General features: G+C 62.6%; 42 protein-coding genes, 1 tRNA gene and 3 pseudogenes. 22 read left to right on the plus strand and 24 right to left on the minus strand.

The window, feature by feature from the left end; all coding sequences use genetic code 11:
- The first annotated feature begins 96 nt into the window (after nt 1-96).
- On the plus strand, nt 97-264 hold the full coding sequence (locus tag BQ4436_RS12100; RefSeq protein ID WP_176754775.1) for a hypothetical protein: 168 nt from the start codon (nt 97-99) through the stop codon (nt 262-264).
- Between the two features lie 57 nt (nt 265-321).
- On the opposite strand, the gene BQ4436_RS00770 is transcribed toward BQ4436_RS12100, so the two are convergent.
- From BQ4436_RS00770 to BQ4436_RS12370, 4 genes and pseudogenes are all read right to left on the minus strand, one after another.
- Complete coding sequence (locus BQ4436_RS00770) at nt 322-648, minus strand: type II toxin-antitoxin system HicB family antitoxin (protein WP_070975172.1); 327 nt, start codon at nt 646-648, stop codon at nt 322-324.
- A 5-nt stretch (nt 649-653) separates the two neighbouring features.
- A pseudogene (locus tag BQ4436_RS12365) lies at nt 654-791 on the minus strand (toxin HicA); the annotation flags it as partial.
- Nucleotides 792-1420: 629 nt separating this feature from the next.
- Nucleotides 1421-2218, minus strand: coding sequence for a YwiC-like family protein (locus tag BQ4436_RS00775; RefSeq protein WP_070975173.1), 798 nt, complete (start codon nt 2216-2218; stop codon nt 1421-1423).
- Between the two features lie 356 nt (nt 2219-2574).
- A complete protein-coding gene (locus tag BQ4436_RS12370; protein WP_255366074.1) occupies nt 2575-5142 on the minus strand; it encodes a DEAD/DEAH box helicase in 2568 nt (855 codons plus the stop codon).
- Between the two features lie 158 nt (nt 5143-5300).
- Here BQ4436_RS12370 and BQ4436_RS00790 point away from each other — a divergent pair, with 158 nt between their 5' ends.
- The gene (locus BQ4436_RS00790) at nt 5301-5504 is read left to right on the plus strand and encodes a cold-shock protein (protein ID WP_070363240.1); all 204 of its coding nucleotides are present in this window, start codon (nt 5301-5303) and stop codon (nt 5502-5504) included.
- A 275-nt stretch (nt 5505-5779) separates the two neighbouring features.
- Nucleotides 5780-5989 carry a TOBE domain-containing protein gene (locus BQ4436_RS00795; protein ID WP_070363239.1) on the plus strand — a complete coding sequence of 70 codons (210 nt, stop codon included), beginning with the start codon at nt 5780-5782 and terminating at the stop codon, nt 5987-5989.
- Between the two features lie 273 nt (nt 5990-6262).
- Here the strand turns inward: BQ4436_RS00795 and BQ4436_RS00800 are convergent, their stop codons facing one another.
- Nucleotides 6263-6889 carry a DedA family protein gene (locus tag BQ4436_RS00800; RefSeq protein WP_070477320.1) on the minus strand — a complete coding sequence of 209 codons (627 nt, stop codon included), beginning with the start codon at nt 6887-6889 and terminating at the stop codon, nt 6263-6265.
- A 157-nt stretch (nt 6890-7046) separates the two neighbouring features.
- On the opposite strand from BQ4436_RS00800, the gene topA reads away from it, so the two are divergent.
- Entirely contained in the window at nt 7047-9899 is a 2853-nt protein-coding gene (topA, locus tag BQ4436_RS00805; RefSeq protein WP_070975174.1) for a type I DNA topoisomerase, read from the plus strand.
- Between the two features lie 9 nt (nt 9900-9908).
- Here the strand turns inward: topA and BQ4436_RS00810 are convergent, their stop codons facing one another.
- Nucleotides 9909-11435 (minus strand): adenylate/guanylate cyclase domain-containing protein, encoded by a 1527-nt coding sequence (locus BQ4436_RS00810; protein WP_070975175.1) that lies wholly within the window; start codon nt 11433-11435, stop codon nt 9909-9911.
- 47 nt (nt 11436-11482) lie between these two features.
- On the opposite strand from BQ4436_RS00810, the gene BQ4436_RS00815 reads away from it, so the two are divergent.
- From BQ4436_RS00815 to BQ4436_RS00830, 4 genes are all read left to right on the plus strand, one after another.
- On the plus strand, nt 11483-12676 hold the full coding sequence (locus tag BQ4436_RS00815; RefSeq protein WP_255366075.1) for a DNA polymerase III subunit delta': 1194 nt from the start codon (nt 11483-11485) through the stop codon (nt 12674-12676).
- A gap of 49 nt (nt 12677-12725) precedes the next feature.
- Nucleotides 12726-12798 (plus strand) — tRNA-Thr (locus BQ4436_RS00820).
- Nucleotides 12799-13390: 592 nt separating this feature from the next.
- Nucleotides 13391-19609, plus strand: coding sequence for a G5 domain-containing protein (locus BQ4436_RS00825; protein ID WP_083329366.1), 6219 nt, complete (start codon nt 13391-13393; stop codon nt 19607-19609).
- Nucleotides 19610-19814: 205 nt separating this feature from the next.
- A complete protein-coding gene (locus BQ4436_RS00830; RefSeq protein WP_083329367.1) occupies nt 19815-21377 on the plus strand; it encodes an alkaline phosphatase in 1563 nt (520 codons plus the stop codon).
- A 14-nt stretch (nt 21378-21391) separates the two neighbouring features.
- Here BQ4436_RS00830 and BQ4436_RS00835 read toward each other — a convergent pair whose 3' ends face one another.
- Complete coding sequence (locus BQ4436_RS00835; RefSeq protein ID WP_070975177.1) at nt 21392-22051, minus strand: hypothetical protein; 660 nt, start codon at nt 22049-22051, stop codon at nt 21392-21394.
- 418 nt (nt 22052-22469) lie between these two features.
- On the opposite strand from BQ4436_RS00835, the gene BQ4436_RS00840 reads away from it, so the two are divergent.
- Both BQ4436_RS00840 and BQ4436_RS11830 read left to right on the plus strand, forming a co-directional pair.
- Nucleotides 22470-22916, plus strand: coding sequence for a Panacea domain-containing protein (locus BQ4436_RS00840; protein ID WP_143000745.1), 447 nt, complete (start codon nt 22470-22472; stop codon nt 22914-22916).
- Between the two features lie 247 nt (nt 22917-23163).
- Complete coding sequence (locus BQ4436_RS11830) at nt 23164-23349, plus strand: hypothetical protein (RefSeq protein WP_143000746.1); 186 nt, start codon at nt 23164-23166, stop codon at nt 23347-23349.
- 15 nt (nt 23350-23364) lie between these two features.
- Here BQ4436_RS11830 and BQ4436_RS00850 read toward each other — a convergent pair whose 3' ends face one another.
- The gene (locus BQ4436_RS00850) at nt 23365-24912 is read right to left on the minus strand and encodes an AMP-binding protein (RefSeq protein ID WP_070975179.1); all 1548 of its coding nucleotides are present in this window, start codon (nt 24910-24912) and stop codon (nt 23365-23367) included.
- A 67-nt stretch (nt 24913-24979) separates the two neighbouring features.
- Here BQ4436_RS00850 and BQ4436_RS00855 point away from each other — a divergent pair, with 67 nt between their 5' ends.
- On the plus strand, nt 24980-25792 hold the full coding sequence (locus BQ4436_RS00855) for a GDSL-type esterase/lipase family protein (RefSeq protein WP_070363231.1): 813 nt from the start codon (nt 24980-24982) through the stop codon (nt 25790-25792).
- Nucleotides 25793-25799: 7 nt separating this feature from the next.
- On the opposite strand, the gene BQ4436_RS00860 is transcribed toward BQ4436_RS00855, so the two are convergent.
- The 11 genes from BQ4436_RS00860 to BQ4436_RS00910 form a co-directional block, all read right to left on the minus strand.
- A complete protein-coding gene (locus tag BQ4436_RS00860) occupies nt 25800-26531 on the minus strand; it encodes a DsbA family protein (RefSeq protein WP_246814886.1) in 732 nt (243 codons plus the stop codon).
- Complete coding sequence (locus BQ4436_RS00865; protein WP_070477332.1) at nt 26524-26865, minus strand: DUF2304 domain-containing protein; 342 nt, start codon at nt 26863-26865, stop codon at nt 26524-26526. Before BQ4436_RS00865 ends, BQ4436_RS00860 begins: the two co-directional genes overlap by 8 nt.
- The gene (locus tag BQ4436_RS00870) at nt 26862-27545 is read right to left on the minus strand and encodes a glycosyltransferase family 2 protein (RefSeq protein ID WP_070975203.1); all 684 of its coding nucleotides are present in this window, start codon (nt 27543-27545) and stop codon (nt 26862-26864) included. Before BQ4436_RS00870 ends, BQ4436_RS00865 begins: the two co-directional genes overlap by 4 nt.
- Before the next feature lie 13 nt (nt 27546-27558).
- Entirely contained in the window at nt 27559-28350 is a 792-nt protein-coding gene (locus tag BQ4436_RS00875) for a glycosyltransferase (RefSeq protein ID WP_070975180.1), read from the minus strand.
- Between the two features lie 11 nt (nt 28351-28361).
- Entirely contained in the window at nt 28362-29210 is an 849-nt protein-coding gene (gene rfbA, locus BQ4436_RS00880) for a glucose-1-phosphate thymidylyltransferase RfbA (RefSeq protein WP_070975181.1), read from the minus strand.
- A 4-nt stretch (nt 29211-29214) separates the two neighbouring features.
- The gene (locus tag BQ4436_RS00885) at nt 29215-29562 is read right to left on the minus strand and encodes a hypothetical protein (RefSeq protein ID WP_070975182.1); all 348 of its coding nucleotides are present in this window, start codon (nt 29560-29562) and stop codon (nt 29215-29217) included.
- Between the two features lie 10 nt (nt 29563-29572).
- The gene (gene rfbD / locus BQ4436_RS00890; protein WP_070975183.1) at nt 29573-30865 is read right to left on the minus strand and encodes a dTDP-4-dehydrorhamnose reductase; all 1293 of its coding nucleotides are present in this window, start codon (nt 30863-30865) and stop codon (nt 29573-29575) included.
- Complete coding sequence (gene rfbB, locus BQ4436_RS00895) at nt 30865-31851, minus strand: dTDP-glucose 4,6-dehydratase (RefSeq protein ID WP_070975184.1); 987 nt, start codon at nt 31849-31851, stop codon at nt 30865-30867. Before rfbB ends, rfbD begins: the two co-directional genes overlap by 1 nt.
- Nucleotides 31852-31857: 6 nt before the next feature.
- A complete protein-coding gene (locus tag BQ4436_RS00900) occupies nt 31858-33039 on the minus strand; it encodes a hypothetical protein (protein ID WP_070975185.1) in 1182 nt (393 codons plus the stop codon).
- A 16-nt stretch (nt 33040-33055) separates the two neighbouring features.
- On the minus strand, nt 33056-34195 hold the full coding sequence (locus BQ4436_RS00905; RefSeq protein ID WP_255366076.1) for an alpha/beta hydrolase: 1140 nt from the start codon (nt 34193-34195) through the stop codon (nt 33056-33058).
- Between the two features lie 603 nt (nt 34196-34798).
- Nucleotides 34799-36073, minus strand: coding sequence for an alpha/beta hydrolase (locus tag BQ4436_RS00910; RefSeq protein WP_070975186.1), 1275 nt, complete (start codon nt 36071-36073; stop codon nt 34799-34801).
- A gap of 107 nt (nt 36074-36180) precedes the next feature.
- Here BQ4436_RS00910 and lpdA point away from each other — a divergent pair, with 107 nt between their 5' ends.
- The 8 genes from lpdA to BQ4436_RS00950 all read left to right on the plus strand — a co-directional run bounded on the left by lpdA (nt 36181) and on the right by BQ4436_RS00950 (nt 44158).
- The gene (gene lpdA / locus BQ4436_RS00915; protein WP_176754776.1) at nt 36181-37593 is read left to right on the plus strand and encodes a dihydrolipoyl dehydrogenase; all 1413 of its coding nucleotides are present in this window, start codon (nt 36181-36183) and stop codon (nt 37591-37593) included.
- 542 nt (nt 37594-38135) lie between these two features.
- Complete coding sequence (locus tag BQ4436_RS00920; protein ID WP_070363223.1) at nt 38136-38909, plus strand: succinate dehydrogenase cytochrome b subunit; 774 nt, start codon at nt 38136-38138, stop codon at nt 38907-38909.
- 22 nt (nt 38910-38931) lie between these two features.
- Nucleotides 38932-40950, plus strand: a complete 2019-nt coding sequence (locus BQ4436_RS00925; RefSeq protein WP_070975187.1) for a fumarate reductase/succinate dehydrogenase flavoprotein subunit — start codon at nt 38932-38934, stop codon at nt 40948-40950.
- Nucleotides 40950-41699 carry a succinate dehydrogenase/fumarate reductase iron-sulfur subunit gene (locus tag BQ4436_RS00930; protein ID WP_070363221.1) on the plus strand — a complete coding sequence of 250 codons (750 nt, stop codon included), beginning with the start codon at nt 40950-40952 and terminating at the stop codon, nt 41697-41699. Before BQ4436_RS00925 ends, BQ4436_RS00930 begins: the two co-directional genes overlap by 1 nt.
- A 30-nt stretch (nt 41700-41729) precedes the next feature.
- A complete protein-coding gene (locus BQ4436_RS00935) occupies nt 41730-42098 on the plus strand; it encodes a hypothetical protein (RefSeq protein WP_070363220.1) in 369 nt (122 codons plus the stop codon).
- A gap of 71 nt (nt 42099-42169) precedes the next feature.
- The gene (locus BQ4436_RS00940; RefSeq protein ID WP_070975188.1) at nt 42170-43450 is read left to right on the plus strand and encodes a DUF445 domain-containing protein; all 1281 of its coding nucleotides are present in this window, start codon (nt 42170-42172) and stop codon (nt 43448-43450) included.
- 13 nt (nt 43451-43463) lie between these two features.
- Nucleotides 43464-43853 (plus strand): CGLAU_01105 family protein, encoded by a 390-nt coding sequence (locus BQ4436_RS00945; RefSeq protein WP_143000747.1) that lies wholly within the window; start codon nt 43464-43466, stop codon nt 43851-43853.
- On the plus strand, nt 43853-44158 hold the full coding sequence (locus BQ4436_RS00950; RefSeq protein WP_256472911.1) for a DUF2516 family protein: 306 nt from the start codon (nt 43853-43855) through the stop codon (nt 44156-44158). The genes BQ4436_RS00945 and BQ4436_RS00950 overlap by 1 nt, the downstream gene beginning before the upstream one ends.
- A gap of 6 nt (nt 44159-44164) precedes the next feature.
- Here the strand turns inward: BQ4436_RS00950 and BQ4436_RS00955 are convergent, their stop codons facing one another.
- From BQ4436_RS00955 to BQ4436_RS00965, 3 genes and pseudogenes are all read right to left on the minus strand, one after another.
- On the minus strand, nt 44165-44893 hold the full coding sequence (locus BQ4436_RS00955) for an LmeA family phospholipid-binding protein (protein ID WP_070975190.1): 729 nt from the start codon (nt 44891-44893) through the stop codon (nt 44165-44167).
- Nucleotides 44894-44898: 5 nt separating this feature from the next.
- Nucleotides 44899-45761 (minus strand): annotated as a pseudogene (locus tag BQ4436_RS11415) (class I SAM-dependent methyltransferase).
- Nucleotides 45754-46230 carry a DUF2505 domain-containing protein gene (locus BQ4436_RS00965; RefSeq protein ID WP_070975192.1) on the minus strand — a complete coding sequence of 159 codons (477 nt, stop codon included), beginning with the start codon at nt 46228-46230 and terminating at the stop codon, nt 45754-45756. The pseudogene BQ4436_RS11415 and the gene BQ4436_RS00965 overlap by 8 nt, the downstream one beginning before the upstream one ends.
- A gap of 48 nt (nt 46231-46278) precedes the next feature.
- Here BQ4436_RS00965 and BQ4436_RS00970 point away from each other — a divergent pair.
- A pseudogene (locus BQ4436_RS00970) lies at nt 46279-47317 on the plus strand (UDP-N-acetylmuramate dehydrogenase).
- Between the two features lie 4 nt (nt 47318-47321).
- On the opposite strand, the gene BQ4436_RS00975 reads toward BQ4436_RS00970, so the two are convergent.
- Nucleotides 47322-49037: a long-chain-fatty-acid--CoA ligase gene (locus tag BQ4436_RS00975; protein WP_070975206.1), complete on the minus strand. Its 1716-nt coding sequence runs from the start codon at nt 49035-49037 to the stop codon at nt 47322-47324.
- 30 nt (nt 49038-49067) lie between these two features.
- A complete protein-coding gene (locus BQ4436_RS00980) occupies nt 49068-50765 on the minus strand; it encodes a long-chain-fatty-acid--CoA ligase (RefSeq protein ID WP_070975193.1) in 1698 nt (565 codons plus the stop codon).
- A 128-nt stretch (nt 50766-50893) separates the two neighbouring features.
- Here BQ4436_RS00980 and BQ4436_RS00985 point away from each other — a divergent pair, with 128 nt between their 5' ends.
- Nucleotides 50894-51862: a MinD/ParA family ATP-binding protein gene (locus BQ4436_RS00985; protein ID WP_070363214.1), complete on the plus strand. Its 969-nt coding sequence runs from the start codon at nt 50894-50896 to the stop codon at nt 51860-51862.
- 13 nt (nt 51863-51875) lie between these two features.
- Nucleotides 51876-52929 (plus strand): D-inositol-3-phosphate glycosyltransferase (mshA, locus tag BQ4436_RS00990; protein WP_070975194.1); only part of this gene is annotated, 1054 nt, incomplete at its 3' end.

Consider the following 52929-nt stretch of genomic DNA (forward strand, 5'->3'; position numbering starts at 1 on the left):
CGCAGGGGCCGAGCGGGCGGCCGCCGCGGACGGACGAGAGAACCACCGCGGCGCCGGGGCCGCCGCGGATAGAGACTGCCTGTTATACACATCTGGATGTGTAGAAGAGGCAGCTACCAAGGTGTCGACGCCTGCTCCGCCGCCAACGACACTGCCCAGGCCAACGGTGGAAGCGTCGAAACGTGCGAAGTCGACGAGTCGGACGTGCAGGTCAGCGTGCGCGTCGGCCGGGCCGTGCAGAAGGCGCGCGCCGGTCCGGTCTAGCGTTGCGAGTGCCGTCTCGTCGTGAGCATCTCAGTGCGTGTGTGGTCTGTGCGCCAGTTAGACGGACGCGAGTTTTTGATTGACTAGTGCGTTGAGAGAAATTCCCTCTGTTTTAGCGGCGATAACCAACCGCCGATGCAGCGACGGAGACGTGCGCACATTGAACTTCCCCGAATAGTTACGACTGCCCAATGGCACGGGAACCGCCTCGCCGGAGGCCTCCATGTCTTCGACAACCTCAGTCACAAGATCAATCAAACCGCGCTCGGCCTGGTGCCGATCTGCATCCAGCCAAGACAATGAGGGGAACTCAGCCACGGTCGCCACGTACTCCTGATCTTCTTCCGACCAGGAGACTTGATAGGTGTACTTATTGATGTCCATGCTGGCTACTCCGATTCACTCTTCTGCGTGCCTAGTTTCTCAATTGCTTCGAGAACCTGGTTCACTTGATATGGCTTGGCCTTGCCCTTCGCATTTTGAATATTGACACGAGGGTCACCCGGCCACGGGGTCTTGTAGGTTTGATCATCGATTATTTTATGAGGAAAAGCATATATCGGCGCGGGTAAGAAGCCCTTGAACTAATTTAGGTTTTGGTTCGCAATATTTGTCCCAGACGGCGCGATCCACAATTCTTCATTATTCCCGACATTCCTTGATGGACACGTACCCTTCCCGTTCGTCCCCGGGAAGGCATAGTGGCTGCTTTCCGAAATTCTCTCTTCGCTCATTGATGGAAAAAACAAATTGCGAAAACCGGGGAATGATCTGCGTCGATGGGAATGAATCTCTCAAGGCGTACGTGATATCCCAGCCCGCGTCATACCATTGAAATCTATCGAATTGGTCTTTCCAGCGCGGGCGCTGATGAAAGCTATCGGGTTTCTCGAGAAAATTATCCTGAAATTCCCTCGTCCACTCAAGGATTTCGTTTCCTAAAGCTGGCTTAATCCCTATCTCCTCAGGAAGATAGAACCCTAGGTTTTTAGGCTCAGAGATTACTAGTTCTTTAGACGGCCATAAAGAGCTTGGATGGCTATACTCTGGACGAAGCAGAATTTTTCGAGAGGACATAAACTACAGTATCCCAGCTTTACCGCCAGAGAAGCGGAAGATCTGTGATACACCCTGCTCAATCTGGTCAGGCGCCGTTCTAACCAGTGAGCAGCACTCCAAGCGCCGCGAGCGCCGCCAGGACGCACGGCACAACCTCCGCCTTGCCGATGTCCTTGGCAGTCCACCGCTTTCCGCGACGCGCGCTCAGTGGGAAGTACACCGCGCGGGCCAGTGCCAACACCAGTACCGCGACCATCCACCAACCGAACCCAACAAGGAGGGCATATACGACCATCACCACGATTGCCACCACGTGGTAGCCGATACTGAACGCCAACATGGCGCTGCTGCCGCGGTCACGCACCATCGTCTTGACCAGCGGGACTGTCCCGGTGAAGTAGAGCGCCAAAAATGTTGTTGCCGCCATCGCCGGGCTGGACCAGCCAGTCGGTAACCCGGCTAGGTGCGCGATTACCGCGACCAGTAGTGCGGAGGCGACCGTCGTCGCCGCGCCACTGGCCAGCGAGCGCGGCCTGCGTTGCAGCGTTTCCCACACCGCGATCCAGACCAGCGGCGCGTAACGCCACGCCCACTCGAGCACCGACGGATCCTGCACGACCACGATCGTCACCGCGACCAGGGAGATCGCTCCGTAGGTGAGTACTGGCGGCATGTACTGGCGGCGACGCTCCACGGTGCGCGCCCGCGCTGCCTGTCCAAATGCGAAGAACGCGCAATATCCAATTAACCACGCAATCAACAACCACACGATCGCGGCCGGGAAGCGCTCTGCACCGAACGCGACGCCGAGGGTCCCCACAATGGCGGGGGTGAGCGCCATCGCCCACGCGCCGTGCTGGTTCGGGATCCACATGCGGAGTGTGCGTTTATCCATGCTCAGCAGTGTATCAATCAAAAAGACTACGATTAAGCTGAAAAATCAATAACCCCGGCGATTTACTCCTACTTTCGTAGTGCAGGGATCGTTCCGGGGCTTTCGAGGTAAAGGATAGCATTTCCGTTCGCTAGGGGCTGTGATGGGATTTGGTGCGTGCTGCAACAAGGTGTGCACCAAAATCCCGCTTTTCGGGATGGCGCCGTGGCGTTTCCCCAGGTCGCGACCCCTGCGCAAAGGGATTTGGTGTCACCCCAGCAGAACCGAGTGACAAAGGACGCAACCCACTTTTTGCGACCTGGGCTTTTGCCGGATTCGGCCGACCGGATTGCGTCCTTTGTCACTCGCTCCCCGATCTATGCACCAAATTCCCGGTTTTCCGCGTCCACGGACGACACCTTACTCAGGAGCGCCAACACCTTCAGCGCTGCCTGCTTGTCCAGTGGCTGGTTCCCGTTGCCGCACTTTGGCGACTGGATACAGGACGGGCAGCCGTGCTCGCACGGGCAGGACTCCACCGCGCCGTAGGTGGCGGTGATCCACGTGTGGAAGCGGGCGAAGCCTTCGTCGCTCATGCCGGCGCCGCCGGGGTGGCCGTCGTATACGAATACTGTGGGCAGCAGTGTGTCTTGGTGGAGGGCCGTCGATACGCCGCCGATGTCCCAGCGGTCGCACGTCGCGATGAGGGGCAGCAGCCCGATTGCTGCGTGCTCCGCCGCGTGTAGCGCGCCGGGCACTTCGCCCGCGCTGATGCCCAGGGAGTCCAGGACCAGCGGGTCGATCGTGTATGCGACCGCGCGGGTTTCCAGGTGTTGCGCGGGCAGGTCCAGTGGGATGTGTTCGCTGACCGAGCCGTCCGCCAGGCGGACAACGTAGCCGGTGACGCGGTCGGTGACCTCGACGTCCACGCTGGCCACCCACACGCCCTTCGCAAGCTGGCGGGTCTCGTGGGCCTCGCCCAGGATGCGGATGTCCGTCGTGGAGCGGGCGCGGGTGGTGTAGTCGGGTTGCGCGGGCTCCACGAGCGCAACGTAGTCGTCTAGGTTGAGTTCCTGCACCACGAAGTGCTCGCCCTGGTGTACGTACACGGCGCCTTCGTGGACCTGGGTGAGTGCGCGGGCGGCATCGACGGTGCCCAGCAGGCGGCCGTCGCTGACGTCGACGATCATCACCTCGGCACCTGCGCCGCCGCGGATAGAGACGGTCACATCGGCGTCGGGCGCCGGGAACCAGCCGCGGGGACGCTTGCGCAGCAGGCCCTCCTCGCACATCTGCTCCACCACGTCGTGGGCGCCGAAATCGTCGACGTCCTTCGAGGTCAGCGGGCGCTCAAGTGCTGCGTGGTAGAGGTGGCCGCGCAGGATATACGGGTTCGACGGGTTGAACACGCTGCGCTCCACCGGGCGTCCCAGCAGCGCCTCGGGGTGGTGCACCAGGAAGGCATCCATCGGCTCGTCGCGGGCAACCAGCACCACCAGCGATCCCTGCCCGCGGCGCCCCCCCCTGTCTCTTATACCCCCACCTCCAGCAGGGGACAAGAGACAGGGCCCCGACGGCGCCACCCCCCATTCTTCATCTTTCCCGACATTCCTTGACGGGCACGCACCCTTCCCGCTCGTCCCCCGGGACGACGAGCGGAGATTGGTAAGACCGGTGGCCGAGGGGTGGGCGAGGAGCCATATGGCGTGCGCAGGGCGCCCGATGGGATGGGGGGCGGCGAGTAGGGCCTGTCGCTTATCCACATCTAGAGGTGTAAAAGGGCGAGTCCCCGGGTAGCCCGCCATCACCACGGCGTCGAGCCCGCCGACGTCGATACCTAGCTCGAGCGCGTTCGTCGTGGCCATGCCCAGGATCTCGCCCTCGTCCAGGGCGCGCTCCAGCGCGCGACGGTCTTCCGCCAGGTAGCCCGCCCGATACGCCGCGATCCGCCGCGCGAAATCCGGCCGCCCCGCAGCACTCAAGTCCTCCTGCGCGCGCATCGCCACAATCTCCGCCGCCGGCCGCGAGCGTACAAACGTCAAGGTCCGCGCCCCCTCACGCACCAACCACCCCATTATCGACGCCGCCTCCGTCGTCGCCGCGTACCTCACCGGGGCACCGTGCTCACCCTCCGCGCCCTCGATGAAACCCGGCTCCCACAACACCACGGTGCGCTCACCTGTCGGCGCCGTATCCACATCCACCTCCCGCACCGGCCTGCCGCACAGTAGCTCGGCGTGCTCCGCCGGGGCCGCCGACGTCGCCGACGCAAACACCAACGTCGGCTCCGAACCGTACGCGCGGGCGAGGCGAAGCAGGCGTCGAAAAACGAGGGACACATTGGCGCCGAACACCCCTCGATAGGTGTGCGACTCATCCACCACGATGAAGCGCAGGTGGCGCAACAGGCGCGCCCACCGCTCGTGCGAACCAAGGATGCTCGCGTGCAGCATGTCAGGATTCGTGAACACAAACCGCGACTGATCCCGAATCGCGCGCCGCGCATCAACCGGCGTATCCCCGTCATACGGCGCCGGCGTAATCCCAGGCAGATCCTTCGTCAAGGCAAGTGTCGCCTGCAACTGATCCGACCCCAACGCTTTCGTCGGCGTGATGTAGAGCGCACACGCCCGCTCGTCCGCCGCCAACGCAGACAGCACCGGCAGCTGATACCCCAACGACTTACCTGACGACGTCCCCGTCGCCACCACAACGTCCTCACCCCGCCAGGCCGCCTCGGCGCACTGCTGCTGATGGCGAAACAACCGCTGCACACCGCGCTCCTCCAGCGCGTGACGCAGCGCCGGATGCACCCACTCGGGCCACTCGCCGTACTCCGCCGGGCGCGCCGGAATCTCCTCCACGTGCGTGATCGTGGAGTGGGGGAACTGCTCGCGAAGCCCGCGAACGAGCTCGCCCCCAAAAGAACAAAAATCCTGCTTCATGACACAGCAAAGTATGCCAGTTTGTGGCACACTGGTTGGCAGTAACAAATTTTGTGCGCGCCTTCAACGGTGCTCGCGAGGGATTGTTTACGCGGGCGCCAGGACATCAGCCCTGGTGGACGGCTTCATTTATCCATCTTTTGAAAGGGAACACACCAATGGCTACAGGCATCGTGAAGTGGTTTAACGCAGAAAAGGGCTTCGGCTTCATCGCTCCCGACGACGGCTCCGCCGACGTCTTCGTCCACTACTCCGAGATCCAGGGCAGCGGCTTCCGCACCCTCGAGGAGAACCAGAAGGTCGAGTTCGAAATCGGCGAGGGCGCCAAGGGCCCACAGGCCCAGCAGGTCACCGCTCTCTAATCTATATAGGTGCATGCCCCGGCTTCGGCCGGGGTTTTTGCTTTGCGGGTGTTGCCCGCGCACCAAATTCCCTTACGCGAGGGTTGCGACCTGGGGAAACGTTGCCGGTTTCTCTCGAAAGAGGGAATTTGGTGTCAGGCTCGGGGCAGTAGACACCACATTCCTGCACTCAGCATCCGTGACCTGGGGAAACGCCGAGGGCCCTTGGTGAAAAGCGGGAATTTGGTGCACGTGGCCCATGATGCACCCCAGAATTCGGCGTTATACTTGCACGTATGAAACTTAGCGCACGTAATCAGATCAAGGGAACTATCACCGCTATCGAAGAAGGCGCAGTCAACGCGATTGTGCATATCGAGGTTGCAGGCGGTTTGACCATTACTTCCGATATCACCAAGGCGTCTGTTGAAAACCTTGGTCTCAAGGTAGGCCAGGAGGCATATGCCGTGATCAAGGCGTCCGATGTGATGGTGGGCGTCGAGTAGGACGTTTTGCTGAGCAAGCAGCCCCGGTTTCGGCCGGGGCGTTTGCATGCCTGCACCAAATTCCGGCAGGGTACGCGACCTGGGGAAACGTCGAGGGGCCTTGTTGAAAAGCGGGAATTTGGTGTCAGGCTTGGGGTAGTAGACACCAAATTCCTACACTCAGCATCCGTGGCCTGGGGAAACGCTGAGGCCCCAGTGCAAAACAAGGAATTTGGTGCGCAGCGCAGGGCAGGGTAGGGCAGCAGGGCAAGGCAGCAGGCGCACAGCCAAGACCTACACGGCGGAGACGCCGCGCCGGACGTCGAAAAGTTCGAAGATGTAGGACTGAATGCGCTGCATGATCCAGCCAACGAGGGCGCCGAGGGCGATGCCGACGATCATGCCGAGGAGGGGGAAGTCGGAAAGGAGGGAGCCGCCGGCGTAGCCGAGGCCGACGGAGAGGCAAGCCCAGATGATGACGCCGATGGTGTCGTAGAGGAAGAAGGCGAACCAGTTGTAGCGCACGCTGCCCAGCACGATCGTGGCAACCCAGCGTGCCCAGGGTAGGAACCTGGCGACGAGGACGGTGATGCCGGCGCCGCGGTTCATGTTGCGGCGCACCCAGTCGATGGCTTGGCCGGCTTTGGAGTTGGGGTCGAGGCGGTCGACGACGTGGATGAGGCGTCCGCCGAGGAGGAAGCAGATGTTGTCGCCGATGATGCCGCCGATGATGGCGGCGGCGATGATGCCCCACGCGTTGGGGACGCCTTGGGATGCGGAGAAGGCGCCGGAGAGGTTGAGGACGGTTTCGGAGGGGATGAGGGGGATGAGTGCGTCGCCGAGGATGAGGAGTATGACGAGTGGGTAGAAGAGGGGTGTGCCCATCAGGGTGTGGAGGAAGCCGATGAGGGAGTCGATCATCTGGGGTTTTACCTCCTTGGGTGCCCGATGGTGCTCATGGGGGTTCAGTGTAGTTGGTGGGGGTGAAAACGAGGAGTTGTAGGGTTGCTATTCATATTGTCTGATACAACTTATGTGAGTTAACGAACATAGTTCTTGAAGTGAGGTGTCACGAAGCGTGGCTGAAGACGGCAAGACCCTCGTCATCGTGGAGTCCGCGACGAAGGCGAAGAAGATCCAGAAGTATCTGGGGAGCGACTACATTGTGGAAGCTTCCGTGGGGCACATTCGTGATCTTCCGGGCCGCGCTGCTGACATCCCTGCGAAGTACAAGAAGGAACCGTGGGCGAAGTTGGGTGTGAATCCGGAGTCTGGGTTTGCACCTATATATGTTGTCAGTCCTGACAAGAAGAAGAAGGTCGCTGACCTGAAGGCGAAGTTGAAGCAGGCGGACAGGCTGCTGCTGGCGACAGACCCGGACCGTGAGGGTGAGGCGATCGCGTGGCACTTGCTTGAGACGTTGAAGCCGAAGGTGCCGGTGGAGCGCATGGTGTTCAACGAGATTACGGAGTCGGCGATTCGGGAGGCTGCGGAGAATACCCGTGAGCTGGATATGGATCTTGTCGACGCCCAGGAGACCCGTCGCATCCTGGACCGGTTGTATGGCTACGAGGTCTCTCCGGTGTTGTGGAAGAAGGTCATGCCGAGGTTGTCGGCGGGTCGTGTGCAGTCGGTGGCGACGCGCGTGATTGTGGAGCGTGAGCGTGAGCGCATGGCGTTTATCCCGGCGGAGTACTGGGATGTGACCGCGACGTACGGCGGGGGCACCGCGTTTGATGCGAAGCTTGTAGCGATTAACGGTTCGCGGATTGCGCAGGGGAAGGACTTTGATGATCGCGGTCGGCTGAAGGGGTCGGCTGAGGGGATTGTGGTCGTCGATAAGCAGGTGGCGGAGGAGCTTGCTGGGGCGCTGAAGGGCACCTCGATGACGGTGAGCAGCGTGGAGGAAAAGCCGTACAGCCGCAAGCCGTACGCACCCTTTATGACGTCCACCCTGCAGCAGGAGGCCGGGCGGAAGTTGCGGTTTACGTCGGCGCGAACGATGCGTATTGCGCAGCGCCTGTACGAGAACGGCCACATTACCTATATGCGTACGGATTCGACGTCGCTGTCGCAGCAGGGCCTGTCGGCGGCGCGGGCTGCGGCGACGGAGCTCTACGGCGCGGAGTACGTGGCGGACAAGCCGCGTATCTATGACCGGAAGGTGAAGAACTCGCAGGAGGCGCACGAGGCGATCCGCCCTGCTGGTGAGCGGTTTGCTACGCCGGGGCAGTTGTCGAAGGTGCTTGATGCGGAGGAGTTCAAGCTTTACGAGCTGATTTGGCAGCGCACGGTGGCGTCCCAGATGGAGAACGCCCGCGGAAACTCCACGAAGGTGACCGTTGCGGGTGACTTCGATACCGAGTTTGCTGCGACCGGACGCACGATTACGTTCCCGGGCTGGCTGCGTGCCTACTCGGATACGCGTGATAGCGAGACGCACCTGCCGCAGCTCACCGCGGGCGACGAGCTGCCGACCACCGCGATTTCGGCGGATGGGCACTCCACGAACCCGCCGGCGCGCTACACGGAGGCGAGCCTGGTGAAGAAGATGGAGGACCTTGGGATTGGGCGTCCGTCGACGTATGCGTCGATTATTAAGACGATCCAGGACCGCGGTTACGTGTTCTCCCGTGGCAACGCGCTGGTGCCCAGCTGGGTGGCGTTTTCCGTGGTGGGGCTGTTGGAGAACAACTTCGACGCCCTGGTGGATTACGACTTCACGTCCTCGATGGAGGACGAGCTCGACGAGATCGCGCACGGCAACGAGGACCGCACCCGCTGGTTGACCAGCTTCTACTTCGGCGACGCCGACGCCAGCGACAACACCGCCGAGGCGATCGCGCGCCGCGGTGGGCTCAAGCACATCATCGAGGACAACCTCGAGCGTATCGACGCCCGCCAGGTCAACTCCCTGAAACTCTTCGACGACGCGGAAGGCCGCGCCGTCAACGTGCGCGTGGGCCGCTACGGGCCGTACATGGAACGCCAGGTGGGTGTCACCGCCGACGGTGAGCCGGAGTACCAGCGCGCCAACATCCCTGAGGCGACCACACCTGACGAGGTCACCCTGGAACTGGCGGAGAAGCTGTTCGCCACCCCGCAGTCCGGCCGCGAGCTGGGCGTGAACCCAGCCAACGGGCGCATGGTAGTGGCCAAGGAGGGCCGCTTCGGCCCCTACGTCACCGAGAAACTCGGCGACGACGAGCTGGAGAAGGCGCAAGCCCACGCCGAGGAAGTCATCGCCGAGGAGCGCGCCGCCGAGGACAAGCAGCGCGCCGAAGAGGGCAAGCGGAAGAAGAACTGGGACACCAAGACGGCCGCGAAGCAGAAAGAAAAACGCATGACCGAGCTCGTCGAGGAGCAGCTCAAGCCCGCGACGGCGTCCCTGTTCCAGTCGATGGACCCGGCCTCGGTCACGCTTGAGCAGGCGCTGCAGCTGCTGAGCCTGCCGCGCGAGGTGGGCGTCGACGATGGGGAAGTGATCACGGCGCAGAACGGACGCTACGGCCCGTACCTGAAGAAGGGCTCCGACTCGCGCTCCCTGGCCAGCGAGGAGCAGATCTTCAGCATCACGCTGGAGGAGGCGCGCCGCATCTACTCGGAGCCGAAGCGCCGTGGTCGCGGGGCTGCGAAGGCGCCGTTGAAGTTGCTCGGGGACAACGACGTCTCCGGCAAGCCGATGTCCATTAAGGACGGCCGCTTCGGCCCGTACGTCACCGACGGCACCACGAACGCGTCTCTCCAGCGCGGCGATACCCCGGAGACCATGACGGACGAGCGCGCGAACGAGCTGCTGTCCGCGCGCCGGGCCCGCGAGGCAGAGAACCCGAAGCCAGCCAAGAAGGCCGCGCGCAAGACCACGCGGAAGAAGGCAACGAAGAAGACGACGCGCAAGAAGGCGACGAAGAAGGCCGCGAAGCGCTCGTAAGCGGGGCGGCTAGTAGCGGTCCGCCAGAGTGGAGCGCACCGGGCGGGCCAGCTGCGTCATGCGGTTGCGCCCGCGCAGCTCCACGGACTTCATGAGCGTCCAGCGCTGCTGCTCGACCTCGTTGGCGGCGCGCAGGGTTGCGGCGTTGGTGAGCACGCAGCCCGGGGTGTCCTTGGCCAGCTCGGTGAGGCGGGCGGCGGCGTTGACGGCGTCGCCGATCACGGTGTATTCGAAGCGGTCGGAGCCGCCGATGTGGCCGGCGACCACGTGCCCGGAGGCCACCCCGATGCCTGCCTGCAGTTCCAGGCCCGCCAGTTCGCGGCGGAGTTCGCGGGCGGCCTGGAGGGCGTGGGAGGCGGCGTCGTGGATGGAGACGGGCGCACCGAACACGGCCAGCGCGGCGTCGCCCTGGAACTTGTTGATCACGCCCTTGTTGCGGTGCACCACCTCAACGACGATCTCGAAGAAGTTGTTCAGCGCGGCCACGACCTGCTCCGGGGTGTGGTTGACGGCGAAGGTGGTGGAGCCGATCACGTCGATGAATACGACGGCCACGCGGCGGTCCTCCCCGCCGAGCTCCGGCTTCTCCTCGAGCGCCTTCTGGGCGACCTCGGTGCCGACGTAGCGGCCGAAGATGTCTCGGACGCGCTGGCGCTCGTTGAGGCCGCGCATCATCTCGTTGAACCCGGCTTGTAGTACGCCGATTTCGGAGCCGTCGTAAATGTCGACCTGGGTGTTACGCTCCCCGCGGCGCACCTTATTGATGGCTTCCTGCAGCTCCTTGATGGGGTCCACCACGCTCATGATGGCGAACGCAGTGCCGATGAAGCCGGTGGCCAGTGCGGTGAGCGTCAGCGCGAGCACGGCAGGCATGAGCTCGCCGGGGCGGTTGTAGAAGAAGCCGTGGCGCTGCGCGAAGAACAGGGCGAGCACTCCGAACATTGGCACGGCGGAGGTGGTGAACCACGTCAGGTATAGGCGGTGCTTGATCGGCGGCTCCAGGGTGGAGTCCTCGAAGCGCCGCGCGAGTGCCGACGCCGCCACCGGCCGCACCAGGCGCTCTGCCTGCAGATATGTCATCACGGCAGTGACGAAGCACGCCAGCGACGTAGACCCTAAGGTCACGATTGCCAGCTGGTGGTCGATGCGCCAGGCGGCCACAGTGATGATCATGATGCCGATGGCCCACACCCCGACCACGATCACGGTCTGCAGCACCGGGATGCGCATGACCAGGTTGCGCACCATGTTTGGGTCGTGGTCATCGGGACTGAGCTGCCACTCCAGCACCGGCCGGAACAGGAAGAAGGTGACCACGATGCCCACGAAGATGGCAAAGCAGAAGTAGGCCGCGCCGAGGAAGCCGAGGCTTTCGTCGTGAATGTTGAGTTGCTGCACCTCCCGCATGGGGATGAGGAAGCGCACGAACAGCATGATCAGCACGGCGCCGAGCACGTTGGTTCCGAGCACAGTTGCGGCGTAGAGGGGCCACGAGGTGCCCCACAGCCATTTGAAACTGCGCCAGAATCGTTCCATGCTGTAACACTTTAGCGGGTTTTCGCCCTGCTGTACGCTTGGGGCTTGTGCCTACCGTGAGTCAATTACTTGCCGACGCCCCCTCCGTCCAGCAGGTCATCATGAACGCTGCCGCGGCCGCCCGGGGGATCGGCGATGCCCGCGCGATGACGCACTCCTGGCTGTTCACGGGGCCTCCCGGTTCGGGGCGTTCCAACGCGGCGCTCGCGTTCGCGGCTGCGCTGGTGTGCACGGACCCTGACGAGATCGGCTGCGGGCGCTGCAAAGGCTGCCGCGACGCGCTGTCCTCCCAGCACACCGACGTCATGCACGTGGTACCCAAGGAACTTACGATCAAGGTGAAGGAGACCCGCGAGTACATCGCGCAGGCCGCCCGTATGCCGACGGTCGCACCCTGGCGCGTCCTCATCATCGAGAACGCCGACCGCCTCGGCCAGGACGCCTCCGACGCGCTGCTGAAAACGGTGGAGGAGCCCCCGGCCCACACCGTCATTATTCTGTGCGCGCCGTCCACGGACCCGGAAGACTTCTCCCAGACGCTGCGCTCCCGCTGCCGCCACCTTTATATCCCCGCGTCCTCCGAGGACGAGGTGGTGCGCATCCTCATGCAGGAGGAGGGCGCCACAGAGTCCGACGCTCGGCTTGCCGCCGCCACCACGCTGCGCCACGTGGGCCGCGCGCGCCGGATGGTCAACGACAAATCCGTGCAGATCCGCCGCGCCCAAGCCATCAACCTCGCCGAGCTGGTCTTCCACGGCGCCCAGGCCTTCCAGACCGTTGCCTCTCTGGTGAAGGCCACGGAGAAGACCGCCGTCGAGGACTATGCCGAGGAGGACGCCGAGGAGCGTGCCAAGCTCGAACAGGCCCTCGGCGTTGGCGCGAAGGGCAGGGGAGCGGCGAAGGCGCTGCGCGGGGCGTCCGCTTCCGTCAAGGCGCTCGAGGCGAGCCAGAAAGCGCGTGGCACCCGCCGCAAGCGCGACGTCTTCGACCTCATCCTCGTGGACCTCGCCGGCATTTACCGCGACGCCCTCGCCGTCCAGTCCGACGCCCAAGTCTCACTGACCCACCCCGACTTCCAGCCGCTGGCCGCCGAACTCGCAGAGAAAGTCCGCCCCGAAGGGCTGGTGGCGTGCCTCGACGCCATCGCCCAATGCCGACTGCGCCTCCAGCAGCAGGTGAGCCCCGTCGTAGCGTTCAACGGGATGCTCGGCCACATCCGCCTCGCCTGTGAAGCCCGCTGACCTGGCAGTTTCGTAGATTCTTGGCGGTGCTGTAATATTGTGCAGCGTTGCCACCTTAGCTCAGTCGGCAGAGCGTCTCACTCGTAATGAGAAGGTCGCGAGTTCGATTCTCGCAGGTGGCTCAATGAAAACCCCAGCTAGAACACGGTTTTAGCTGGGGTTTTGTTATGTGCGGGTGTCAAAGTCCATCGTCCCCGTACCAGCGCGTGATGACCACTTCGACGACTTGGTAAAACGTTGCGAGAAAGCGCAGAAAGCCTGAGCCGGGACCAAAATAGTTCGTGGAACCGGGAACCATTTCGTAGCCGAACCGGTCAGCGGTAGCAGTGCCCTACTACGAAATCTTAACGTGACTTATATTCATAGGTATAGGGCACATTTAGCGTGCTTTCCGGTGTGTGGTAGGTCTCGCCCAATTATCGACGCCCTCTTCGCTCACTCCCTGTTTCCACCACTGCAGATGCCAGTCTGGTGAGAAAAATAAACGCACCCCCGCCCGTACGGAAAATGCGAATACGCGGGGTGTTTTTCTGGTTTCATGGACGTTCGCGGTGGGGGTGCTGTGAAACCTATATCGACATTCGTTGTACCTATTCACTAGAATAGACGCCTATCTACTGCTGGAAATACCATGTCAGTGGCACTTTTGCACCAGATTCAGGAAGCTGGTTGTTTTTGTCAGTATTTTCTGAAGCAATTATGAGGAGTAAATTAATGGCCGAATCATCTCGGCGTTTACGTAAGTCAACGTCTACTGGCATCGCGGCAACTTCCGCGATCGCGCTCGCGCTTGGCGGCCTGAGCGTCGTCGCCCCTGGCCCGCTGATGCCGCACGCTGTAGCCGCCACCATGTCCGGCGGTATCCGCGAGAAGTCCGGCGCGGTGGAGAAGGACGCCCAGAAGGCCTCCGACCTGTCGGCCGGCTCGTGTGTTATCGAAAGTGTCGAGCCGGATGGCAGTCAGGCTGGTTTCAGCTGGAACACCCTGGAACCAAGCGGGAGCAGCCCCTCGAAAACCCGGTGGGGCTTGAGTGTCTCCTTCGATAACTCGAAGGACCGCACGTTCGCTGATTGGAGCTTTACCAATTCAGGGCTGTTGGGGGCAGTTCTCGATACTGGACAGGTTCCCTCTATGGGAGCCGGTCAGACCTTTCTTGGTAACAATGTCACTGACAAGGCTGACGAAAACCTCGCTATTACCGCTTCTAGGCAACAACGAAACCTGAACCTCACTGCGAAATTGACCGACGCGAAAGTCAAGCAGTTCGCTGAGGCCACTGCCGCGAACCCGGTACGTTATGCGTGGCAGAGTAACTACACGAAGGACAATCCTAATGGCCCCAAGGCCACCCAGGGTTCAAGTGCAACTTTCACGGCTGTCGTAAACCCCTGGCCGAGCGAGAACATCGAATGTAACCCGATCACGGTGTCGTGGGAGGATTTCGGACAGCACGTCATCGTCCCTGGTGATGAAACCAAGGTCGGTAAGATTAACATTCCGGATGTGGCCAACGGTGGCACGGATGACTCCATGGGCCGCATGGTCGTGGAGGCCTACGACGGCAACGGCAAGTTCATCGGCACCACGGACCCAGCGTCGTCCGGTGGTAAGCAGCTCCTGCGTATCGACGAAGCGACCGGAGAGATCTACTTCACCTGGCCTGAGTACCGTGGAACCGACCTGGCAACTGACAAGAACGTGAATTTCTCCGTTCTGGCAAAGCCGCGTAGCGTGGACCAGCTCCAGGCCGCTGGTGAGAACAACAATGAGTTTGGCACCACTCAAGTCTTCGACAGCTCCAATTCGCTGACCCGTTACAACAAGGCGAACGTCATCGACTCCAAGGCCTTCTCCTTGGATGACACGGAGTACCACTCTCCGAAGTACGACAAAACGGATGCTTCGATCATCTCCGGCGTTGATAGCGCGACCGGTCCGCTGGCTACCGAGCCGCAGAAGGTCACCTTCACCCAGACCCCTGACCTGATTAAGGACCTGGCGAAGAAGAAGGGTGAAAAGGGGTACGAGGCCAAGGTCGAGCTTGACGAGAAGTACATTTTCGACGGCTGGACCGTCGAGATGGACGACGACTACAACGTCACCGTCACCGCTCCGGAGAACCCGAAGCCGGGTAGCTTTGCGCAGCCAAAAATCACTGTCGAGTACTCGAACGGCTCCACAGACGTACTCCAACTCATGGTGGTCGTTGACCCGAACAACACCCAGGTCACCGACCTGGTACGCCCAGGCCTGACCAAGGGCAAAATCGGTGAGGATCTTACCGCTCAGGTGGGCACCAAGTCCATCATGAAGGGCCACAAGCCAGTCCACCCGGCCAAGTTTGAGATCGACCAATCCACTGTTCCTGAGGGCTGGACTGTTACCGTCGATGAGACAGGCAAGGTCACCGCAAAGGCGGATGACTCTGTTGCACCGGGGACCGTCATCACCCCGAAGGTCAAAGCGACCTACCCAGACCAGACCACGGATGAGATCGAGACTCAGTTCCAGGCGATCGTGGACATCAAGATCCCGACCTACGACACGGTGACAGGTCAGCCAAATGCGAGCGTCAGCCTTACTCCTGAGATCCCAGAGCGCGGCCTGAGCGGTAACACGAACGACGAGGCCCCGACGCGCTACACCTTCGAGGACGGCACCAACCAGACCACCCTGACCAGCAAGGATGGCAAGACCTGGACCGTCTACGTTGACGAGAAGACTGGCGAGATCACGACCACGATTCCGAAGGGTGCGCAGGAAGGCGACATCCTGAACGTTCCGGTTAAGGCTCATTACAGCGATGAAGGCAAGCAGAAACCGCAGACGGTTGTCGGCACTGTCGTCGTCATCAAGGGAGACCTTGAGGCGAACTACAACGTTCAGGTCACTGCTCCGGGCCAGGAAGTGAAGCACCAGGTTGCGGACACGCCGGACGGCTCCAAGTTCTCCTTCGGAACCAAGAATGGCAAGCCGGTTCTTTCTCAGGAAGTCAACGGCTGGAAGTACACGGTCGACCCGAAGACCGGTGAAGTTTCCTCCACCCCGCCGGCGGATGCCAAGCCAGGCGACAAGAACACCGTCACGGTAACGGTTAACGCCCCGGGTGGTTTGACGACTCAGACACCGGTTACCACCGTGGTGAAGCTGACCAACAACTGGGAGTCTGAGCCGGTTGTTCCGTCGCAGACGGTCTACCCGGGTGGTACGGCGACCTCGCCGATTGGCGTCGAGAAGCCTGCAGAGATCAACCTTCATCCGGACAAGCCGTTCACGATTGATCCGAAGGGCCTCGAGGCCACAGGTGAGAACAACGAGTTCGGTAACCCGACGTACAAGGTGAAGACGGCAAACGGCGACTGGATCGTCGGCCTGGATGACAAGGGCAACGTCGTCTCCACAGCTCCGGAGACCGCGAAGCCGGGTGACAAGATCGATGTTCCGATCATCGTGACCTACGAGGACGGCTCGAAGGACAACACCACTGCGACGGTCAACGTCATCGACGTTCCGAAGCGCGAGGTTCCGTTCAAGGTCGAGTACAAGTACGACGACTCCATCCCTGCCGGCACCTACAAGGTTGAGACCACGGGTGAGCCGGGCAAGGAAAAGATGACCAAGGACGGCGAATGGGAACGCACCCAAGAGCCGAAGAACGAGGTCGTCGTCATCGGCACCAAGCCTGCCGAGAGCGCCAAGGACGTGACCTGGAAGTTCCCGATCCCGTACCCGACTGAGGTTCGCGAGAACCCGGACCTCAAGCCTGGCGAGATGAAGACCGTCCAGGACGGCGAGAACGGCGAGAAGACCTACACCGCTAACTTCACCGCCAAGGGCTCTGAGGCTCAGGTTGCTGAGGAAGAGACCACCAAGGAACCGGTCACTCGCATCATCGAGGTCGGCCCGGGCATCCTTGATCAGGAGCTGACCAGCAAGAAGACCCAAGAGGTCCCGTTCGAGATCGAGTACGTCTACGACGACACCCTCGAGTCCGGCGAGCAAGTTGTCGACGAAGAGGGCGTCCCGGGTGAGCAGACGATCACCTCCACCCAGAAGATCAAGGACGGCAAGCCGGACGGCGAGCCGAGTATCAACATCGAGCAGACCAAGGCGCCGAAGAAGGCCAAGATCCGCATCGGCACCAAGACCACTGGTGAGAACACCGAGACTTACAAGGCTGAGGCGCCGTACAAGGTCGTCGTCAAGTACGACCCGAACATGCCTGCCGGTGAGTCCAAGGTGACCACCAAGGGTGAGCCGGGCGAGAAGACGGTGACGATCAAGCGTGACATCACCAACTCCAAGCCTGGCGATCCGCAGATCACTGAAGAGATCACCAAGAAGCCTGTCGACGAGGTCATCACTGTCGGCACCAAGCCGTCCGAGGCCTCCAAAAAGGTCACCTGGACTGCCCAGGTTCCGTTCGTCGTTGAGACCCGTCCGAACCCGGAGTTGAAGCCGGGTGAGATCAAGGTCGCCCAGAAGGGCGAGCCGGGCGAGAAGACCTACACCGCAGATTTTGCGGCCAAGGGCGACCAGGCAACGGTCACGCCGGAAGAGAAACAGACCAAGGCTCCGGTCAACGAGATCATCGAGTACGGCCCGGCGGCCGAGGACACCTCTGTGGTGACCAAGGTTGAAAAGCCGGTTCCGTTCGACACTGAGATTGTCTTCGACAACACCCTTAAGGAGGGTGAGCAGGTCGTCGATCAGCAGGGTGAACTTGGCACTGAGGTTGTCACCTCTACCCAGAAGATTGTCGACGGTAAGCCGTCCGGCGATCCGAAGGTGACCTCTGAGCAGACGAAGGCTCCGAAGAACGCGAAGATCCGTGTTGGCACCAAGACCACCGGTGAGACCAAAAAGACCGTTGAGTCTGAGGTTCCATTCGGTGTGAAGATCGAGTTCGACCCGAACCTGCCTGCCGGTACTTCCGAGGTTGTTACCGAGGGCAAGCCGGGTAAGAAGACCACCACGGTGACCCAGAAGGTCACTAACTCCCAGCCGGATGGCGAGGCCACCGTTGAGGAGAAGGTCACCGAGCAGCCTGTCGATCAGGTGATCAAGGTTGGCACCAAGCCAGCCGAGGCATCCGAAAAGGTCACCTGGACAGCACCGGTTCCGTTCGACGTTGAGACTCGTCCGAACCCGGAGCTGAAGCCGGGTGAGATCAAGGTCGTCCAGAGGGGCGTGCCGGGTGAGAAGACCTACACGGCCAACTTCACCGCCAAGGGTGACCAGGCGACTGTGACCCCTGAGGAGAAGCAGACCAAGGACCCGGTCAACGAGATCATCGAGTACGGTCCGGCTATCGAAGACGGCGAGCTGGTCACCAAGGTGAAGAAGCCAGTTCCGTTCGAGACCGAGATCGTCTACGACGACACCCTGGAATACGGCACGCAGAAGATTGACCAGCAGGGCGAGCTTGGTGAGGACGTTGAGACCTCCACGCAGAAGATCGTCGATGGCAAGCCGTCCGGCGATCCGAAGGTGACCACTGAGCGTACCAAGGAGCCGGTCAAGCAGATCATCCGCGTTGGCACGAAGAAGGCAACGACTCCGCCGACCGACGACCCGACCCCACCGGTCGAGCCGAAGGAAGTAGAGCTGCCGTACACCACGAAGATCATCTACGACGAGACGCTCGAGCCTGGTCAGGAAATCGTGGACCAGGAAGGTGCGAACGGCAAGGTTGAGGTGTCCGTCGAAAAGGGTCAGCCTTCCGTGAAGACGACCAAGGAGCCGGTCCAGCGCATCGTGCGTGTTGGCACCAAGCCACCCGCGGACGTCGAGTGGAACGAGCGGATCCCGTTCGAAGTGAAGGTCAAGTTCGACCCAACCATTGAGGCTGGCAAGCACAAGGTTGAGCAGGAAGGCAAGCCAGGCCTGGTTCACCACAAGTCCGACGGCACCGAAGAAACGCTCGTTGAGAAGCAGGACCACGTCATCCTCATCGGCACCAAGAAGCCGGGCGACGATCCGGAGAACCCGGATCAGCCTGAGCAGCCGACGCCTGGTGGCGAGCTGGACATCAAGGTCCGCTACACCACCCGGATTGTCTACGACCCGAGCCTGAAGCCAGGCGAGGAAGTCGAAGACGTTGCGGGTAAGGACGGCCGCTACACCATCAAGGTTGTCGACGGCAGCCCCGTCGCCGAGATGGTGGAGAAGCCAGTTGAGCGCGTTGTTCGCGTTGGCACCAAGCCACCGGCGGGCACCAGCTGGACTGAGGAGGTCGCCTACGACTACGAGGTCGTTGAGGACCCGAACCTCGAATCGGGCAAGCACGAGGTTGTGCAGCCGGGTAAGCCTGGTCAGCGCATCCATAAGGAAGACGGCAGTGTCGTCGAGGTGGCTCCGCAGAAGCTGATCATCAAGGTCGGCACGAAGAAGAGCCCAACCGACCCGACCGATCCGTCGAAGCCAACCGAGCCTTCGACGCCTGCTGAGCCAGGTGCCAACGGTTCCTCCGAGAAGGCGAAGCGCTGCGCTGCGAACGCGTTCGCGGTCAACAGTCCGCTGCTGTGGCTGCTGCCAATCGGTCTGCTTGCTGGTATCGGCTACGGCGTGAACGAAGCGTTCGGTCCGCAGCTGCAGCAGGCTGGTGCTGAGCTGAACGCCCGTTTCCAGGAGTCCATGCCAAAGCATGACTGGGGCCACGGTCAGCAGGGTCGCCGTCACGAAGACCCGGAGTGGGTCCGTGAGTTGCGTGCGAAGGCAGACGCCGTGAACCGTCAGTTCGCTGGCTACGGCGAGCAGCTGCGCCCGCTGGGTATCGCGCTTGGCGCGATTGCCGCGGTCAGCATGCTGGGTGTTCTGATCGCCCAGGCCTGTGAGGAGGACGGGTTCAATAACGGCTTGACCATCCTCGGCTCGTCGAAGGGCGACACGCCTGCCGACAAGGCCAAGGCTGGTTCTTCTGAGCAGAAGTAAACCGCGCAGAGTCGAATGAAAGGCGCCACCCACACCGGGTGGCGCCTTTTGGCGTTCCGGACACTGAAAGGGTTCGCTCAGCGTTCACCCAAAATTGCGCCAAACATAACCGGAATGTCTCCGGAAACTCACATTGCTTTCGCAGAATCGTTGTGTCGCCAACCCGGCGGCTTAAAACCAAGTACTGATTCTGTGAAGGAAACTCATGGCTTTTACCAACCCACGTGTCGCCGCTGCAGCAACGTCCGCAGTGGTGGCGCTCGCTGTCGTCGCAACGCCTGCGCACGCCGCTGAACCGAAGGCGCCGAAGAACATCATCTACATGGTCGGCGACGGCATGGGCTACAACCACGTCGCAGCAGCCAACCTGTGGCAGACTGGCCAGTCCAAGTGGATGCTCAACGGCGAAAACAGCATCAACAGCATCTCCAACGTCGACGGCAAACCAGTCCAGGCCTTCGAGCAGGAGGACAAGGGCTGGAAGCACACCTCCATGACCACCTTCCAGTACGGCAACGAGTACGACGAAATCAAGGCGTGGAGCGACCGCGACTGGATCAACAAGAACTTCACCGACTCCGCCGCAGCCGCCACCGCCATGGGCACCGGCGTCAAGACGGACAACGGCAAGATCGGCGTCGACCACAAGGGTGAGAAACTGGAGAACACCTCCCAGCGCGCCGTGAAGCAGGGCAAGGCCGCCGGCGTCGTGTCCACTGTGCCGTTCAACCACGCCACCCCGGCAGGCTGGGGCGGCCACAACGAGAACCGTAGCAACTACACCCAGCTCGCCGACGAAATGCTCGGGCCCGACAGCCCACTGTCCGTCATCATGGGTGCTGGCCACCCACTCTACGACGACAACGCCCAAAAGACCGACAAGTTCAACCCGAAGTACATCACCGAGGAGACCTACAACAAGGTCGCCAACGGCGACACCGACTGGAGCCTCGTCACCGACCAGGCGGACTTCGAGTCCCTCGCCAAGGCAGCCAACAAGGACGCCAAGAAGGTCTTCGGCCTCGCCCCCGTGGCCAACACGCTGCAGCAGGGCCGCGCAGGCTCCGACGGCGAAGACAAGGCGAACGTCGGCCCGTACATCACCGAGTTCAACAAGGGCGTGCCGTCTCTGGCTACCATGTCGCTCGGCGCTCTGAACACCCTCAACCAGAACAAAGACGGCTTCCACCTCATGATCGAAGGCGGCGCCATCGACTGGACCGGCCACGCCAACACCATCGGCCGCTCCATCGAGGAGACCATCGACTTCTTTGACGCGGTAGAGGCCGTCGAAAAGTGGGTCGAGGAGAACTCCTCCTGGGAGGACACCCTGCTCATCGTCACCGCCGACCACGAAACCGGCTACCTCGCAGGCCCGCAGGATACCGACAAGTACAGCGAGCTCAGCGGCGCCAAGGGTGCCAAGCCGGAGCACACCTACAACTCCGACAACCACACCAACCAGCTCGTCGGCTTCTGGTACAAGGGCGCAGGTGCCGACGACATCTACGAAGCATCCACCAAGCACACTGACAAGATCCGCGGCTCCTACATCGACAACACCACCGTCGCCCGCCTCACCCTGGACAAGTGGTGGAACGGCGAACAGCCAGCAGACGACAAGAAGCCTGCCGACGGCTCCTCCGCCGACTCCCCGTGGCTCATCGCCATCCTGTCCATCCTCGGAGTCGCCGGTCTACTGGCTGTGATCGCACAGGCAGCACCATCCCTGGTGGACAACCTGCGCACGCAACTGCCTAAGTTCTAGCAGCTACTACCTGTCTACATAGGAAGCATCGGCAACTTCACGCCGAGCTTCGGCAGCGCAGCAATCAGGCCGATGATCGCGAGCACCGCCGCGATCACGCCACCAACAATCGCCGCCACGTTCAGCTCCGGCTCCGCCGTCGGGTACGCAACATCCGCCTGAGCGCCTTTCGCGCAGGCAGCGGCCGCGGCGGAGTCGGCGTCGTCAAGCATTGCCTGCTTCTCGGCGACCTTCCCAGCTGGCGTGGCGGCCCACGCCTTATACAGCGCCTCATCACTCTTCTCGACGCCAAACGGCACCTCAGCGCGCTTCATCTCCGGACCGACCTTGCGTGTCTCCGGGTCGATGTCCTCCAGCGAACCCTCCTTCGTCGGCTTCGTCTCCTTCACCGTCTTCTGCGCCTCGGCGTACTTCTCGGCGAGCTTCGCGGGCCGCTTCGTGGCGTCCGGGTAAGCAGCATCCACGGCGGCCACGAAGTCGCGTGCCTGCTCATGAGCGCCAATCATCTTCGCTTCATCGAACCAGGCCTTCACGAAGCGCTGCTCGTCGGCTGAGAGCTGCACAGTGCACATGCCGTCCTTGTCTTTCACGTTTACCGTCGCGGCTTGGGCGGGCGCGGCAATGGTGCCGAGCACGATCGCGGCGGCAGCAGCGCAGGTAACGATACGTTTCATGGTGTCCTCCTTGAGGTCGAGTGGGTGTACCGGGCGTACGTGTTTAGTTTCCGACACCGCATGTTGTGACAGCGTTAACGTGGGAATACGGGGGTAGGTGGGGGTGGTCTGCGGCTGGTCTCCGGGCGGTTCTCGCTCCGGTCGAGGTGTTCAAGGAGTGCGATGCAGGTCGCGCTTCCTCGCCCCGTCTGGCTGATTTTCGGCGACCAGCATCGCACGCTTCTAAGACCTCGACCGGAACGAAAACAATGCAAGTGAGTATCGAGATTGCAGGCGTGAGCGACTAGGATGAACGCAATTCTGAATTTGGACGCTGTAACGAGAACGGCCTGGTATTACTGGTCACCGTGTTCATGTCTGAACGCTGAGTACAGTTGATCAGTAATACAGTAATGACCAAGCTGTGAGGGGAACGAACGTGGGTACAAGGACGGCACTTGAGATCGCACACTGGTTTGTAGCGTGGGCAGAACAGATGGATGCGGATCTGTCGCAGCTCAAGCTCCAGAAGCTCCTGTACTATGCGCAGGGCGAACACATCGGATCGGCTGGAACCAAACTGTTTTCTGATGAGATCCAGGCATGGCAGCATGGTCCCGTCGTTGCTGACGTCTACAAGGCGACCAAGCAGTATGGGCGTAACCCCATTGATCCTGACGCTTTCATTCCTGAGGACTTTAATTGGGATGATTACGCTGATATCCAGGATGAGCTGGTAGCTGTGTGGCGCAAATACGGTATCTACTCTGCGTGGGCCTTGCGTGAAAAGACGCACTCGGAAAAACCTTGGCGCGAAGCGTTCTATGCCGGTAAAAATGTCGAGATTACCGAAGCTGCCCTGAAAGAATTCTTCAGCGCGGATTAAAGAAATGGGGAAGAAGAAAAAGCGGAGGGGGACGCCGCCAAAAGACAATCCTGGGATTCGGCCAAGTACTGCGCCAGAGAACCCCGGGTACCCGGCTCTTAGTTTCCGGTTACTTGAGCGTGGGTGGGGAATCGACACCATTTCTGCAGAGATGGCGCATTCGTTCCTACAAAAATGGGAGAAGAGAAGCACTATGCTCTGGGACGAGCTACGAGGTGCTGACCGGCATGGGCTAGGATCCGAAAGCTTGCCTGCATCAGCGATCATCCCAGCGCTTCCAGCCTGGATGGATCCGGCTTCCAAGTTGATCGTCTTCCGACATCATGAACGCTTACCGCAGGTCGGGGTTCGTATTGCAAACACCTTTGAAGTGATCTGGATTGAGTCGAAGTTCAACACGCTGTATTCCCATGATGGGAAGAACAGGCGTTAGCCAACACCGCCTCCCTTACAACTCCCGCGGCACCACTTTGCCGGTGGCGTTGCGGGGGAGCGCGTCGACGAAGTGGACGTCGCGCGGAACGGAATGCTCGGCGAGGTGGTCGCGGACCCAGCCCTGGACGCTGGCAGCCGTCAGCGCCTGGCCGTCTGGATCGTCAGCGCGGACGATCCAGGTGGCGACGCGTTTGAACGTGTCGGGGTCGTCGACGCTGCCGACGTAGAGGTCGTCGATACCTGGCATGCGCTCGAGGACTGCTGCGACGGATTGGGGGTGGACGTTTTCGCCGCCGACGATGATCATGTCGTCGCTGCGGGACACGACGTGCAGGAGGCCCTGGTTGTCGAAGTACCCGAGGTCGCCCATTTCGATGAGGCCGTCGATAGTGACTATGGGCGTGTCGGGGTTGGTGTAGCCGCGCAGGGCGGTTTCGTTGTTGAGGAAGATGCGCCCGACGGTGCCGGTGGGGACTTCGCGGCCTGCGTCGTCGTAGATGCGCAGGGTGGTGCCGGGTGGGACGCGGCCGACGCAGGTCGGGTCGTTGGCGACGGTGGTGGCGTCGGCGGCTGCGGCGAGGGCGAGTTCGGTGGAGCCGTAGATATTGGCCACGATGGGTCCGAAACGGTCGATGAGGCGCTCGGCGAGGAGTGGGGTCAGGGCGTTGCCGGCGGTGCCTATGAAGCGCAGGCGCGATGTGTCGTAGTCCTCCTCGAGGTCAAGCATGTGTTTGAGGAAGATAGGGGAGGAGATGAGGCCGTCACAACGGAAGTGCTCGAGTTGGCGGAAGGCGTTGGCAGGGTCGAAGACACGCTGCGTAACGATGGTGCCGCCGACCCCGAGTGTGATGTTGAGCGCGGACCAGCCCCAGGTGTGGAACATGGAGGCAGTCATCTGCACGGTGTCGCCGGCGCGAAACGGGATGGCTTCGAGGTAGCCGGCGGCGACGATGGGGAGGGCGGGCTCGGCGCGCAGGATGCCTTTGGGGATGCCGGAGGTGCCCGAGCTCATGAGCACGATGTCGCCGTGCTTCGGGAACAGCGGCAGCGCGGCGTCGCCGCCACCCATACTTATCGACGCCAACTTCGCCTCGTCAACTACCACCATGGCGGTGCCCATGTCTGGGATGCGGGGCAGGAACTCGTCGTCGGTGAAGAGGACGTTGATGTCGTTTTCCTCGATACACCCGCGGAGCTGTTCGGTGGAGGAGCCGACGTTGAGGAGGAAGATGGAGCCGCCGGTGTAGCCTTTGGCGCCCAGCGGCAGGATGATGCCGCGTCCGTTGCGGGCGATGACGCCGATGCGCGGCTGATCGGTGACGCTGAGGACCCAGCTGGCGACGTTGCGCGCTTGGGTGCGGAGGTCGCGGTAGGTGAGGAGGCCGGCGTCGTCGATAAGGGCGGTGCGCTCGGGGGCGGCGAGGTAGCCCTGTTCGATGGCGCGGGCGGTGGTGAAATGGAAGCGGAGCAGATTTGGTATAACCCCTAGCGCTGCTTTCGGGCTGTTGCCGAGGCTGATCATTCCGGCGCGGTGGGTGGCCCTGAGAAAGCGGAGAAACATTGCTCTATTCTATGACATCTGGCAAAGTAGGCGTAGTTCTTGTTGTAGATGTGAAAGAAGTGCACTTGTGTTTCGTAAGTTGACGGCGGCGATCGTCGCGACCGCGCTGGCCATTGTGCCAGCGCAGGCCACCGCGCAGCCGCGTAACATGGTGGTTTTCGGCGATTCAGTCATTGCCGACCCAACAGTCCACGACTGGGCGGCAGGAAAAATCGGCGCCACGCCACAAGGCTCCTCGGATGCGAAGGTCTGGTGCCCAACCGGTGCGAGGAATTGGGGCAAGCAGGCGGCTGCGCGCCTCGGGTTGCGGGCAATGGACTACTCCTGTGCCGGCACCGTTTCAACTCGCGTTGGCCCCTATTTCTCCCTGCAGGTTGACCGCGCGTTGCGCGACCGCGCCCTGAACCCGGCAACGGCCCGCGTCATCATCTCGACCGGCTTCAATGACACCTATTCGACCGGCGGCCGGTCCCCGGAGCAGGTGCGTCGCGCCTTCGTCGACGCGATGGTGCCGCAGGTGAACCGTATCCGGGCAGCGGCGCCGAACGCGCGCATCCAGATTGTCGGCTACCCGAAGATCACGCAGGGCGACCGCGTGTGCCTGTTTCAGCTGGGCAACAACATGCACGACGCCACCCCGATGCCCTTCGTGCAAGCGTGGGAGGACACCGCGCAGTGGATGCAGGTGGACCTGGCGCGCGCAGCGGGTGTCGAATTTTTGGACCTGAAGCCGTCCACGTGGAACAACAACATGTGTGCCCCGGACCACATCCGGATGTGGGCCGGGCTGGTCGATTTCGGCCCTTCGCCACGCAACATGCCGCTGCACGTGAACCAGCGCGGCCACGCCCACGTCGCGGACGTCATCGCGCATTCCTAGAAACTAGCTACTTGGCCAGCGCGTCCTCGATGGCCTGCTCGAAGGCCTCGTAAGGCTGCGCGCCGATGATTTCCTGGCCATTGACCAGGAAGGACGGGGTGGAGTTAAAGCCTGCACGCTGCGCTAGGTTGTTGGCGTCCTGCAGGGCGGCGTCGTACTTGTCGCTGGCGGCGTCGGCCTTGAACTTCTCCATGTCCGGCATGCCTGCGGCTTCAGCGAAGCGGACGAAGTCCTCCATGTCGAAGTCGGGGTGGCCTTTGGCCTTGATGGCCTCTGCCATGTAGGCGTCTTGGTACTCGAAGAATTTGCCTTGGTCGGCGGCAGCGCGGCCGGCGCGGGCTGCTTCGACGGCGGCCTGGCCGTTAACTACGAAGTCGTTGAACTCGATGCGCACCTTGCCCTCATCGACGTAGTTCTTGATGATCTGCGGCATGATCTCAACGTTGGCCTTGATGCAGAATGGGCAGTCCCAGTCGGAGAACTCGGAGAGGACGACGGGGGCGTCGACATCGCCGAGGGCCATTGGGTCGTTGGCGTCGCGGCGCTCGATCTCGGCGGCGGCCTCGTTCATAGTCGGTTCGGCGGCAGGCTCTTCGGCGGCCTGAGACGGTGCAGTCTGGGCGGTCTCCGTGGCGGGTGTCGCGGAGTTTGCGCCGATGACGTAGCCACCCACCCCGGTGCCGACCGCCAATACTGCCGTAAATGCCCACATCAGTGGTGGGATCTTGGTATCACTCATGGTGCTCCTTTGGTTGTTCTGCGTTTTGTAATGCTACCGCCCGCGCCAAACGAGCGTAGCGCAGCTCCTGCTCACGGAACCGGGTCCAGGTCGAGATGGTGGTGAAGAAGAACGCGATGATCAGCACGTACAGCATCAGGTCCGTGCCGCGGGCAACACCCAACCAGTTGGCAAGGATGGTGACGTCGTCGGGGCGCAGGATCGCCCAGATGGCGGCGATGAACATCGCGCCGAAGCCGATCTTCACCCACGCTTTCGCGTTCGCCTTTCGGCGGTTAGCAAAAAAGTAGAGCGCTAACAGGACGGTGGCGCAGATCAGCGCGAATTGGATCATGGGAGCCTCCCTGCCACGATGTTGTCGGCCAGGATGTTGACCCCGTTGATCAGCGACTGGCCCTTGCTCATCGAGTACTCGGTGTACAGGATCTCCACTGGTTCCTCGGCGACGCGCCACTTGCGCTGGTCGATCAGGGCGACGATCTCGGATGCGTGCGACATCCCGTTCATCCGCAGGTTCATCTCGTTGGCCACTTTGAGGTTGAAGGCGCGCAGGCCGTTGTGGGCGTCGCTCAGCCCGAGGCGACGAGTGCGCGGCGAGAGCATCACCACCGTGCGCAGCACCACGCGCTTGATCCATGGCACCTGCGAGGTGTCTTGGCCGGCGAAGCGGGTGCCCACCACGATGTCGAGCGGCTCCGTGCGCAGGCGTTGCACCATGCGCAGCACGTCCTTGACCTGGTGCTGACCGTCGGCGTCGAAGGTGACAAAGTACTTCGCACCCGGCTGGGCCCGCGCGTACTCCACCCCGGTCTGGATCGCAGCGCCTTGGCCCAGGTTCACCGGGTGATTGACCAAGTGGGCCCCGGCGGCGCGGATGGCGTCGGCCGAATTGTCGCGGGAGCCGTCGTTGACGGCCACGATGTTCGGGAACGTAGCCCGCGCATGCTCAATAACCTGCTGGATAACGGGGCCCTCGTTATAGCAGGGGATGATGAGCCAAGTGTCGTCATTCATGTTGACGCAGATGTTACCCGCCGCGGTGGAAAAGCCGCGCATAAACGCGCTTCAGCAGAGGCTTCGGCAGCAGGCGGTAGAGGGTGCGCACCGCGACGTTCACCATCGCGCGCGTGCGCCCGATCAGCCCGTAGCGCACCAGCCGGATCTGCATGTCTACCTCGGAGGTGAACATGTCGCTGCCGGTGCGGCGGTCGAACTGCTCGTCGGTGACCCGGAAGTAGGTGAGCGGCTCCTGCATGTTGTAGAGCGTGTAGCCCTCGGCGATGAGGCGCGCGAAGAGGTCGTAGTCCTCCATGAGGTGCACGTCCTGGTAGCCGCCCACAGCTTTGACGTCCGCGGTGCGGTACATCACGGAAGGGTGGTTCATGGGGGAGTTCATCTTGGCGTAGTGCGCGGGGTGCTCGGGCAGGCGCCGGATGCCGCCGGTGCGCTCCCCGTCGAATTCCTGCACCGCGGTGCCCACCACCGACACCTCGGGGTGCTGCTGCAAAAACTCGAGTTGTCGCTCGATGCGCTGGGGGAACGCCTTGTCGTCGGAGTCGAGCTGCGCCACGAACTCGCTGTCGATCGTCTCCAGTGCCGCCTGCAGCGCGGGGCCAGCACCGCGGTTTTCGGCACAGCGCACCACGCGCGCCCCATACTTCTCGACGACCCCCTCGACCCCATCCGCCACCGGCCCATCAAACACGACCACGACCTCGTCCGCGGGGCGGGTCTGCTCAGCGAGGGACTGTAGCGCCTCGGCGAGCTGGTCAGGAACGGTGCCGTGGTAGGCAGACAGGAGCGCTGTAACGGTGGACATGGATACCGATACTAGTTGCGCGCGGCGTCGAGAAGAAATGTGCCGTAGCCCGACTTCACCATGGACTCACCCAGGCTGACCAGCCTGTCCACAGAGATGAACCCCTGCTCGTAGGCGGCGACCTCCGGCGAGCCAATCACCAGCCCGGTGCGCTTCTGCAGCACCTCCACGTAGGCGGAGGCTTCCGCCATCGAGTCGATCGTGCCGGTGTCCAGCCACACATCCCCTCTGTTCAAGCGGTGGACCCGCAGCTGGTTCGCCTTGAGGTACGCCTCGTTCACGCTGGTGATCTCCAGCTCGCCGCGGGCACTCGGGGTGATCGTCTTCGCGATGTCCACGACCTGGTTGTCGTAAAAGTACAGGCCGACGACGGCGAAGTTGGACTTCGGGTGCTCCGGTTTCTCCTCAATCGAGGTGGCCACGCCATTCGCGTCGAAGTCCACCACGCCGTAGCGGTGCGGGTCGGAGACCTCGTAGGCGAAGATGGTGCCGCCGGTGCCGTCATGGCTTAAGTCCAGGGCGCCGTCGAAAATGTTGTCACCCAGCACGAGCGCCACCGAGTCATCCCCGATGAAGTCCTCGGCGATCAGGAACGCCTGGGCAAGGCCGTCGGGGGAGGGTTGGATGCCGTAGTGGAGCATGATGCCCCAGTCGGAGCCGTCGCCGAGCAGGCGCCGGAACGCGGGCGCGTCCTCCGGCGTGGTGATCACCATGATCTCCCGGATACCAGCGCTGATCAGCGTGGTCAGTGGGTAGTAGATCATGGGCTTGTCATAAATCGGCATCAACTGCTTCGAAATACCCTTCGTAATCGGGTAGAGCCGGGTGCCGGACCCGCCGGCCAGAATGATGCCCTTCATCGACTTAGCGCTTCGGCAGGATCTTATCCAGCGGCAGCTTCTCGATCACAGCCAGCACCGTGGTCAGAATGCCCATGATGAACAGGACGAGCGCCGGGGTGGACACGTTCGACGTGTCGCCCGCGGACAGCGCCATCGCCGGGTCCGTCGGAGCGGTGTTCGTCGTCGTGGTGGCCTCAACCGTCGGGGTGACCGTCGTCGTCACCGTCGGGGTGACGGTGACCGTGGTGGTTGCCGGGGCCGAAGGGGCAGACGGGGTCGAAGGAGTAGAAGTCTGCGTGGAAGCGAACGCCGGGGTTGCCACCACCAGTGCCCCCGCCACCGCGAGAGCTGCAAGAGAAGTGCGATTCATGCAGTACAACCTACCCAAGATAGAGCGCCAACGCAGCTCTCCAGTTCATGGGGGCAAAGCCCGTCGCCTTAATCTTGTCCAGCGCAAGCGTCGATTCCGCAGGCCGTGGCGCCTTGTCCTCGTACTCCTTTGAGGTCACCGGGTGTACCTGTGCGGGGTCCTTGCCCATCCCGATGAACACCGCCATTGCGATCTCGTCGCGGCCCACCGAATCCCCATCCGAGGTGATGTTGTACACCCCGTACGCAGCCTCGTTGGCGAGCAGGTGGCGGATGCCCTTCGCCAGGTCCTCCGCCGACGTCGGCCGCCCGCGCTGGTCCTTCACCACCCGCGGCTTTGCGCCGGCCTCCGCGAGGGAGCGCATCGTCGCCATAAAGTTCGCCCCGTCCCCGAACACCCACGACGTGCGCACCACGTAGTGCTTGCGCGCCACCTGCGCCGCCGTCTCCCCGGCAGCCTTCGACGCCCCGTAGCGGCTCAGCGGGCTCGGCAGCTCCTCTTCCGTGTGTACCTCCTGCGTGCCGTCGAAGATGTAGTCGCTGGACACGTGCACCAACACCAAGTCGTGCTCATTGGCTACCCGCGCCAGCCGCGCCGGGGCCTCCGCGTTCACACGCCACGCGCCCGCCGGGTCATCCTCCGCGCCGTTGACATCGTTATACGCCGCACAATTGACCACCGCCCAGTACTGCGACCAGTCCACACCCTCCAGCTTCGTAATATCCAGCTCATCCCGCGTACGAAACTCCGCCTCCTCCGGGCCGTAGAGCTCCTGCAACGCCCGGCCCAGCTGGCCGTTCGCGCCCGTCACGAGGATTTTGCGCTGGGGGACTGGGGTGGCGTCGACAAGCATGGGGTGGGTGAGGTCAGCCTCCGAAAGCTCCGTGGGCTCCAGCGGCCACTCGACCTCCCTGTAGGAGCAGTAGGCGTACTGCGCGCCGGGCTGGTAACGCTCGTTGACCAGGTAAATGTACGTCGTGCCGTCCTCGAGCGCCTGAAAGCCGTTGGCCACCCCGCGCGGCACGAACACCGCCGTCTCCGGGCCGATCTCGCAGCTGAACGTCTCCCCGAACGTCGCTGAGCCCTCGCGCATGTCCACCCACGCCCCAAACACGCGGCCCGACGCCACCGACACCCACTTATCCCACGGCTCCGCGTGCATGCCGCGAGTCGCCCCGCGCCGCGCGTTGAAACTCACATTCTGCTGCACCGGCACCAGCTTCTGCCCGGCCCAGTTCTCCTTGAACCAGCCGCGGTTATCCCGGTGCACCGCAAGCTCGTGGACTTCCAACCCAGCAATCATTACTGTCCTCTCGCCTCATAACGCTTCTCGACGTCCCCCTTCGCCCCTTCCCACCACCAGCGGTTCTCGCGATACCACTCGATGGTTTGCTGCAGCCCATCGCGCAGATCTTTCGTGTAACGCGGCCGCCACCCCAGCTCGTTGGTGAGCTTCGTGGAGTCCATCGCGTAGCGCTGGTCGTGGCCGGGGCGGTCGTTGACGTGCTCGTACTCGCCACCCATCAGCTCGCAGATCATCTCGATGACCTGCTTGTTCGTGGTGTGGTCGTTGTCCGCGCCGATGTTATACGTCTCACCCAGCTTGCCGCGTTCCAGGATGGTCAGCACGGCGTCGTTGTGGTCGTCGACGTGGATCCAGTCACGCACCTGCGCGCCCGTGCCGTACAGCTTCGCGGGCTGCCCGCACAGGATGTTCGTGATCTGGCGCGGGATGAACTTCTCCACGTGCTGGTACGGCCCATAGTTGTTGGAGCAGTTCGAAATCGTCGCCTGAATACCAAAACTGCGGATCCAGGCCCGCACCAAATGATCCGAGCCGGCCTTCGTCGCCGAATACGGACTCGACGGCTTATACGGCGTCGCCTCCGTGAACTTCTCGTTGCCCGTCAGCGGCAGGTCTCCGAACACCTCGTCCGTGGAAATGTGGTGCAGCCGCGCCCCGTGCCTGCGCACTGCCTCCAACAACACATACGTGCCGATCAAATTCGAGTGAATAAACGGCGACGGGTCCTCCAACGAATTATCGTTATGCGACTCCGCCGCGAAATGCACCACCACATCCGACGCCCCCACCAAGTCACCCACCAGCGCCTCATTAGCGACGTCCCCCTCCACCAACTCCACGTCCAACCCCCGCAGATTCGCCGGGTTGCCCGCGTACGTCAGCTTGTCCAGGACCGTGACCTTGTAGTCAGTGCGCTCGGTGACCATCCGCACGAAATTCGCGCCGATGAAGCCCGCACCACCAGTGACCAGCATTGTTCCCATGGGCTTCTACCTTAGCCGGAGCGCCACCAAATGTACCGCCGCCCCCGCCAGCGGGCCCGCGAACAAGGCCGTGACCACGACGGAGTGGACGTCGACACCCACGAGCCGCGGCATCACCCCCAGCACCGCGAACGCCACCGCCGTCGCCGTCAGCCACCCCGCGACGTACCAGCCGTGCCGCTCCAGCGACAGCACCGCCACCCCCGTAATAATCAGCGCGCCCATAAACGCCGACGCGAACGTGAGCACCCCAAGCGTCAACCCATCGACGTAAAACTCCGGGTCAAACGCCAGTTTTAGAATCCAGGGGCCCACCGCCCACGCCGCGGCGAAGCCCACAACGCCCAGTCCGAGCACCGCAGCCACCGGCTGCACCAACGCCGCAAACAACGCTTCTCGACGCTCCACAAACCTCACCACCAGCGCCGACTGGAACCGCTGCAACGGCACCAACACCGGCGCCCGCGTCAAAATCACCGCGTTCATAATCGCCGCCACCGACGCCTGCGGGAACGCGGCGTTCACCGCCGTCGGGAAGCCCGTAATCAGCGCCGCCGACGCCCCCGACGCCACCATCGCCGTCAACACTCGACGCACAAACACCCCACGATGCACATCCAACGGCACCCGCAAATGCTCCCGACGCAACACCACCAGCCAACTCAACGCGCCGACCACCGTAATCACAAGAAACGCAGGCAGCCCCCACCCCAGCGCCCACGCCGCCAACGCCAACACCAGCCGCACACCCGAATCCAACGCCACCAACGCCGCGTAACGCTCCCACAACTGCGCGCCACTGAGCACCCCTCCCAGCACAGCTTGGAACACATACATCACCAAGCCAACCTGCAGCAAGGCAGTAGCCGTCAGCGTGCTCCCGGGAACAACGGTGCCGATGAACAGCGCACCCGCGACAGTCACCACGACGACTACCACCAGCGCCGTCCAGGCTCCCAACCACCACGGATTCGCCGAACCCCGTCGGGCATCCTCGCGCGCCGCAGCGACGGCGCGGGTCGTCTCGTGGGTGAGGCCGTCAATAAGCCCAGTGGACGCGAAGAACAACCCCCAATACGCAGCGAAGTAGCGGTAGGCCGTGTCGGCGTCGAGCGCCTTCGACGCCACCCACAACACCACAAAGCCGCTGACCGCCGCGAACAGCGTGGCAAAAGAAAGGTGCTTCACCTGGCGTTACATCGCCTTACATTCCGAACGACGGCGCGATCGTGGTAAACCACGCCTTGTGCAGATCCTCGCGCCAGTACGGCCACGAGTGCGTCCCCGCATTCCGGAACTCATACTGCGCCGGAATATTCAGACCCTCCAGCTTCGCGCGCAAATCATGCGAACACTTATTAATCGCAGCCTCAATCACGCCGCCCTCAACCTGCAGAATCGCCGAACCGACACTCGCCGCAGGCTGCGGAAGCCCCTGACCAACCAAGTAACTCACCTGATCCTGGCGGCCCGCCAGACCAGTGCCCGTCGAAATGTACAAGCGGGTCCCGCGCAGCTTCTCCGCATTGACAAGCGCATCGTTATAGCGGTTATTCGGGCTGCCCATCGGGCCCCACATCATCTCCGGCGTCACCGTGCGGTAATCCAACGTTCCGGATGCCCGGTTCACCGTAATCCGGCCAAACTGGTACGCCTCAGGCGTCGACGTCGCCGCACACCCCGAGAACGACGCTGCCGACTTATAGAACCCCGGGTAGTGCGTCGGCAACACTAGGGACGTGGTTCCCGACATGGAGAATCCCACAATCGAACGACGGTTCTTATCCGCCCCCAGCAGGCCCTCAATCGGGCCCGGCAACTCCTTCACCAGGAACGTCTCCCACTTCTGCGGACCATTAATGTAGCGCGAGCGCACATTGTCACTCACCCAGTCCGTGTAGTACGAAAACGCGCCCTCCTGCGGAATCACAACATTGACGCCTTTGCCTGCAAAAAACTCGCGAGCATCACTCATGCTCAACCAGTCCTGGTGCTGCTCCGCACCACCAGCGCCGTTCAGCAGGTAAATCGTCGGCGCGTTCTGCACGCGCTGCCCCGCAGTATTCGTCGCAGGCAACACCGCCACCGGGATATCCCGGCGCATCGACGGCGAATACACCAAGAAGCTCAACACCTGCTTATGGTCAACCTTCTCGACCCACTTCTGCGGCTTCCCGTCCGTCTTCGCCAACGGTGGATTCGCAATTGCGTTCCAGGGCTTCACCGTACCCACGGGCTGGGCCGATGCTGCTGGCGTAACTGCTGGGATCGCCTGGAGTGCCGACAAAGGAATGGCCACAGCCATCGCTGTAGCCACAACCGAACGAGTGATGCGCTTCAACATGGAAGCCATCCTACTTTACAGATGTGGCAATTGGGGCTTCTGGTGTCACTTTGTTCGGCGTTTCGTGCAAGAATGTGGGAAGTATTTCGTTCTTACAGAATTTCTCTTTGAAAGAAGGTAGTTGCAATGAACCCGATCGAGTCCATGCAGGTCGCCATCAACAACGTCCTCGGTGAGCTGATCCACTTCGGCTCCTCGACGTCTTCCACCATCGCATACGGCATGGGCCTGTTCTAGAGGCTCGGCCCGCTTGAACCCGTCGCGCCACCTTTTGTTGGGTGGTGCGGCGGGTTTTGTGGTTCGTGCAGGGCGCTGCGCACCAAATTCCTAGGGTTGGGAGGAGGCTGAGGCGTTTCCCCGGGTGGCTGAGTGGGCGTGAGGGAATTTGGTGTCTTGTGGAAACGCTGGAGTGTCAAAGGGCGCAACCTTATTTAGGCTAGACATTCAAACCTGCAGGTGAGAAAAGTGCTAGATGTTAAGGGTTGCGTCCTTTGGCACTGGTCGACCAGGGAGCGCACCAAATTCCTAGTTTTCGGCGGGATGGTTTGCGTTTCCGCAGTTCGCCGAAGGGAGCGTGAAGGAATTTGGTGTCTGGGGTGGGAGTTAGAGCCCAAGCGCCGGCTTGATGGTCTGCTTCCAGGACAGCTCCAGGTCTTCCTTCCAGATGCGCCATGAGTGGGTGCCGGTGGCGCGCAGGTTGGCGTTGTAAGGGATGTCGTTGGCTTTCAGCTTGACCAGCAGGTCGTGGGTGCAGGCGTTCATGGCGGCTTCAATCACGCCGCCCTCGACGATGAGGGTTTGGGCGTTCGCGGAGGCCTGGACGAAGTCCATGTCGCGGGTCTTGCGGAGGAAGCCGACGGTGTCACTTTCGGCGAAAAGGCCCGTTGCGCTGGAGATGTACAGCTTGGTGCCCTTGAGCTTCTCGGCGTTGACGAGGGCGTCGTTGTGGCGGTTGTACTCGCTGCCGGCGCGGCCCCACATCTCCTCCGGCTTGGCGCCGCCGCGGTTGACGGTGAGGTTGACCCAGCCGTTCGGGATGCCCGTCGAGGTAGCGGCGCAGCCGGAGAAGGAGCCGACGGCGGCGTATTTGCCCGGGTTGTGCTCGGCAAGGAGGAGGGCTGAGGTGGCGGACATGGAGAACCCGACCACGGCGCGCTTGTCGTTGGCCTCGAGGTAGGGCTCGATGGCGTCAGGAAGCTCGGAGCCCAGGAACGTGGACCACAGCTGTTTGCCCTGCAGGTAGCGGGAGTTCGGCTCGTAGAGCCAGTCGATGTAGTAGGAGAACGCACCCGCCATCGGGATGACGACGTTGACCGGCTCGTCTTCGAAGACCTTCTTCACCACGGTTCCGGCCTGCGCGATCCAGTCAGTATCCTGCTCGGAGCCACCGGCGCCGTTGAGGAGGTAGATGGTCGGTGCGTTCGGTACGCCAGCGCGGATCACGCCGACGGGGATGTCGCGCTCCATAGCGGGGGAGTAGACGCTGAGCTTCTCGGAGCCGCGGATGCCGTCGATGTTGGTGAACCAGTACTGATCGCCGCCGCTGGGTTTTTGCGGTGCGGTTTCCAGCTTCTTTACGCGCGCGACGGCATCGTTTGTGGTTTCGGCACCCTCGGCTGTGGGGATGTCGGCGTCGTCAAGCGTGGGTTCGGTGCTGTCTTCCTCGACGACTTCGACGACCGTCGTTTCCTCAACCTGGGTTGTGGTCGTGGTGGTCTTCGAGGAAGAGGTCGTCGTCGCTTCACTTATCGACGTCTCCTCTACGCTCTGGGCGGCAGAAATAGTCGTTGCCTGTTCGGATGGTGTAACGGCATACCAGCCTCCTGCAGCGATCGCTACGGCGGCGGCTCCGGCGATAGCTGGACGCGCAATATTCACGGGGTGCTCCTCAACTATTTGTAAGCGGTGAAGGGGGTCCTTCAAGCATTCTATTAAAGTGTCCGATATTGAAGCGAAAACGTTACAAGCAACGTATTCTATGTGGCGTGACTAAAGAGCATTATGACGTTGTTGTCCTCGGCGCTGGCCCTGGTGGCTATGTCGCCGCCATCCGAGCAGCGCAGCTGGGCCTGAAGGTTGCGGTCATTGAGAAGCAGTACTGGGGAGGTGTGTGCCTCAACGTTGGGTGTATCCCGTCGAAGTCGTTGATTAAGAACGCGGAGATCGCTCACATCTTCAACCATGAAGCGAAGACGTTCGGCATCAAGGGTGATGTCGAATTCGATTACAAAGACGCCCATAAGCGCTCCCGCAAGGTCTCCGAGAAGATCGTCGGCGGCGTGCATTACTTGATGAAGAAGAACAAGATCCAGGAGATCCACGGTGTTGGTTCCTTCACCGACTCCAAGACGATCGAGATCACCGAAGGCGACGACAAGGGTAAGACTGTCACCTTCGACAACTGCATTATCGCGACAGGCTCCGTCGTGCGCACCCTGCCAGGCATCGAGTTGAGCAAGAACGTTGTGTCCTTCGAGGAGCAGATTCTTAACGAGGACGCGCCGAAGTCCATGGTTATTGTGGGTGCGGGCGCTATCGGCATGGAGTTTGCGTACGTGCTGTCCAACTACGGCGTGGACGTCACCGTTATCGAGTACATGGATCGCGTCCTGCCGAACGAGGACAAGGACGTGTCCAAGGAGATCGCGAAGGCGTACAAGAAGCTCGGCGTCAAGCTCATGACCGGCCACGCAACCACTGCCGTGCGCGACAACGGCGACTCGGTCGAGGTGGACGTCAAGAAGAATGGCACCGACAAGACTGAAACGCTCACCGTTGAGCGCGTCATGATCTCTGTCGGCTTTGCCCCGCGCGTCGAGGGCTACGGCCTGGACAAGGCTGGTGTCGAGCTCACCGAGCGTGGCGCCATCGCCATCGATGACCGCATGCGCACCAACGTTGACGGCATCTACGCCATCGGCGATGTCACCGCGAAGCTGCAGCTCGCGCACGTTGCGGAGGCGCAGGGCATCATCGCCGCCGAAACCATCGCGGGTGCCGAAACCCTCGAAATCGAGGACTACATGATGACGCCACGCGCCACCTTCTGCAACCCTCAGGTCGCCTCCATGGGTTACACCGAGGAGCAGGCGAAGGAGAAGTGGCCAGACCGCGAAATCAAGGTTGCGACCTTCCCGTTCTCTGCGAACGGCAAGGCAGTCGGTCTGGCTGAGACCGCGGGCTTCGGCAAGATCGTCGCCGACGCCGAATACGGCGAGATCCTCGGCGCTCACCTGGTTGGCGCCAACGTTGCCGAGCTGCTGCCAGAGGTCGTCCTCGCCCAGCGTTTCGACCTCACCGCCGGCGAAATCGCGCGCTCCATCCACATTCACCCAACCCTGTCCGAGGTGCTGAAGGAAGCAGCCCACGGCATTGAAGGCCACATGATCAACCTGTAGCCTTTTTCTTCTCGACGCCCGGTCCCGCCTGTTGGTGGGGCCGGGTTTTGCGCTGTGCGGGTGGGGTCCTCGCTCAGTTGCCCTGCCTTCGCGCCTTCATACATTGCTCCGGTCGAGGTGTTAAAGGAGTGCGATGCTGGTCGCCTCTTTTGGCCGGCTCTATCCGATTTTTGCCGACCTGCATCGCACGCTTCTAAGCGCACGCTTCGAACGTTTTGGGGGCGCGCTGACGGGGTAGTAAAAGGACCGCTCACCCTCCCATTTCCCGATGTTTGAAGCAGACTCTTGACTACCGGCCTTTGGGGGTAGTTCGAAGATTTTATAGACGTTACGCGCAGGTCGTGAGTAACATCACAAATTAGGTTTACCTTGGTTTGTTCTCATACTGAATATGTGCAGGGTGTCGCCATGCTAAAAATTTCGAAAATTTGCCAAGCGCGTCCAGGCGGTGAATTTTGGGTGAAAATCAGGCGAAAGAAACATGCTCTGACTAGGCAATAGTGAAGAATGGTGCCTAAAGTGGTTGTGACACTGGAGGTGCCATGACTGTACAAAAAACAGACCGTGAAGCAATTCGTCACGGAAAAATTACTGAGAAGCCGCTACGAGAGCGGCCAGGGTTCCCAACATGGGCAGTAAAGCTCGAGATGGCCATCACTGGCCTCATCTTCTCGCTCTTCCTTCTTGTTCACATGGTGGGCAACCTGAAGATTTTCATGCCGCTTAAGGCTGATGGCGGCGCACACATTGATGACTACGGCGAGTGGTTCCGCACGTTTGGTGAACCACTGTTCCCGCGCGGGGGATTCCTGTGGATTCTCCGTATCGTCCTGCTGACCTGCTTGATCCTGCACGTGTATGGTGCGTTCACTCTGAAGAAGCGTTCCGCCGAGTCGCGCGGTACGTTCAAGCGCACGAACCTGATGGGAGGCTGGCAGTCCACCGCTACGCGTTGGATGCTGGTGACCGGCGTCATCCTGCTGCTGTTCATCATTTTCCACATCCTGGATCTGACCGCGGGCACGGTTGTTGCTTCTGAGCAGTTCGTTCATGGCAATGTCCGTGACAACCTGATTGCAACCTTCGCTCCTGAGCGTTGGTACGTGACCCTGTTCTACCTGGTTGCCATGCTTGCGCTGCTGCTGCACCTGACGCACGGTGTGTACTTGGCAGTTTCTGACCTTGGATGGCTCGGCGAGCGTGGACGCGGCGTAATGGTCGTGTTGGGGTACGTACTGCCGTTCATCGTTGTTCTTGGAAACGTCATCATGCCACTGGCCATCATGGCTGGTCTTATCCCGGGGTACACCCGCTAACGGCTGATTAGGAGAAACTTTAATGACTACCTCTTTGAACCAGACGCAGGACGAGGTGTTCCGCCAGCCGGAGTCCTCGGCTCCTGGCGTCACCATTGGCCGCATTCTTGATAATGCAATGCCGGACCGCCACAAGGTCCGGATGAAGGACATGTGGGAGTACCAGAAGGACCACATGCAGCTGGTGTCCCCACTGAACCGTCGCAAGTTCAAGGTGCTCGTTGTGGGCACGGGCTTGGCTGCCGGTGCTTCTGCCGCCGCATTGGGCGAGCTGGGCTACCAGGTACAGGTCTTCACGTACCATGACGCTCCTCGTCGTGCACACTCCATTGCAGCGCAGGGTGGCGTCAACGCTGCTCGCGGCAAGAAGGTTGATAACGACGGTGCGTACCGCCACGTGAAGGACACTGTCAAGGGTGGCGACTACCGCTGCCGTGAGGCTGACTGCTGGCGCCTGGCCGTCGAGTCGGTCCGCGTGATTGACCACATGAACGCGATTGGTGCTCCGTTCGCGCGTGAGTACGGTGGCTCCCTGGCTACCCGTTCCTTCGGTGGTGTGCAGGTCTCCCGTACCTACTACACCCGTGGCCAAACGGGCCAGCAGCTGCAGCTGTCCACCGCTTCGGCGCTGCAGCGTCAGATCCACTTGGGCAACGTTGAGATCTTCACGCACAACGACCTGATCGATCTGATCATTACTGAGGAAGACGGCAAGAAGCGTTGCCGCGGTATTGTTACCCGCAACCTGATTGACGGCTCCCTGACCCCGTTCACCGGCCATGCTGTTGTGCTGGGTACCGGTGGTTACGGCAACGTGTACCACAAGACCACGTTGGCGAAGAACTCGAACTCCTCCGCGATGATGCGTGCGCACGAGCTTGGTGCGTACCTGGCGTCGCCGGCGTTCATTCAGTTCCACCCGACCGGCCTGCCGCTGAACGCGAGCTGGCAGTCGAAGACGACGCTGATGTCCGAGTCCCTGCGTAACGACGGCCGCATCTGGACCCCGAAGGAAAAGGGCGACGACCGCGACCCGAACACCATTCCAGAGGACGAGCGCGACTACTTCCTGGAGCGTCGTTACCCGGCGTTCGGTAACCTCGTGCCGCGTGACGTTGCGTCCCGCGCGATTTCCCAGCAGCTCAACGCTGGCTTTGGCGTTGGCCCGCTGCACAACTCGGCGTACCTGGACTTCAAGGATTCCATCGAGCGCCTTGGTGAGGACACTATCCGCGAGCGTTACGGCAACCTCTTCGAGATGTACGAGGACTCCACCGGCGAGAACCCATACAAGGCCCCGATGCGTATTGCGCCGACGGTGCACTTCTCCATGGGTGGCCTGTGGACCGACTTCAACGAGATGACGTCTATCGACGGCCTCTTCGCAGCCGGCGAGTGCTCCTGGACCTACCACGGTGCGAACCGCCTGGGCGCGAACTCGCTGCTGTCCGCATCGGTTGACGGCTGGTTCACCATTCCGTTCACGGTGCCGAACTACCTGGCAGACCACCTGAACGAGCCGGTGTACGGCGAGGACGCTCCGGCATCCGTCGAAGCCGTTGAGCGTGCGCAGCAGCGCATTGACAGCCTGATGAACATCAAGGGCTCCGACCCGCACGGCCCGGAGTACTTCCACATCAAGCTTGGCGAGATCCTCTACCTGCACTGTGGCGTGGCACGTACCGCCGACAGCCTGCGCGAGGGCATCGACAAGATCCGTGCCCTGCGTGATGACTTCTGGGCGAACCTCCACATCCCAGGCCGCGCTGATGAGATGAACCAGGTGCTCGAGGCTGCGCTTCGACTGGTTGACTACATCAACCTCGGCGAGCTGATGTGCATTGACGCACTTGACCGTGACGAGTCCTGTGGTGCTCACTACCGCATGGACCACCTCACCGAAGACGGCGAGGCCCGCCGTGACGACGAGAACTGGTGCTTCGTCTCCGCATGGGAGACCGTGGGCAACGACCAGTTCGTGCGTCACGCCGAGCCACTGTACTTCGATTCGATCCCACTGATGACGAGGAACTACAAGTAATGAAACTGACACTTGAGATCTGGCGTCAGGCCGGACCCGAAACTGAAGGCCACTTCGAGACCGTCGAGGTGCCGGACGCAGTTGAGCAGATGTCCATCCTGGAGCTGCTCGACCACGTCAACAACCAATTTGTTGAGGAAGGCAAGGAGCCTTTCACCTACGCTTCTGACTGCCGCGAGGGCATCTGCGGTACCTGTGGCCTGACCATCAACGGGCGCCCACACGGTGCGGACCAGAACGTCCCTGCATGTCTGCAGCGCCTGGTGAACTACAACGACGGCGACACCCTCAAGATTGAGCCGTTCCGCTCCGCTGTGTTCCCGGTCATCAAGGACCTCGTGGTTGACCGCTCCGCGCTCGACCGCGTGATGCAGCAGGGCGGCTACGTATCCGTCTTCCCGGGCACCGCCCCAGACGCAGACACCCTGTCCGTCAACCACCACGACTCCGAGCTTGCACTCGACTACGCAGCCTGCATCGGCTGTGGTGCTTGTGTGGCTGCGTGCCCGAATGGCGCCGCGCACCTGTTCACTGGTGCTAAGCTGAAGCACTTGAAGCTGCTGCCACTGGGCAAGCTGGAGCGTAGCCGTCGTGCACGCAAGATGATCGACGAGTTGGAAACCAACTTCGGTCCTTGCTCCCTGTACGGCGAGTGCGCAGACGTCTGCCCTGCAGGCATTCCGCTGGATGCAGTCGGCGCGATTAACGCCGAGCGTGTCCGCGCGGCAGTCCGTGGCGGCGACGACTAAACAGAGAATAAAACGAGGAAGGAAACAACGATGGCGTCCCAACATGCTGTAGCTGATATCCGCAGTGAATCGTTCCCTGAGTACGAGGGCAAGATTCAGGACCTGTACGTCGAAGGCTACGACCCGGTGTCGTACTCCGCGCCGCACTCTTCGCTGCTGCGCTACTCCACGTGGGTAGCGATGGGCCTGATCTTGGCGTCACTGTTCGGTATGGGGCTTGCCATCTGGGGTGCAACTGTTGGCACGTACGGGTATGGTGCGTCTGCTGAGGTCAGCAGCCAGCTCATCCTGTACGGCCTCGTAGAGGCGGTTGTGACGTTAGTGCTCGGCGCGTTCCTCATCGTGAAGGGTCGCGCGGCCTACCGTCAGTACCGCGAGCAAACCGGTCGCGTCAACTAGCGGCTACCTCCAGGTCTCCCCGTCACCACGCTCAATATGGTGGCGGGGAGATTTTTGCTTTAATCAAGTGCATGGCTACACACGCGTTAATGGAGCTCACCGAGGCGGACGAACAGCGCCGCAGGACACTGCGGAAGTACAAGATCGGGGTGACGGCCCTGCTTGGGCTGATGGCCGTGATCTTCCTGACGTGTTCGTGGTGGCAGTCGCAGGGTACCGCGCCGTTGTGGGTGGGGTACGTGCGCGCGGCGGCGGAGGCCGGGATGGTCGGCGGGCTGGCGGATTGGTTCGCGGTCGCGGCTATATTTAAGCACCCGATGGGGCTGCCTATCCCGCACACGGCCTTGGTACCGAACAAGAAGGACCAGGTGGCTGACGCGCTGAGTGACTTCGTGAGTGAGAACTTCCTCAACGCGGAGACCATCACCGAGAAGGTGATGGCGGCGGGCATCCCGGAGCGGGCAGGCAAGTGGTTGTCGCTTGAGAAGAACGCGAAGCGGGTGTCGGAGGAGGTCGGCAAGTTTACGGTCAAGGCCGTTGAGGCGGTCGACCCAGCGGAGGCTGAGGAGTTCCTCAACTCACAGGTCATTGACCGGTTCGCGGAACCGATCTGGGGACCGCCGATCGGGCGCGCGCTGGAGGGCTTCATCGCGGACGGCAAGATCGAGCCGGTGGTCGACGACATCGTCGCCTGGGGCAACGAGCGCCTCGCCGGCATGGAGGACGCCATCGTCCGCACCATCGACGAGCGCATGCCCGCTTGGGCGCCGAAGTTCGCCAAGGACCTCGTCGGTGCGAAGGTCTATAACGAGCTGGTGGCGTTCATGGCGGACGTCGATAAGGACAAGGACCACGAGGCTCGCCGAGCTATTCGACGCCAAATCAACCAGTTCGCGCAGGACCTGCAGTTCGACGGCGCCATGATTACGCGCGTGGAGGAGCTGAAGGCGGACGTGATGGCGTCGAATGCGGTGCAGAACGCGGCCGCTGGGCTGTGGGGGCAGATGTCGGCGGCGATTATTGAGTCGGCGTCGGATCCGGAGAGTTTGGTGCGTCGAAAGATAGCCCTGACGGTGCACGAGTGGGGCGAGAAACTAGTCAACGAGCCGGCGACGCGTGAGGCGGCCGAGCGCAACCTGCAGAAGTGGACGCACTTCGCTGCGGAGAACGGCGCGGGGCAGATCGTCGGCATTATTTCGGAGACGATTCAGAAGTGGGACGGGCAGGAAGCCGCCGACAAGATCGAGCTGATGGTGGGCAAGGACCTGCAGTACATCCGCGTGAACGGCACGATCGTGGGTGCATTGGCCGGACTTGTTATATACGCTGTGTCACAGTTGCTGTTTTTCTAAAAGGAGAATGATGATGTCTGAGAAAAATTCTGGTCTGCGCGATATTGCGGATGCGTTGCTGGTTGCTGGGCAGTCGGTCGGGGAGGCCGTCGGCAAGCTGGGTGGCGATGTGACTGAGCAGCTGAAGCAGGCTGTGGACAACGCTCGCAGCACGTTTGATGGTGCTGGAGACGACAAGGAGCTGAAGGACGCGGTGTCCTCCTTTGCGAGCGACGCCGAGTCCATCGTGCGCAACATCGGCGACTCCGCCGAGGCCGGCGAGGCCAAGGACGCGTTCAAGCTGGTCGCTGAGGAGATCCGCGATGCGTTCGGCAACATTGACGCTGATGACGCGAAGCAGCGCATCGAGTCCGTGGTTGCGCGTGTGCAGGAGCGCGTCGCTGACTTGGGCGGCAAGAAGTAATGTCCCTCACTGCTGAGCAGCTGATCATGTCGCTGCCCGTGATGGCGAACGCGCTGCTGTTTTGGGTGCTGGCCATCGCGGGCATTGTGGCGGCGGTGATGGCGGCGTCGACGCGCCCGGATGCGTTTGAGGCGGCGGGGCGTCAGTCGAAGGGCACGTGGGTGGCCATTCTGGCAGGTTCCGCGTTCGCCTGCATGCTGTCGTTGCCGTTCGTGGCGTGGATCGGCGCGGTCGCCATCGGTGTGTACTACTTCGATGTGCGGCCGCAGATCAACAACATTTTGCGGGGGAATTACGGCTGGTAAGCAGGCCTACTGCTGGTAGGCCTGAAGTTCGGCGAAGTCCACGTTGTGGCCCTGCATGGTAACGCGGAGGCCGCCGGGGACGACGTCGAAGCCGGTGATGCGCATCGTCTGGTCGGTGTACTCGGCCACGCCGTTGGTGAGGGCCTCGGTAATCGCGGAGGAGATCTCATCCGGCAGCGTGTTGCCGAACAGCGAGGTGTCGACGGCCTGGACGGAGAACCCTCCGGCGTCGTCGATTTCGGGGCGAAGCGAAACTGCAGCGGCACCACCGCTGAACTCGACGGTGAAGGTGCCGTCCTCGGGGGAGGTGGTCACCTCGGACACGTTGATGAGCGCGGAGAGGAAATCGCTGCCGATGTTCTGCTGCAGCTGCGTGTTCAGCATCGCGCGCACGAACTCACTCGGGACCTCGGTAGTTGCGGTCAGGGTGTCCGCGACGGACTTGCCGCTGGCGTCAACCTTGATGGAGTCCATCTCCACGGTGGAGGCCGGCTGGCCGGTGGTCTCATCGCCGTTGACCACCAGCGTGGATGGCGTGGTCACCGTGACGTGCGGGATGGTGCCGCGCAGCATACCCAGCGTCAGGGGGGAAGCGCCGAAGGAAACCTCGGTGCCCTCCGGGGCTTGGTCGCGCATCTGGCTGCCGATGTAGGCGCGTGAGCCGGCTTCGGCGGCGATGAACAGGACCAGGATGGCGGCGAGGATGCCGATCAGGACTTTCCAGACGGTTTTCATGCGCACTAGTGTAGCGACTCACCTTTGGGCGCCACAGCCGCCCAATCGACGGTGACGGTGTTGTCGCTGAGCCGACGGCGCACCGGGGTGATCGGCCAGTCGCGGGCAAGGGCCTCGCGGGCGTGGCGCCACCGCACCCGGGGGCCGTGCGGCTCCCAGCTAGAGGTGTAGAAGGGCCAGCCCGGGGGCCGTGCGGCTCCCAGCCGGCGGCGTGTTCCCAGGCGGAGTCGGCGTCGCGAAGAAAGTCGTGGATGGGCTCGCCGGGGACGTTGCGGTGGATGAGCGCCTTGGGTAGGCGTTCGGCGAGGTCGCTGGGGGTGGTGACGTCGAATGGGTCCCAGGACAGGGTGAGGGTTTGGGGGCCGGTGGCGTCGAGAAGTACCCAGGTGCTGCGGCGGCCGAGCTCGTCGCAGGTGCCCTCGATGAAGAGACCTCCGGGGGCGAGCTTGGAGGTGACGGTGCGCCACACGTCGGGGACTTCCGCGACGTCGTACTGGCGCAGCACGTTGAACGCGCGCACAAGCTGCGGCTGGTAGCCGGCGAGCTCGAAGCCGCCGAGCTCGAAGCGGACGCCGTCGCGCGGCGGGAGGACCCGCTCGGGGTTGATCTCCAGGCCCACGACCTCGACGTTGGGGTTGATGCGCCGCAGCCAACCCGCCCACTCGCAGGTGGTGGTGTGGGAGGCGCCGTAGCCGACGTCGAGCGCCAGCGGGCGCCCCTCGCGCAAAAGCGAAATGACCCGCGCGTTGTGGCGGGTCCATCGATCGCAGCGTCGCAGCCGGTTGATGCCGGTCGTGCCCCGGGTGATCACCCCGTAGGGCTGCCCGTGGCCCGCCTGCGAGCGCAGATTGTGGTGATGCTTAGAGATTGTTGGTGATCCATTCCTCGGTGAGCTTCGCCTCGTTCTCGACGATCTCCTCGAGCGCCTCAGCAACCTTCGGCTCCAGCGCAGCGCCCATGAACGGGATGTCTACCTTGGCCTCGTTGTCGTAGGCCAGGGAGGTGGTGTCGCCGTTGTCGGTCAGCGTGATCTCGCCGCCGAAGTCGACCGGAGTGCCCTTGACGTCACCGGTGAAGGTGATCGGGTCCGTGCCGGTGTTGACGGTGCGCTTCAGCTTCAGGTCCTGCGAAATCATGGCCTGCGCGGCCTCCGGGAGGATGGACTTCGGCAGGATCTCGAAGAGGACGGCGGTGGAGCCGTCGAACTCGTGGAGCTCGCCAGGTTCGGGAGAGAGCTTCTCCGCGATGAACGCCCAGTAATCCTTGCTTGCGAAGGCGTCGCGCACCTTCTGGGCAGGGTGGTTGATGGTTACGGTGATTTCACTACGTGCAGTCATAGTGAACAGACTACCGTTGATGGGGTGTCTGATACATCTTTTGCCTCAATGACAACTCTGCGCGTCGGCGGCACCCCCGCTGATGTGATCCGCTGCGACACCGCAGAGGACCTCGCTGCGACGGTCGCGCGTCTCGACCTGTCTCTTATCCACATCGAGGTGTGTATAAGAGACGGGGGACGTACTGCCGTTCATCGGTCTCGACGCCGCAGGCGCGCCGCTGCTCGTCGTGGGCGGCGGCTCCAACTTGGTGGTCGCCGACGGCCCGCAGGCAGTCACGGCAGTGCTCGTGCGCAACGCCGGCATCGAACTTATCGACGCCACCACCCTCCGCGTCGGCGCCGGCACCGTGTGGGACGACGTGGTTGCCTACGCCGTGGAGCACGGCCTGGCCGGTATTGAGGCCCTGTCCGGCATCCCGGGCTCCGCTGGGGCCACCCCGGTGCAGAACGTGGGGGCCTACGGCGCCGAGATCGCTGACGTGCTGCACCGCGTCCGCCTGTGGAACCGGGAGACCGGCGTGGACGAGTGGGTTACCCCGGAGTCGTTGGAGCTGGCATACCGCTACTCCAACCTGAAGTTCACCCACCGCGCCGTGGTCCTCGAGATCGAGCTGAAGCTGACCGAGTCGGACCTGTCGGCGCCGCTGCGCCACCTCGGCGGAAAGCGGGTCCCACTCGCGGAGGCACGCGCATCCGTCCTGGAGACGCGCCGGGCGAAGGGCATGGTGCTCGACCCGGCCGACCACGACACCTGGTCCGCGGGCTCCTTCTTCACCAACCCGGTGGTGGACGCCTCGGTCGCAGATGTGATCGGTATTGAGGGGATGCCGCGCTACCCACAGGAGGACGGGCGTGTGAAGCTCTCCGCCGCCTGGCTCATCGAGCGCGCCGGGTTCCCGCGCGGCTACCCCGGCGAGCACGCCCCGGCTCGCCTGTCCACCAAGCACACCCTGGCGCTGACGAACCGGGGCAACGCCAAGGCAGACGACATCGTGGCCCTGGCCCGCGACGTGCAAGCTGGTGTGGAGCGCGCATTCGGCGTCCGGCTGGTGCCGGAGCCGGTGTGGGTCGGGATGTCGATCTAATCACCTACAGGCGGGACAGGAGCTCTTCCTGCACCTTGCGGCGCGACAGCTTGCCCAGCTGGTCCTTCGGCAGTTCCTCGAAGTGATAGAAGGTGCGCGGCACTTTGTAGCGGGTGAGGTTCTTGCGCGCGAAGTCCTTCAGGCCCTCCGGGTCGAGCGGGGCGCCGTCGCGAAGTGTCACGCAGGCGACGACGTCCTCGGAGCCGTCCTCGCGTGGGCGGCCGACGACGGCGACGTCGACAACATCGGGGTGGGTGCGCATGACCGTTTCCACCTCGGCGGGGTAGACGTTGAAGCCGCCGGTGATGATGAGCTCCTTAAGGCGGGAGACGAGCTTGATGAAGCCGTCCTCCTCCATGACGCCGAGGTCGCCGGTGCAGAACCAGCCGTCGTGGAAAGCCTGCTCGGTGGCTTCCTTGTTGTTGAGGTAGCCGGAGAAGACCTGCGGGCCGCGGGCGAGGATCTCGCCGGGCTCGCCGTAGGGCATGTCCTCGTCCAGGTTGTCGGGGTTGACGATGCGGATCTCGGTGTCGGGGAAGGGGATGCCGATGTAGCCCGCGCGGCGGTCCGCGGTGCCCGGGTTACCGATCAGGATCGGGGAGGTCTCGGTCAGGCCGTAGCCTTCGACGAGGTGGCCGTGGGTGACGCGCTCCCACGCCTCGATCGTCTCGACGGGCAGGGAGGCCGCGCCCGAAAACCCGGTGTTGACACCGTTGATGTTGAGGCCTTCGTTGTTGGCGGCGTCGATAATTCGCTCGAACACGGTGGGCACGCCGGGGATGAAGGTGGGCTTGAACTTCTTGATGGAGCTCATGATGAGGTCCATCTTTGGTGCGGGCAGCAGGTCAACCTCGGAGCCGATGAGCACCGTGAGCGTGAGCGAGAACGTCAGGCCGTAGGCGTGGAAGAACGGCAGGGTGGCCAGCATGCGCTGCTGCGAATCGGACTGCAGATCCTTGACCCAGGCGACGCCCTGCCACGCGTTGGCGTGCAGGTTCTTGTGCGTGAGCACCGCGCCCTTGGGCTCGCCGGTGGTGCCGGAGGTGTAGAGGATGAGTGCTGGGTCGTCGGGGGTAATGTCCGCCTCGGTGGCCAGGTCGTTGCCCTCGCCGCCGATCGCGGAGCCGAGCAGCGTCTCCCACGGCACCGTCTTGAGTACGGTGTTGGAGCTTTGCACAGTGAGCTGCTCACGCGCCTTGCGGATCTTCGCGATCGGGATGCGCAGCGCGAGCTGCTGCAGCTTCGGCATCGCCTTGGTCATGTCCACGGAGATGACCGTCTCCAGGTCCGTGGTGGTGCGCAGCGCCTCGAGGGTGTCGGCCGCCTTGTCCCAGGCGATGGCCACGCGGGCGCCGTGGTTTTTAAACTGCGGGCGAAGCTCGTTCGCGGTGTAGAGCGGGTTGTGCTCGACGACGACGCCCCCAAGCTTCTGCACCGCGAAGAACGCGATGACGTGCTGCGGGCAGTTCGGCAGCAGGATGGCCACGCGGTCACCCTTGCGTACGCCGAAGGCCTTGAGCCCGGCGGCGGCGCGACGGACTTCCTTGTCCAGCTCAGCGTAGGTCATGGAGCGGCCGAAGAACCTGGTTGCTGGCTTGTCGGCGTTGCGCTCCAGGTTGTCGTCGTAGATGCCTGGCAGCGTGGTGAACCCGTACTCGAGCGAGTGCGCGGTCCACTCCGGGTAGTACTGCAGCCATGGCTTTGTGGTGTTTGCGTCCAAGGTCATGGCCCTACCCTACGCTACCGTAACCTATTGTGTGGACTGCAGCATGGCCACCAGTTCCTGCTGGACGGCGCGACGCCGGATCTTGCCGGTCTGGTCCCGGTTCAAGTCCTCGAAGTGGTAGAAGGTGCGCGGCACTTTGTAGCGGGTCAGGCGCTGGCGAGCGTGCTCCTTCAGCCCTTCCGGGTCGAGCGGGGCGCCGTCGCGAAGTGTGACGCACGCAACGACGTCCTCGGAGCCGTCCTCGCGCGGGCGGCCGACGACGGCGACGTCCTCGACGTCCGGGTGCGAGCGCACGGCCTCCTCGACCTCGTCCGGGTAGACGTTGAATCCGCCGGTGATGATGATTTCCTTGATGCGTGCCACCAGGCGGATGAAGCCGTCGGGCTCCATGACGGCCATGTCGCCGGTGCGGAACCAGCCTTCGTGGAAGGACTTCTCGGTGGCCTCGGGGTTGTTGAGGTAGCCGGAGAAGACTTGCGGGCCGCGCGCGAGCAGCTCGCCGGGCTCGCCGTCGGGCATGGTCTCGCTGGGGTTATCCGGGTTGGCGATGCGGATCTCGGTGTTCGGGAACGGCACGCCGATGTAGCCGGGGCGCCGGTTGCCGTCGAGGGGGTTGCCGCACAGGATCGGGGAGGTTTCGGTGAGCCCGTAGCCTTCGATGAGCTGTCCGCCGGTGACGCGTTCCCACAGCTCAATGGTGCTTTGCGGCAGGGTTGCGGCACCGGAGATCGCGCTGTGGAAGGAGGAGAGGTCCACATTCTTTTCGACGGCCCACTCCGCAATCCGCTCGTACAGCAGCGGCACGCCGGGCAGGAGGGTGGGGCGCGTCTTCAAGATGGCCTGCTGGTAGAGCTTCGGCTTCGGCGCCGGGACGAGCACCATCTGGCCGGCGACGGTCAGCGGGAACCCGTAGTTCAGCGCCAGGCCGTAGATGTGGAACATCGGCAAGATGGCGAGCACCTTCTCGTTGACGGCACCCCAGTCCTTGACCCACTGTGCGCCGGCGGCGAGGACGGAGAGCACGTTGGCGTGCGTCAGCGGCACGCCCTTGGGGGTGCCGGTGGTGCCGGAGGTGTACAGGATGAACGCGGTGTCGGACTGCGCGATGGTCGGCAGGTTCGTTGGTGTGGCGGGCTTCGCCACGAGGGATTCCCACGAGATCGCCTTTGGTGCGGGCTTGTGCAGTTCCTCGCGCTGGCTGCGCACCGACCCGAGCGGCACCTGCAGGGCGAGCTGCAGGTGGCGGGGCATGGCGTCGATAAGGTTGACGGCGATGACCGTCTCGAGCGCCGTCGTTTCCTGCAGCGTGTGGAAGGTCTCGGCCTCCCGGTCGAACACGATGGCCACGCGCGCGCCGTGGTCCAGGAACTGTTTCTCCAGCTCGTAGGCGGTGTAGAGCGGGTTGTGCTCGATGGCGACGGCCCCGATGCGCAGGATCGCGGTGATGGCGATGACGTGCTGCGGGCAGTTCGGCAGTGCGATAACAACGCGGTCGCCGGGTGCCACGCCGAGGCGCTGCAGGGCGGCAGCGAGGCGGTTGACCTGCTCGTTGAGGGCTTGGTAGGTGAGTGTTTTGCCCATGAACCAGGTGGCGGTGCGGCCCGGGTGGGTGGTTGCGGCGGTATTGAACAGGCTGACGAGGGTGTCGCTGCCGACGATCGGGTTCGGGTCGGTCCATTCGGGGTAGTGCGTAAGCCAGGCTTTGGTTTCGTAGGCTCCCATAAACACTCCTTTTGTTAGCTAGTCGAAAGTAGGTGAGGGAAAGTATAACCTACGGTTTGGTAGGTTTTGCTAGTTTTCCACATCAGGTACGCTCGTGAGCCACTGGGGAAACACAAGGGGGGATTCCATTGACCACATTTTTCGACGCCACCACCGACCTCACACCGCCAACCGGCCTCGACCAAAGCAACCTGGTCGATCCCGTGAAAGCACCGCCAAAACAGGGCTGGCGCAAACTTGTCCACAGCGCCAGCCGCGGCCGCATCAACCCTGGGCGCTCCCGCGCCCAAGCCGAACGCGACGAACTCATCGACGCCATCCGCGCACCCCTGCGCGGCGACTACCGGATTGCCGTCATGTCGCTGAAAGGGGGCGTCGGCAAGACAACAACCACCATCGCCCTCGGCGGGGTGTTCGCCGAAACCCGCGGCGACCGCGTCATCGCCATCGACGCCAATCCGGACCTCGGCACGCTCGCGCAACGCGCCACCGCCAACTCACCCGCCACCATCCGCGACCTCCTGCTCGCGCAGGACACCTCGCGATACCCGCAGGTCCGGGCATTTACCAACCAGGCCAGCTCACGCCTCGAAGTTATCGGCTCCGAACGCGACCCAGCCGTCAGCGAAGCCTTCTCCGAACTTGATTACCGCAAGGCCATCGACATCCTGCAGCACCACTACAACGTCATCCTCACCGACTGCGGCACCGGCCTCATGCACTCCGCCATGGCCGGCGTCCTCGACCTCGCCAACGCGCTCGTCCTGGTCACCTCACCAGCCCTCGACGGCGCCCAGTCCGCCGCAGCCACCCTCGACTGGCTCAGCCTCCACGGCTACGACCAGCTCGCCTCCAACGCGGTCGTCGTCATTAGCGCGGGCGCGCCGGGCAAACCCACCATCGACATGGAGCGCCTCACCGAACACTTCGCCGCCCGCACCCGTGCCGTCCACGCCATCCCATACGACCGCCACCTCGCCGAAGGCGCCGTCGTCGATATGGACCGCCTCGCACCCGACACACTGCGCGCCTACCAGCAACTCGCCGCGACCGTCGCAGCGGACTTCGGTTCGTGGCACCGCCACGCGGTGATGTAATACGCTGGCGGGCATGCGCGTCGCCATGATTTCAATGCACACCTCGCCCCTCGAGCAGCCCGGCATCGGGGACGCCGGGGGGATGAACGTGTACATCCTCAACATCGCCCAGCAGCTCGCGCGCCAGGGCATCGAAGTCGACGTGTTCACCCGCGCCACCCGCCCCAGCCAGCCACAAATCGCCGAGGTCGAGCCCGGATTCCGGGTCATCCATATCGTCGCCGGTCCCTACGAGGGCCTGCCCAAAGAGGAACTGCCCACGCAGCTCGCCACGTTCGCCGGGGGCATCGTACAGTTCTGCCGAATTTACGACGCCCACTACGACATCATCCACGCCCACTACTGGCTCTCCGGCCAGGTCGGCTGGCTGCTTGCCGAACTGAGCGACGTCCCCCTCATCTACACCGGCCACACCTGGGCCGCCGTCAAAAACGCCTACGCGTCTGGCGCCGAAAGCTCCGAAAGCGAAGCTCGCCGCATCTGCGAACAACAACTCGTGGACAACGCCGACCGCCTCGTGGTCAACACCGAAGATGAAATCACCGAACTGTCCCGCCACTACGACGTCGACGCGGGCAAAATTGCCGTGGTCACTCCCGGCGCCGACACCGAGCTCTACACCCCCGGCACCAACCGCAACACCGAAATGTCGCGCCGCCATCTCGGCATCCCCGTCCACGCCAAAGTGGTCGCCTTCGTCGGCCGCCTCCAAGAATTCAAGGGCCCGCAGGTGCTCATCCGGGCCATCGGTCAACTCGTTCGCGACGGTGTCGACTACCCCCTGCGCGTCCTCATCTGCGGTGGCGCCTCCGGTGGCGGAGTGAGCGTCGATACGTACCAGCGCCTCGCCGAGGAGGAAGGCGTGGGTCACATCGTGCGCTTCCTCGGGCCGCGGCCGCCCCAGGAACTCGTGAACGTCTACCAAGCCGCCGACATCGTCGCCGTGCCCAGCTACAACGAATCCTTCGGCCTCGTCGCCGTCGAAGCCCAAGCCACCGGCACCCCCGTGGTCGCCGCGGCCGTCGGCGGCCTGCCGATCGTCGTCGCCGACGGCCAAACCGGCACCC

The sequence above is a fragment of the Corynebacterium sp. MC3 genome (assembly GCF_900099485.1).
GTDB lineage: Bacteria > Actinomycetota > Actinomycetes > Mycobacteriales > Mycobacteriaceae > Corynebacterium > Corynebacterium pseudogenitalium.

Coding starts and splice junctions, on each gene's coding strand:
- BQ4436_RS12100 (WP_176754775.1), top strand. CDS start 97: ATGTGTAGAAGAGGCAGCTACCAAGGTGTCGACGCCTGCTCCGCCGCC.
- BQ4436_RS00770 (WP_070975172.1), bottom strand. CDS start 648: ATGGACATCAATAAGTACACCTATCAAGTCTCCTGGTCGGAAGAAGAT.
- BQ4436_RS00775 (WP_070975173.1), bottom strand. CDS start 2,218: ATGGATAAACGCACACTCCGCATGTGGATCCCGAACCAGCACGGCGCG.
- BQ4436_RS12370 (WP_255366074.1), bottom strand. CDS start 5,142: ATGAAGCAGGATTTTTGTTCTTTTGGGGGCGAGCTCGTTCGCGGGCTT.
- BQ4436_RS00790 (WP_070363240.1), top strand. CDS start 5,301: ATGGCTACAGGCATCGTGAAGTGGTTTAACGCAGAAAAGGGCTTCGGC.
- BQ4436_RS00795 (WP_070363239.1), top strand. CDS start 5,780: ATGAAACTTAGCGCACGTAATCAGATCAAGGGAACTATCACCGCTATC.
- BQ4436_RS00800 (WP_070477320.1), bottom strand. CDS start 6,889: ATGATCGACTCCCTCATCGGCTTCCTCCACACCCTGATGGGCACACCC.
- BQ4436_RS00810 (WP_070975175.1), bottom strand. CDS start 11,435: ATGGAACGATTCTGGCGCAGTTTCAAATGGCTGTGGGGCACCTCGTGG.
- BQ4436_RS00825 (WP_083329366.1), top strand. CDS start 13,391: ATGGCCGAATCATCTCGGCGTTTACGTAAGTCAACGTCTACTGGCATC.
- BQ4436_RS00830 (WP_083329367.1), top strand. CDS start 19,815: ATGGCTTTTACCAACCCACGTGTCGCCGCTGCAGCAACGTCCGCAGTG.
- BQ4436_RS00835 (WP_070975177.1), bottom strand. CDS start 22,051: ATGAAACGTATCGTTACCTGCGCTGCTGCCGCCGCGATCGTGCTCGGC.
- BQ4436_RS00850 (WP_070975179.1), bottom strand. CDS start 24,912: ATGTTTCTCCGCTTTCTCAGGGCCACCCACCGCGCCGGAATGATCAGC.
- BQ4436_RS00860 (WP_246814886.1), bottom strand. CDS start 26,531: ATGAGTGATACCAAGATCCCACCACTGATGTGGGCATTTACGGCAGTA.
- BQ4436_RS00865 (WP_070477332.1), bottom strand. CDS start 26,865: ATGATCCAATTCGCGCTGATCTGCGCCACCGTCCTGTTAGCGCTCTAC.
- BQ4436_RS00870 (WP_070975203.1), bottom strand. CDS start 27,545: ATGAATGACGACACTTGGCTCATCATCCCCTGCTATAACGAGGGCCCC.
- BQ4436_RS00875 (WP_070975180.1), bottom strand. CDS start 28,350: ATGTCCACCGTTACAGCGCTCCTGTCTGCCTACCACGGCACCGTTCCT.
- rfbA (WP_070975181.1), bottom strand. CDS start 29,210: ATGAAGGGCATCATTCTGGCCGGCGGGTCCGGCACCCGGCTCTACCCG.
- BQ4436_RS00885 (WP_070975182.1), bottom strand. CDS start 29,562: ATGAATCGCACTTCTCTTGCAGCTCTCGCGGTGGCGGGGGCACTGGTG.
- rfbD (WP_070975183.1), bottom strand. CDS start 30,865: ATGATTGCTGGGTTGGAAGTCCACGAGCTTGCGGTGCACCGGGATAAC.
- rfbB (WP_070975184.1), bottom strand. CDS start 31,851: ATGGGAACAATGCTGGTCACTGGTGGTGCGGGCTTCATCGGCGCGAAT.
- BQ4436_RS00905 (WP_255366076.1), bottom strand. CDS start 34,195: ATGTTGAAGCGCATCACTCGTTCGGTTGTGGCTACAGCGATGGCTGTG.
- BQ4436_RS00920 (WP_070363223.1), top strand. CDS start 38,136: ATGACTGTACAAAAAACAGACCGTGAAGCAATTCGTCACGGAAAAATT.
- BQ4436_RS00925 (WP_070975187.1), top strand. CDS start 38,932: ATGACTACCTCTTTGAACCAGACGCAGGACGAGGTGTTCCGCCAGCCG.
- BQ4436_RS00930 (WP_070363221.1), top strand. CDS start 40,950: ATGAAACTGACACTTGAGATCTGGCGTCAGGCCGGACCCGAAACTGAA.
- BQ4436_RS00935 (WP_070363220.1), top strand. CDS start 41,730: ATGGCGTCCCAACATGCTGTAGCTGATATCCGCAGTGAATCGTTCCCT.
- BQ4436_RS00940 (WP_070975188.1), top strand. CDS start 42,170: ATGGCTACACACGCGTTAATGGAGCTCACCGAGGCGGACGAACAGCGC.
- BQ4436_RS00945 (WP_143000747.1), top strand. CDS start 43,464: ATGTCTGAGAAAAATTCTGGTCTGCGCGATATTGCGGATGCGTTGCTG.
- BQ4436_RS00950 (WP_256472911.1), top strand. CDS start 43,853: ATGTCCCTCACTGCTGAGCAGCTGATCATGTCGCTGCCCGTGATGGCG.
- BQ4436_RS00955 (WP_070975190.1), bottom strand. CDS start 44,893: ATGAAAACCGTCTGGAAAGTCCTGATCGGCATCCTCGCCGCCATCCTG.
- BQ4436_RS00965 (WP_070975192.1), bottom strand. CDS start 46,230: ATGACTGCACGTAGTGAAATCACCGTAACCATCAACCACCCTGCCCAG.
- BQ4436_RS00980 (WP_070975193.1), bottom strand. CDS start 50,765: ATGGGAGCCTACGAAACCAAAGCCTGGCTTACGCACTACCCCGAATGG.